This window comes from Beijerinckia sp. L45, assembly GCF_009765775.1.
Lineage (GTDB): Bacteria > Pseudomonadota > Alphaproteobacteria > Rhizobiales > Beijerinckiaceae > RH-AL1.
In genome coordinates this window covers 36,517-86,819 of the sequence record NZ_LMUU01000139.1, presented here as the reverse complement: position 1 = coordinate 86,819, position 50,303 = coordinate 36,517, and the positions used below count along the sequence as shown (strand labels likewise).

55 protein-coding genes are annotated in these 50,303 nt (G+C 64.0%); 39 read left to right on the top strand and 16 right to left on the bottom strand.

Features of this window, described 5'->3' with window-relative positions; genetic code table 11:
* Together GSQ79_RS29580 and GSQ79_RS14820 are read left to right on the top strand one after the other, a co-directional pair.
* Positions 1 to 874 (top strand): 3-deoxy-7-phosphoheptulonate synthase (locus GSQ79_RS29580; RefSeq protein ID WP_246725340.1); only part of this gene is annotated, 874 nt, incomplete at its 5' end.
* Positions 874 to 2,214 (top strand): glutamate--tRNA ligase, encoded by a 1,341-nt coding sequence (locus GSQ79_RS14820; RefSeq protein WP_158809474.1) that lies wholly within the window; start codon positions 874 to 876, stop codon positions 2,212 to 2,214. The genes GSQ79_RS29580 and GSQ79_RS14820, both read left to right, overlap by 1 nt.
* On the opposite strand, the gene GSQ79_RS28990 is transcribed toward GSQ79_RS14820, so the two are convergent.
* Positions 2,177 to 2,758 (bottom strand): DUF2865 domain-containing protein, encoded by a 582-nt coding sequence (locus tag GSQ79_RS28990; protein ID WP_210253093.1) that lies wholly within the window; start codon positions 2,756 to 2,758, stop codon positions 2,177 to 2,179. The genes GSQ79_RS14820 and GSQ79_RS28990 overlap by 38 nt on opposite strands.
* Here GSQ79_RS28990 and GSQ79_RS28985 point away from each other — a divergent pair.
* Together GSQ79_RS28985 and GSQ79_RS14810 are read left to right on the top strand one after the other, a co-directional pair.
* On the top strand, positions 2,705 to 3,370 hold the full coding sequence (locus tag GSQ79_RS28985) for a hypothetical protein (protein ID WP_210253092.1): 666 nt from the start codon (positions 2,705 to 2,707) through the stop codon (positions 3,368 to 3,370). The genes GSQ79_RS28990 and GSQ79_RS28985 overlap by 54 nt on opposite strands.
* A 128-nt stretch (positions 3,371 to 3,498) precedes the next feature.
* The gene (locus GSQ79_RS14810) at positions 3,499 to 4,023 is read left to right on the top strand and encodes a CreA family protein (RefSeq protein WP_158809472.1); all 525 of its coding nucleotides are present in this window, start codon (positions 3,499 to 3,501) and stop codon (positions 4,021 to 4,023) included.
* A gap of 71 nt (positions 4,024 to 4,094) precedes the next feature.
* Here GSQ79_RS14810 and GSQ79_RS14805 read toward each other — a convergent pair whose 3' ends face one another.
* Together GSQ79_RS14805 and GSQ79_RS14800 are read right to left on the bottom strand one after the other, a co-directional pair.
* Positions 4,095 to 4,310, bottom strand: a complete 216-nt coding sequence (locus GSQ79_RS14805; RefSeq protein WP_158809471.1) for a hypothetical protein — start codon at positions 4,308 to 4,310, stop codon at positions 4,095 to 4,097.
* Positions 4,311 to 4,374: 64 nt separating this feature from the next.
* A complete protein-coding gene (locus GSQ79_RS14800; protein WP_158809470.1) occupies positions 4,375 to 4,719 on the bottom strand; it encodes a hypothetical protein in 345 nt (114 codons plus the stop codon).
* A gap of 180 nt (positions 4,720 to 4,899) precedes the next feature.
* Here GSQ79_RS14800 and cysS point away from each other — a divergent pair, with 180 nt between their 5' ends.
* Positions 4,900 to 6,237, top strand: a complete 1,338-nt coding sequence (cysS, locus tag GSQ79_RS14795) for a cysteine--tRNA ligase (RefSeq protein ID WP_158809469.1) — start codon at positions 4,900 to 4,902, stop codon at positions 6,235 to 6,237.
* Complete coding sequence (locus GSQ79_RS14790) at positions 6,234 to 6,716, top strand: GNAT family N-acetyltransferase (RefSeq protein WP_158809468.1); 483 nt, start codon at positions 6,234 to 6,236, stop codon at positions 6,714 to 6,716. The genes cysS and GSQ79_RS14790 overlap by 4 nt, the downstream gene beginning before the upstream one ends.
* 119 nt (positions 6,717 to 6,835) lie before the next feature.
* Here the strand turns inward: GSQ79_RS14790 and GSQ79_RS14785 are convergent, their stop codons facing one another.
* Positions 6,836 to 7,483, bottom strand: coding sequence for a TIGR00730 family Rossman fold protein (locus GSQ79_RS14785; protein ID WP_158809467.1), 648 nt, complete (start codon positions 7,481 to 7,483; stop codon positions 6,836 to 6,838).
* Positions 7,484 to 7,609: 126 nt separating this feature from the next.
* Here GSQ79_RS14785 and GSQ79_RS14780 point away from each other — a divergent pair, with 126 nt between their 5' ends.
* The 8 genes from GSQ79_RS14780 (at position 7,610) to GSQ79_RS14745 (ending at position 15,241) form a co-directional block, all read left to right on the top strand.
* On the top strand, positions 7,610 to 8,818 hold the full coding sequence (locus tag GSQ79_RS14780; protein ID WP_158809466.1) for a LysM peptidoglycan-binding domain-containing protein: 1,209 nt from the start codon (positions 7,610 to 7,612) through the stop codon (positions 8,816 to 8,818).
* 196 nt (positions 8,819 to 9,014) lie between these two features.
* Positions 9,015 to 10,892: an ABC transporter ATP-binding protein/permease gene (locus GSQ79_RS14775; protein ID WP_246725342.1), complete on the top strand. Its 1,878-nt coding sequence runs from the start codon at positions 9,015 to 9,017 to the stop codon at positions 10,890 to 10,892.
* A 27-nt stretch (positions 10,893 to 10,919) separates the two neighbouring features.
* Positions 10,920 to 11,657 carry a phosphatidylserine decarboxylase gene (locus GSQ79_RS14770; RefSeq protein ID WP_256379025.1) on the top strand — a complete coding sequence of 246 codons (738 nt, stop codon included), beginning with the start codon at positions 10,920 to 10,922 and terminating at the stop codon, positions 11,655 to 11,657.
* A 587-nt stretch (positions 11,658 to 12,244) separates the two neighbouring features.
* Entirely contained in the window at positions 12,245 to 13,075 is an 831-nt protein-coding gene (locus GSQ79_RS14765) for a phosphatidylcholine/phosphatidylserine synthase (RefSeq protein WP_158809480.1), read from the top strand.
* Between the two features lie 223 nt (positions 13,076 to 13,298).
* Positions 13,299 to 13,517: a translation initiation factor IF-1 gene (gene infA, locus GSQ79_RS14760; RefSeq protein WP_158809463.1), complete on the top strand. Its 219-nt coding sequence runs from the start codon at positions 13,299 to 13,301 to the stop codon at positions 13,515 to 13,517.
* A 15-nt stretch (positions 13,518 to 13,532) separates the two neighbouring features.
* Positions 13,533 to 14,186 carry a Maf family nucleotide pyrophosphatase gene (locus tag GSQ79_RS14755; RefSeq protein WP_158809462.1) on the top strand — a complete coding sequence of 218 codons (654 nt, stop codon included), beginning with the start codon at positions 13,533 to 13,535 and terminating at the stop codon, positions 14,184 to 14,186.
* Positions 14,187 to 14,190: 4 nt separating this feature from the next.
* A complete protein-coding gene (yacG, locus tag GSQ79_RS14750) occupies positions 14,191 to 14,376 on the top strand; it encodes a DNA gyrase inhibitor YacG (protein ID WP_158809461.1) in 186 nt (61 codons plus the stop codon).
* 70 nt (positions 14,377 to 14,446) lie between these two features.
* Positions 14,447 to 15,241 (top strand): YdcF family protein, encoded by a 795-nt coding sequence (locus GSQ79_RS14745; RefSeq protein WP_158809460.1) that lies wholly within the window; start codon positions 14,447 to 14,449, stop codon positions 15,239 to 15,241.
* On the opposite strand, the gene trmFO is transcribed toward GSQ79_RS14745, so the two are convergent.
* The 3 genes from trmFO to uvrA form a co-directional block, all read right to left on the bottom strand.
* A complete protein-coding gene (gene trmFO / locus GSQ79_RS14740; protein WP_158809459.1) occupies positions 15,242 to 16,663 on the bottom strand; it encodes a methylenetetrahydrofolate--tRNA-(uracil(54)-C(5))-methyltransferase (FADH(2)-oxidizing) TrmFO in 1,422 nt (473 codons plus the stop codon).
* A 102-nt stretch (positions 16,664 to 16,765) separates the two neighbouring features.
* Entirely contained in the window at positions 16,766 to 17,680 is a 915-nt protein-coding gene (locus GSQ79_RS14735; RefSeq protein ID WP_158809458.1) for a transporter, read from the bottom strand.
* Between the two features lie 572 nt (positions 17,681 to 18,252).
* Positions 18,253 to 21,171 (bottom strand): excinuclease ABC subunit UvrA, encoded by a 2,919-nt coding sequence (gene uvrA / locus GSQ79_RS14730; RefSeq protein ID WP_158809479.1) that lies wholly within the window; start codon positions 21,169 to 21,171, stop codon positions 18,253 to 18,255.
* A gap of 268 nt (positions 21,172 to 21,439) precedes the next feature.
* Here uvrA and GSQ79_RS14725 point away from each other — a divergent pair, with 268 nt between their 5' ends.
* The 10 genes from GSQ79_RS14725 (at position 21,440) to GSQ79_RS14680 (ending at position 31,164) form a co-directional block, all read left to right on the top strand.
* Positions 21,440 to 22,777: a dicarboxylate/amino acid:cation symporter gene (locus GSQ79_RS14725; protein ID WP_158809457.1), complete on the top strand. Its 1,338-nt coding sequence runs from the start codon at positions 21,440 to 21,442 to the stop codon at positions 22,775 to 22,777.
* A 5-nt stretch (positions 22,778 to 22,782) separates the two neighbouring features.
* The gene (locus tag GSQ79_RS14720; RefSeq protein ID WP_158809456.1) at positions 22,783 to 23,388 is read left to right on the top strand and encodes a hypothetical protein; all 606 of its coding nucleotides are present in this window, start codon (positions 22,783 to 22,785) and stop codon (positions 23,386 to 23,388) included.
* Positions 23,389 to 23,557: 169 nt separating this feature from the next.
* On the top strand, positions 23,558 to 24,061 hold the full coding sequence (gene ssb, locus GSQ79_RS14715; protein ID WP_158809455.1) for a single-stranded DNA-binding protein: 504 nt from the start codon (positions 23,558 to 23,560) through the stop codon (positions 24,059 to 24,061).
* A 34-nt stretch (positions 24,062 to 24,095) separates the two neighbouring features.
* A complete protein-coding gene (locus GSQ79_RS14710) occupies positions 24,096 to 24,554 on the top strand; it encodes a DUF29 domain-containing protein (RefSeq protein ID WP_158809454.1) in 459 nt (152 codons plus the stop codon).
* 134 nt (positions 24,555 to 24,688) lie between these two features.
* Positions 24,689 to 25,501: a transporter substrate-binding domain-containing protein gene (locus GSQ79_RS14705; RefSeq protein ID WP_158809453.1), complete on the top strand. Its 813-nt coding sequence runs from the start codon at positions 24,689 to 24,691 to the stop codon at positions 25,499 to 25,501.
* A 42-nt stretch (positions 25,502 to 25,543) separates the two neighbouring features.
* Complete coding sequence (locus GSQ79_RS14700; protein ID WP_158809452.1) at positions 25,544 to 26,290, top strand: amino acid ABC transporter permease; 747 nt, start codon at positions 25,544 to 25,546, stop codon at positions 26,288 to 26,290.
* Positions 26,287 to 27,141: an amino acid ABC transporter permease gene (locus GSQ79_RS14695; RefSeq protein ID WP_158809451.1), complete on the top strand. Its 855-nt coding sequence runs from the start codon at positions 26,287 to 26,289 to the stop codon at positions 27,139 to 27,141. Before GSQ79_RS14700 ends, GSQ79_RS14695 begins: the two co-directional genes overlap by 4 nt.
* Positions 27,131 to 27,895 (top strand): amino acid ABC transporter ATP-binding protein, encoded by a 765-nt coding sequence (locus GSQ79_RS14690; protein WP_158809450.1) that lies wholly within the window; start codon positions 27,131 to 27,133, stop codon positions 27,893 to 27,895. The genes GSQ79_RS14695 and GSQ79_RS14690 overlap by 11 nt, the downstream gene beginning before the upstream one ends.
* A gap of 125 nt (positions 27,896 to 28,020) precedes the next feature.
* On the top strand, positions 28,021 to 30,813 hold the full coding sequence (gene gyrA / locus GSQ79_RS14685; RefSeq protein ID WP_158809449.1) for a DNA gyrase subunit A: 2,793 nt from the start codon (positions 28,021 to 28,023) through the stop codon (positions 30,811 to 30,813).
* Positions 30,814 to 30,903: 90 nt separating this feature from the next.
* Positions 30,904 to 31,164 carry a type II toxin-antitoxin system ParD family antitoxin gene (locus GSQ79_RS14680; protein WP_158809448.1) on the top strand — a complete coding sequence of 87 codons (261 nt, stop codon included), beginning with the start codon at positions 30,904 to 30,906 and terminating at the stop codon, positions 31,162 to 31,164.
* 11 nt (positions 31,165 to 31,175) lie between these two features.
* Here the strand turns inward: GSQ79_RS14680 and GSQ79_RS14675 are convergent, their stop codons facing one another.
* From GSQ79_RS14675 to GSQ79_RS14665, 3 genes are all read right to left on the bottom strand, one after another.
* Complete coding sequence (locus tag GSQ79_RS14675; RefSeq protein WP_158809447.1) at positions 31,176 to 31,877, bottom strand: hypothetical protein; 702 nt, start codon at positions 31,875 to 31,877, stop codon at positions 31,176 to 31,178.
* Entirely contained in the window at positions 31,874 to 32,320 is a 447-nt protein-coding gene (locus tag GSQ79_RS14670) for a Panacea domain-containing protein (protein WP_158809446.1), read from the bottom strand. Before GSQ79_RS14670 ends, GSQ79_RS14675 begins: the two co-directional genes overlap by 4 nt.
* Positions 32,321 to 32,545: 225 nt before the next feature.
* A complete protein-coding gene (locus GSQ79_RS14665) occupies positions 32,546 to 32,785 on the bottom strand; it encodes a hypothetical protein (RefSeq protein ID WP_158809445.1) in 240 nt (79 codons plus the stop codon).
* Positions 32,786 to 32,870: 85 nt separating this feature from the next.
* Here GSQ79_RS14665 and coaD point away from each other — a divergent pair, with 85 nt between their 5' ends.
* From coaD to rnhA, 9 genes are all read left to right on the top strand, one after another.
* Positions 32,871 to 33,374, top strand: a complete 504-nt coding sequence (gene coaD, locus GSQ79_RS14660; RefSeq protein WP_158809444.1) for a pantetheine-phosphate adenylyltransferase — start codon at positions 32,871 to 32,873, stop codon at positions 33,372 to 33,374.
* A 45-nt stretch (positions 33,375 to 33,419) separates the two neighbouring features.
* Positions 33,420 to 33,989 (top strand): peptidylprolyl isomerase, encoded by a 570-nt coding sequence (locus GSQ79_RS14655; RefSeq protein WP_158809443.1) that lies wholly within the window; start codon positions 33,420 to 33,422, stop codon positions 33,987 to 33,989.
* Between the two features lies 1 nt (position 33,990).
* Positions 33,991 to 34,368: a hypothetical protein gene (locus tag GSQ79_RS14650; RefSeq protein WP_158809442.1), complete on the top strand. Its 378-nt coding sequence runs from the start codon at positions 33,991 to 33,993 to the stop codon at positions 34,366 to 34,368.
* Positions 34,369 to 34,383: 15 nt separating this feature from the next.
* On the top strand, positions 34,384 to 34,839 hold the full coding sequence (locus tag GSQ79_RS14645) for a peptidylprolyl isomerase (protein ID WP_158809441.1): 456 nt from the start codon (positions 34,384 to 34,386) through the stop codon (positions 34,837 to 34,839).
* A 185-nt stretch (positions 34,840 to 35,024) separates the two neighbouring features.
* A complete protein-coding gene (gene queA, locus GSQ79_RS14640; protein WP_158809440.1) occupies positions 35,025 to 36,083 on the top strand; it encodes a tRNA preQ1(34) S-adenosylmethionine ribosyltransferase-isomerase QueA in 1,059 nt (352 codons plus the stop codon).
* Positions 36,080 to 37,219, top strand: coding sequence for a tRNA guanosine(34) transglycosylase Tgt (gene tgt / locus GSQ79_RS14635; RefSeq protein WP_158809439.1), 1,140 nt, complete (start codon positions 36,080 to 36,082; stop codon positions 37,217 to 37,219). The genes queA and tgt overlap by 4 nt, the downstream gene beginning before the upstream one ends.
* A 123-nt stretch (positions 37,220 to 37,342) precedes the next feature.
* A complete protein-coding gene (locus tag GSQ79_RS14630; RefSeq protein WP_158809438.1) occupies positions 37,343 to 38,125 on the top strand; it encodes a DUF502 domain-containing protein in 783 nt (260 codons plus the stop codon).
* Between the two features lie 239 nt (positions 38,126 to 38,364).
* Positions 38,365 to 39,330: a homoserine kinase gene (gene thrB / locus GSQ79_RS14625; protein ID WP_158809437.1), complete on the top strand. Its 966-nt coding sequence runs from the start codon at positions 38,365 to 38,367 to the stop codon at positions 39,328 to 39,330.
* The gene (gene rnhA / locus GSQ79_RS14620; protein ID WP_158809436.1) at positions 39,327 to 39,770 is read left to right on the top strand and encodes a ribonuclease HI; all 444 of its coding nucleotides are present in this window, start codon (positions 39,327 to 39,329) and stop codon (positions 39,768 to 39,770) included. Before thrB ends, rnhA begins: the two co-directional genes overlap by 4 nt.
* Before the next feature lie 77 nt (positions 39,771 to 39,847).
* On the opposite strand, the gene GSQ79_RS14615 is transcribed toward rnhA, so the two are convergent.
* Positions 39,848 to 40,333: a peroxiredoxin gene (locus GSQ79_RS14615; RefSeq protein WP_158809435.1), complete on the bottom strand. Its 486-nt coding sequence runs from the start codon at positions 40,331 to 40,333 to the stop codon at positions 39,848 to 39,850.
* 69 nt (positions 40,334 to 40,402) lie between these two features.
* Complete coding sequence (locus GSQ79_RS14610) at positions 40,403 to 41,086, bottom strand: protein-disulfide reductase DsbD domain-containing protein (protein ID WP_158809434.1); 684 nt, start codon at positions 41,084 to 41,086, stop codon at positions 40,403 to 40,405.
* Positions 41,087 to 41,343: 257 nt separating this feature from the next.
* On the opposite strand from GSQ79_RS14610, the gene GSQ79_RS14605 reads away from it, so the two are divergent.
* The 6 genes from GSQ79_RS14605 (at position 41,344) to GSQ79_RS14580 (ending at position 46,644) form a co-directional block, all read left to right on the top strand.
* Positions 41,344 to 41,976, top strand: a complete 633-nt coding sequence (locus tag GSQ79_RS14605; protein ID WP_158809433.1) for a YqgE/AlgH family protein — start codon at positions 41,344 to 41,346, stop codon at positions 41,974 to 41,976.
* A 129-nt stretch (positions 41,977 to 42,105) separates the two neighbouring features.
* Positions 42,106 to 42,795 carry a fumarylacetoacetate hydrolase family protein gene (locus GSQ79_RS14600; protein ID WP_158809432.1) on the top strand — a complete coding sequence of 230 codons (690 nt, stop codon included), beginning with the start codon at positions 42,106 to 42,108 and terminating at the stop codon, positions 42,793 to 42,795.
* A 53-nt stretch (positions 42,796 to 42,848) separates the two neighbouring features.
* Positions 42,849 to 43,631, top strand: a complete 783-nt coding sequence (locus GSQ79_RS14595) for a fumarylacetoacetate hydrolase family protein (RefSeq protein WP_246725338.1) — start codon at positions 42,849 to 42,851, stop codon at positions 43,629 to 43,631.
* 75 nt (positions 43,632 to 43,706) lie between these two features.
* A complete protein-coding gene (locus GSQ79_RS14590) occupies positions 43,707 to 44,441 on the top strand; it encodes a gluconate 2-dehydrogenase subunit 3 family protein (protein ID WP_158809431.1) in 735 nt (244 codons plus the stop codon).
* On the top strand, positions 44,438 to 46,204 hold the full coding sequence (locus tag GSQ79_RS14585; protein ID WP_158809430.1) for a GMC family oxidoreductase: 1,767 nt from the start codon (positions 44,438 to 44,440) through the stop codon (positions 46,202 to 46,204). Before GSQ79_RS14590 ends, GSQ79_RS14585 begins: the two co-directional genes overlap by 4 nt.
* Positions 46,201 to 46,644 carry a cytochrome c gene (locus GSQ79_RS14580; protein ID WP_158809429.1) on the top strand — a complete coding sequence of 148 codons (444 nt, stop codon included), beginning with the start codon at positions 46,201 to 46,203 and terminating at the stop codon, positions 46,642 to 46,644. Before GSQ79_RS14585 ends, GSQ79_RS14580 begins: the two co-directional genes overlap by 4 nt.
* A 43-nt stretch (positions 46,645 to 46,687) precedes the next feature.
* Here the strand turns inward: GSQ79_RS14580 and GSQ79_RS14575 are convergent, their stop codons facing one another.
* From GSQ79_RS14575 to GSQ79_RS29575, 4 genes are all read right to left on the bottom strand, one after another.
* Positions 46,688 to 47,704, bottom strand: coding sequence for an alpha/beta fold hydrolase (locus GSQ79_RS14575; protein WP_158809428.1), 1,017 nt, complete (start codon positions 47,702 to 47,704; stop codon positions 46,688 to 46,690).
* A gap of 51 nt (positions 47,705 to 47,755) precedes the next feature.
* Positions 47,756 to 48,856 (bottom strand): ABC transporter ATP-binding protein, encoded by a 1,101-nt coding sequence (locus tag GSQ79_RS14570; RefSeq protein ID WP_158809427.1) that lies wholly within the window; start codon positions 48,854 to 48,856, stop codon positions 47,756 to 47,758.
* 14 nt (positions 48,857 to 48,870) lie between these two features.
* Positions 48,871 to 49,764, bottom strand: a complete 894-nt coding sequence (locus tag GSQ79_RS14565; RefSeq protein WP_158809426.1) for an ABC transporter permease — start codon at positions 49,762 to 49,764, stop codon at positions 48,871 to 48,873.
* The coding region (locus GSQ79_RS29575; protein WP_246725337.1) for an ABC transporter permease at positions 49,761 to 50,303 on the bottom strand (543 nt) is incomplete at its 5' end. The genes GSQ79_RS29575 and GSQ79_RS14565, both read right to left, overlap by 4 nt.

The window sequence follows — 50,303 nt, the reverse complement described above, 5'->3', positions numbered from 1 at the left end:
CGCGACCGGCGGCTACGCCAACCTGGAAAACGCCCACCGCTGGATGCTCGGCTTCGTCGCCGACAGCCCGCAGTCCGCGCGTTATCAGGAACTCGCCGACCGCATCTCCGAGACCATCGGCTTCATGCGCGCGATCGGGCTTGACCCGGAGACGCATCACGAGCTGCGCCAGACCGAGTTCTGGACCTCGCACGAAGCGCTGCTGCTCGGCTTCGAGCAGGCGATGACCCGCGTCGATTCGACGACGGGCGATTTCTACGCGACCTCCGGGCACATGATCTGGATCGGCGATCGCACCCGCCAGCTCGACCACGCGCATGTCGAATATGCCCGCGGCGTGAAAAACCCGATCGGCCTGAAGTGCGGCCCGTCCATCAAGCCGGACGAGCTGCTCCAGCTGATGGAGGTGCTCGATCCCGAAAACGAGCCGGGCCGGCTGACGCTGATCTGCCGCTTCGGTTTCGACAAGGTCGGCGACCACCTGCCGGGGCTGTTGCGCGCGGTGAAGCGCGAAGGGCGTCTCCCGGTGTGGTCGTGCGATCCGATGCACGGCAACACGATCAAGGCCTCGAGCGGCTACAAGACCCGGCCGTTCGAGCGGATCATGAGCGAGATTCGCAGCTTCTTCGACGTCCATAACGCCGAAGGCACCTATGCCGGCGGCGTGCATCTCGAGATGACCGGCAAGAACGTCACCGAATGCACCGGCGGCGCGCGGGCGATCACCGACCTCGATTTGCATGACAGGTATCATACCTACTGCGACCCCCGCCTCAACGCGGAGCAGGCGATCGAGGTGGCCTTCATGGTCGCCGAGTTGCTGAAGAAGGAACGCATCGGACGCGGGCTGCCAGCCGTTCGCGCCGCCGAGTGATGACCGTCGTCCGTTTCGCCCCGTCGCCGACGGGGCGCATCCATATCGGCAACGCGCGCACCGCGTTGCTCAATGCGCTGTTCGCCCGTAAGACGGCCGGCCGCTTTATATTACGGTTCGACGATACCGACGCCGAGCGCTCGCGCCAGGAATACGTCGAGGCGATCGGCGTCGACCTGCGCTGGCTCGGCGTCGAGCCGGATGTCACCGTACGGCAGTCCGAGCGTTTCGCTTTGTATGCCGAAGCGACCGAACGTCTCAAGGCGATGGGCCGGCTCTACCCGGCTTACGAGACGGCGGACGAGCTTGATCGCCGCCGCAAGCGCCAACAAGCGCGGAGCCTGCCGCCGGTCTACGACCGCGCGGCGTTGGCTCTGACGGCAGAAGACCGTGCAAAACTGGAGGCCGAGGGCCGGCGCCCGCACTGGCGGTTCAAGCTCGAGACCGGGATCGTCACCTGGACCGACTTGGTGCGGGGCGAGAGCCGCATCGATTGCAGCTCGCTGTCCGATCCGGTGCTGATCCGCGAGGACGGCACCTATCTCTACACGCTGCCGTCGGTCGTCGACGACATCGACCTCGGCGTCACGCACGTGATCCGCGGCGAGGATCACGTCACCAATACGGCGGTGCAGGCCCAGCTGTTCGCGATCCTGGGCGGCACGATCCCTATCTTCGGACACCATAACCTGCTGACGACCGCAACCGGGGAGGGGCTGTCCAAGCGCTCCGGCGCGCTGTCGCTCGGCGGGTTGCGCGACGTCGGGATCGAGCCGTTGGCGGTCGCCGCGCTTGCGGTGCTCACCGGTTCGTCGGATGCCGTGCACCCGGTCGAGAGCCTCGACGCGCTCGCGGCGATCTTCGATTTTTCCCACATCTCGCGCAATCCCGCACGCTTCGATCCTGCCGAACTGGCGGTCTTGTCGGCGCGGACGCTGCACGGTCTGCCGTTCGTGGCCGTCGAAGGCCGCCTGGCGGCCGTCCGCATCGCCGGCGCCATGGCCGAGCCGTTCTGGCTCGCGGTGCGCGGCAATCTCGAGACCTTTGGTGACGTGATCAAGTGGTGGCGGGTCATCGAGGGACCAGTTCCGCCCGTGACCGAAGATCCGGACTTTTTGGCCGAGGCCGAAATATTGCTGCCGCAGGAGCCGTGGGATTTTGGGGTCTGGGCCGTATGGACCGCGGCGATCAAGGCCAAGACGGCGCGCAAAGGCAAGGCCCTGTTCCACCCGCTGCGCCTGGCGCTGACCGGCTCCGAAACAGGACCCGAACTCGCCGCGCTGCTACCGTTGATCGGACGGGCTAGAGCTTCGGCCCGACTGTCCGGACGTGCCGCGTAACGCCGTCGGGGCCCGTCACGTCCGTGCCCTGATCGACAGGTTTGGCGTCGGTGGCCGTGGTCTGCGCTGGCACGGCAGCCGGCGGTGCGGCGATCAGGGCCGCGCGCGTCTTGGTGTCCATTTTTGGTCGTGACATTTCGGCGGCCTTCTCCGGCGTCACCATGATGTCGCCCTTGCGCAGACTGCCGAGCGCGGTTTCCGCGCCCGCAAGCGCCTCGGCCCAGGTCTTTCCGACCGGCTGGCAGGTGCACGCCGAGTCGAAACTCTTCTGGAATTTCAGGGCGTTCGGCAGGTCCATGTAGGGCGTCCCGTCGAGGCTGACGGCGGTCTTGATCTCGCTGTTGGGATTGCGCGTGTAGACGGCCGCCTGGGTGCCGGGGCAGAGCGCCGTGCACAATTCGTTGAGCGTATCCTGGTCGTGGTGCGACGACATGTTCATCGGGAAGAAGCCGCCGTCGCAGGTGCGGACGCAGACGGCCTGGGAGCCGCCGTGCGCATCGACATCGTTGCCGTCGTCGGCGCCGTCACCCGGCGCCGGCGCCATATCCGCGGGAGGCTGTGCCGGCCGCTGCTCTTCGCCGCCGCCGAACAGCGATTCGAAAAAGCCGCGCTGTCTTGGCGGCTGCTGAAGCGCCGCACTTTGCTGGCCACCGCGGCAATAGGCATTGAACCGTGCGATCAGGTCGCCGCGATTGCCGCCGCCGCCCGCCGCCTGGAGTTGGCCGAGGTTGGCCTGCATTTGCGCGATCCGCGCATTCAGCCCGCCGCACTGTGGCGCCTGCGCGCCGCCGAAAAAGAGAAACTGCTGGCGGTCACAGCCGAGCTGATGGGCATAGGCCGAGGTGCGGGCGAGTTCCGCGCTCTGCTTGCGCGCGGCACCTGCCGCCCGATTGTCGCCACCGCCGCCGGCCGCGATCTGCTGCTGCAGCCGGTTGCAATCGATGGCCTGCGCGTGCGCCGCCATGGGGTCGACCGCCGAAAGAAGCAGCGCGAGCGCGATGCCGGCCGCGCATTCAAGCCGCGCAAAACCTCGGACGGTGGAGAGAAGGCGCATTCAATCCTCAGCGCTGCAGGCGATTTGGCGTGCGCCATTCGCAAAGCATCGAATCAGCCCCCGCCGGCAATCTGGCGAACGCGGTTAAGTGTCGGCGAATGATCATCGCTTCGTGGTGCAAACAAGGCTTCCCATCACGCGTCCGCGATTAGAGCCGTCGCATGCCTCTTTTGCAACAGGTGGGCCGACGCCATATTGGGACCGCCGCTGGGCACAACGAGGAGCCATTAATGACGTCTATTCGCAAGGCCGCAGCCCCGATCGCTCTGTTGCTGATGGGTTCGGCAGGCGTCGCCTCAGCCGCCGACAGCGGGCCGGACCTGATTTTCCGCGAATCGACGAAATTCCGATTGCTGACGCCGAGCGACAAACTCGCGACCTATGCGATCGATGATCCGCTGGTCGACGGCGTCGCCTGCTACTACACGGTCCCGGAAAAGGGAGGGCTGTCCGGCGCGCTCGGCCTTGCCGAGCAGACGTCCGACGTCTCGCTGGCCTGCCGGCAATATGGCGCGATCAAGTTCAAGGACAAGTTCGCCCAGGGTGACACCGTGTTCAGCGAGCGCCGGTCGTTCTTCTTCAAGCACATGCAGATCGTGCGCGGCTGCGACGCCAAGCGCAACGTGCTCGTCTACATGGTCTATACCGACAAGCTGATCGAGGGTTCGCCGAAGAACTCGACGTCGACCGTGCCGGTCCAGGCTTGGGGCACCGCGACGGACGTGCAGCGGTGCGGCGACTTTTCGAAGGGTTGAGCCGGAGACGGATACAAAAATGCCGATGCAGTCGCCTGCACCGGCATGATTCATCGAAATCGTTTGGCAGCTTACTTGGGCTGACCCTGATCGGCGGCCTGCTGCTTCTTCGAAGCGTTGTGGTGGCCGACGGCGCAGCCAGCAGCCGCGCCCATCTTGCCGTGGCCGGCCAGGTGACCAGCAACGCCGCCGACGATCGCGCCCTTGATGCAACCGGCCGCGTCAGCGGTCCCGGCGAAAGAGAACGCTGCTGCCGTCAGGATGATGCTTGCGAAAATCGTCTTCATGGTCCGTCTCCAGGTTGTGCAGACGCAATCGCTTGAAGAGACGGAATGTTCCGCCGGTTGGAGTCTAAGGCTTAACCGTTTCGGAACAGGTCACGATGAAGGAGCCGGGATCGAGCTTTGGAGTCGCCACGCCGACGGCGGAGGCGGTGACGTCGTCGGCGCGTCCGTAGGATTGGGCGACCGCCATGCCGTGGGCTTCGCACCAGGCGTCGGCGATGACCTTGCCGCAGGCCTTGTTGCCGCTGAGGCAATCGTCGAACCCGTAGCCGTCCGAGGCGGGGATGACGATCATATGCCGGTCGGTTTCTGCGCGTGCGGGAAAATGCATAGCCGCGAGAACGAGGAGCGCTGCGGCAATCGTGAGGGCGACCTGTACGAGCTTACGGTACTCTGGGAAAATGGCAGGCATGCTGAAAACTCGGACGATTCACCGCGACACCCCAGTCTGCACGCGTTTCGTTTAAGATGTGGTTAAGGCTGTTCGGCCTCGCTTTCGGCGTGCCGTGCTTGACATGCGGCGTCGCCCCCCGATGGTGCGCAGCGTTCGCCGCCGTGCCGGCGGCTTGAATCTGGGTTGGAACAGGGTGCGATGACGCTGCGGCTCTACAATACGCTGACACGCCGGAAAGAGGATTTTACGCCGTTCGATCCGGCCAACGTGCGCCTCTATGCCTGCGGTCCGACCGTCTATGATCGGCTGCACATCGGCAACGGCCGCATGCTCATCGTTTTCGACGTGCTGTTCCGTGTGCTGCGCCACACGTTTGGCGCCGAGCACGTCACCTACGTCCGCAACATCACCGACGTCGACGACAAGATCAACGCGCGCGCCGCCGAGCGAGGCATCCCGATCAAGGTGCTGACCGACGAGATGACCGTGTTCTTCCACGAGGACACGACAGCGCTCGGATGCCTCACGCCGACGATCGAACCGCGGGCCACTGAGCATATCGCGCCGATGATCGCGATCATGGAGCGCCTTATCGCGCGGGGGCACGCCTATGCCGCCGAAGGCCATGTGCTGTTCGACGTGCCGTCGATGCCGACCTACGGCAGGTTGTCGAACCGCTCGACCGACGAGATGATCGCCGGCGCGCGCATCGAGGTGGCGCCCTACAAGCGCAATCCCACCGACTTCGTGCTGTGGAAGCCTGCGGCGCCGAATGAACCGGGCTGGGATAGCCCGTGGGGCCGCGGTCGGCCTGGCTGGCATCTCGAATGCTCGGCGATGAGCTGGAAGCACCTCGGCGAGACCTTCGACATCCACGGCGGCGGCATCGATCTGCTGTTCCCGCACCACGAGAACGAGGTCGCGCAAAGCTGCTGCGCCTTCGGCCACGACCTGATGGCGCAGGTCTGGATGCACAACGGGCATCTTCAGGTCGAGGGTGAGAAGATGTCCAAAAGTGTCGGAAACTTCATCACTATTCACGACCTCTGGGCGACGAAGTCGTTCGGTGACCACGCCTGGTCGGGCGACGCGCTGCGGCTCGCAATGCTGCGCACGCACTACCGCCAGCCGATCGATTTCACGGTGCGTGCGCTGGACGAGGCGGAGCGCACGCTCGACGATTTCGCCAAGGCCGCTGCCGGCGTCGAAGCGGCGCCCCCCAGTGCCGCGTTTATCGAGGCGCTTGCCGATGACCTCAACACGCCGCGGGCCCTGGCCGAACTCTATGCCTTGCGCACGAGTGATCCTGCGGCCCTAAAAGGGTCGCTTGCGCTGCTCGGCCTGTCCTGCGCCGGAAAACCCTGCGACGAGCCGGTGATGTCGCCGGAACTCGAACAGCTTTTGGCGCGCCGCAAGGCGGCTCGCGCGGCGAAAAACTGGGCGGAATCCGATCGGATCCGCGACGAACTCGGCGCGCTGGGCATCGCGGTCAAAGACAACAGGGACGGCTCGGTGAGCTGGGAGAGCAAACGATGAATGCCACCGCGTTTCCCGAGGCGGCGCTGCGCCCGATGCTGCCTGACGACGGGCCGTTGCTCGCCGCGATCTTCCAGGAGAGCATCGATGTGCTTGCCGAGGAGGATTACGACGAGGGACAGCGCAACGCCTGGGCTTCGGCCGCCGACGAGCCGAGCTTTCTTGAGCGTCTCGAAGCATCGCTGACGCTCGTCGCGACGATCGGCGGCTCGCCCGTCGGCTTCATCGCGCTGGAAGGGCCGGGCGCCATCGCCATGCTCTACGTGCATCCGGCGGTGGCGCGGCAGGGCGTCGGCTCGATGCTCTACGACGCGGTCGAACGGCTTGCGACGGGACGCGGCGCCAAGCAGCTGACGGTCGAGGCCAGCGACAATGCCAAGCCGTTCTTCGACGCCAAGGGGTTTATGTCGCTGCATCGCCAGACCGTCGAGATCGGGGATTACTGGCTCGGCAACACGCGGATGGAGAAGGCGCTGTAGAACGTCATTCCGGGGCGGCGGAGCCGCACCCGGAACCGGTGTGCGGCGGTCTTTCCGTCGTCACGTATGTAAGCGCATCGGTTCCGGGCTCACGCCTCCGGCGCGCTCCGGAATGACGGTTACAGCCGGCTGTCGACCGTCTCTTTCTTCAACCCCAGCGCCGCGTTGCGCTCGGCCGCCGCGGTCAGCATCGGCAAAATATCCTCCCACGTCTCGGCGACGAGATAGCGGACCTCCAGGGTCGGCGGAATGAACCCCATCTCGCGCATGTGCTCGAACAGCGCGAGCAGCGGGCGCCAGAAGCCGCCGATATCGGCGATCAGCACGGGCTTGGTGTGGCGCTCGAGCTGCAGCCAGGTCAGCTGCTCCACCAGCTCCTCCAGGGTCCCGATGCCGCCGGGCAGGGCCACGAAGGCGTCGGACTGTTCGAACATCAGCCGCTTGCGGGTGTGCATGTCCGGAACGACGTTGAGTTCCTGGGCTTCGACCAGCATCGCGTCGTTGTCGGTGAGGAAATCCGGGATGATGCCGGTGACATGGCCGCCGGCCTCGATCACCGCGCGCGCCGTCGCGCCCATCATGCCGCGACCGCCACCGCCATAGACGAGGCCGATTCCTTCTGCCGCCATCTGCGCGCCGAACGCCTTGGCCGCCGCAAGAAACAGCGGATCCGTGCCGCCGGCGGAGCCGCAATAGACGCAGATGTTCTTGAACGGCGTTGCTTGTGGCTTCTCCAACGATTGAACCCCGGTATCAGAATCAAACATCGCGTGCCTTTCGTGTATAGCGGCCAAATCGTTCTTTAGCTCTATGCTGCAAGCTCTTGGTAAGCTGCAAGAGATGTGGAAATATGACCGGCCGGAAGAACTCGACCCGGCTGGGGGACTTTTAGCGTGCTCACACCATCCAAAAGGTGGGCCATCGTCACGGGCTTCGTGATCGTCGGCGTCGCGATCGTGCTCGGCGCCTACGGGTTGCGGGCGCATCGGACCGCGGACTCGACGATCGCCGCCCTTGTCGCGCCGTCCCCGGCCACCCCTCCGGTCACGCCGTCCAGCATCGAAGCGACGGCACGCACGGCGGATGCGGCTAAGACCAAAGCCGCGGCACCGCCGGCCGATGTCCCGCATTTCGACGTCGTCCGTGTCGAGCCGACCGGCGAGAGCGTTCTGGCCGGGCAGGGGGCGCCCAATTCCTCGGTCGAACTCATGGATGCCGGCAAGGTTATCGCGCAGGCGCCGACCGACGCCAACGGCCATTTCGTCATGCTGCCACCGACGCTGAGGCCGGGCGACTATGCCCTGAGCCTGCGCCAGCAGGGTGCCGCGCCGTCCGAATCGACACAGAGCGTCGCCGTCTCGGTCCCTGTGAAGGGCAAAGGCCAAGTCGTCGTTGCGATGGCCGAGCCGGGCCGCGCAACGAAGCTGATGTCGCCGCCGCCGATCGCGATGCCGGGCCTGACGCCCGCGAGCAAGAATGGTCCCGAAGGCGCGGTGCAGCGAGCCCTCGCCGCGGCCACGTCGGATGCGCAGCCCTTCAAGCCGCAGACGGCCTTCGCGAAGGAGGCCGGCTTGGCGGTCCGCTCGGTCGAGCTGGAAAACGGCAACGGCTTTTTTGCATCGGGTGCTGCCGCGCCCGGTACCAAGCTTCACGTCTATCTCAACAACAGCCATCTCGCCGAAGTCACCGCAGGCGGCGACGGCAACTGGTCGGTCAAGATCAAGAAAGGCCTGACCGGCGGCCATTATGTCGTGCGTGCCGACGCCGCTGCCGGGGCCCAGGTCGCGGCCAGGGTCGAGGTCCCGTTCGACGTGCCGGTTGCGATGGCCGAGGCCAACAGCGCCCCGAAGCCGGCGACGGTCGCATCTCTCGCGACGCCTGGGCCGGTTGAGGTGAAGACGTCCTCGGTGACCGACGCCGTCATCGACGAGGTAAGCACCGCCATGGTGCACAGCGGCGACAATCTGTGGGACATCAGCCGTGTGCGTCTCGGGCAGGGCCGGCGCTACACCCGGATCTATGCCGCCAACGTGACGCAGATCCGCAACCCCAGCCTGATTTATCCGGGCCAGGTTTTCGTGCTTCCGCCGCAGAACGACTGATCGCCGCAGATTCGAATGATGCGAAAGCAACAGAGCCGCCCTATATCGGGTGCGGCAGAGCCTCGCTGTGTCGTCACGCTCTGACCGTTCGGCGGCTGGGCCTTCCGCAATCTCATGTTCGGTTTGAATGGCTTCCTTGTCACCGTCCCCTTTCGATCGCGCGCTTAAGCCTGCGGTAAACCCGCGCTTCGGCGACATGATGCGCAAGCTGCTGCCCTACGTCTGGCCCTCGACCCGCGCCGACCTCCGCATACGGATCTACGGCGCCTTCGGCCTCATGCTGGTCGGCAAGCTCATCACCGTTGCTGTGCCGTATGCCTTCAAGTGGGCGACCGACGCCGTGACCGGCGCCCAGCAGGGCCATGGCACCCACGCCTTGTTCGGCCTGCTGCTGGGGCCGCTGACCCTCACCGTGCTCTATGGCCTGTTAAGGGTGTTAATGAGCCTGGCGACGCAGGCGCGCGACGCGCTGTTCGCGGCCGTGGCGATGAACGCCGTGCGCCGCCTGGCGCAGGAGGTGTTCGTCCATCTGCACCAGCTGTCGCTGCGCTTCCACCTGGAGCGCAAGACCGGCGGCCTGACCCGCGTGCTGGAGCGCGGCCGCAACGCCATCGAAACGATCGTCCGCGTCATCATGCTGACCGCCGTGCCGACGGCGGTCGAGTTCGTGCTGATCCTGGTGGTGTTGTTCTTCCAGTTCGACATTACCTATGTTGCCGTCGTGCTGGGGATGATCCTGGTCTATCTCGCCTACACCTTCGTCGCGACGAACTGGCGGATGTCGATCCGCCGCTCGATGAACGAGAGCGACACCGACGCCAATACCAAGGCGATCGACAGCCTGCTGAATTACGAGACGGTCAAATATTTCGGCGCCGAGGCGCGCGAGGCGCAGCGCTACGACCGCTCGATGGCGCGCTACGAGGCGATGAGCATCAAGACCTACACGTCGCTGACCCTGCTCAACGCGGGGCAGGCGGTGATCTTCACCGTCGGGCTGACGGCGGTGATGATGATGAGCATCATGGGCATCCGCAACGGCACCCACAGCGTCGGCGACTTCGTGCTCGTCAACGCGATGATGATCCAGCTCTACCAGCCGCTCAACTTCATGGGCATGGTCTACCGCGAGGTGAAGCAGGCGACGATCGACATCGAGATGATGTTCGACGTGCTCGGGCAGAACGCCGAGATCAAGGACAAGCCGGACGCCCCCGTGCTCCGCGTCAGCGAAGGGCATGTCCGCTTCGAGAACGTCGTGTTTCGCTACGAGCGCGAGCGCGAGATTTTGAAAGGTGTGTCCTTCGAGGTGCCGCCGGGCAAGACGGTAGCGATCGTTGGCCCCTCGGGCGCCGGCAAGTCGACCATCTCCCGCCTGATGTTCCGCTTCTACGAACCGGCGTCGGGTCGGATCACCATCGACGGGCAGGACATCAACGCCGTCACCCAGGCCTCGCTCCGGCAAAACATCGGGATGGTGCCGCAGGATACCGTGCTGTTCAACGACAGCATCGCCTACAACATCCGCTACGGCCGCTGGGATGCCAGCGACGCCGAAGTGCGCGAGGCGGCGCGGCTGGCCCAGATCGATCGTTTCATCGAACTGGCGCCGGGCGGTTTCGAGGCCCAGGTCGGCGAGCGCGGCCTCAAGCTGTCCGGCGGCGAGAAGCAGCGCGTCGCCATCGCCCGTACGATTTTGAAAGCGCCGCCGATCCTGATTTTGGACGAGGCGACATCCGCGCTCGATTCGCTGACCGAGCGTGAGATCCAGTCGTCGCTGGAGAGCGTCGCGCGGGGGCGAACCACCTTGGTCATCGCCCATCGCCTCTCCACCATTGTCGACGCCGACGAGATTCTGGTGCTCGATGCCGGCGTCATCGTCGAGCGTGGCACGCACGAAAGCCTCCTCGATCGCAAGGCGGTCTATGCCGCGATGTGGGACCGCCAGCACCAGGTCGACGAGGCGGAGGAGACGCTGCGCCGCGCGCTTGCCGCCGACGGCGCGCCGAAGCTGGACGGTGATGTCGATGACGACCGCATCGCCGAGCGCGATAAGGTCTCCGTCTCCGGGTAATTCGGCAGCCTGGACTCCGTCTCCCGCTTGCGGGAGAAGCAGGCTGACCCACGAAAGCACCGCTCCATGTCCATGATCGATTCCATCCGCCGGCAGATCTCGCCGGTCCATCCGGAAGGCTATGTCTTCATCGCCATCTTCGCGGCGGTGACGATCGGCCTCGCCTGGTTGTGGGAGCCGCTCGGCTGGATCGGGGCGATCCTGACCTGCTGGTGCATCTATTTCTTCCGCGATCCGGTGCGCCAGACGCCGATCGGCGAGGACATCGTGGTGTCGCCGGCCGACGGCATCGTATCCTCCGTCGGCTTCTACATCCCGCCGCCGGAGCTCGGCCTCGGCGGCGAGCCGATGCAGCGCATTTCCGTCTTCATGTCGGTGTTCGACTGCCACGTGAATCGCATGCCGGTTGCCGGTCGCATCGCCAAGATCGCCTACAAGCCGGGCCTCTTCGTCAACGCCGACCTCGACAAGGCAAGCGAGGACAACGAGCGCAACTCCCTCATCATCGAGACCGCGCGCGGCCGCTTCGGCGTGGTGCAGATCGCCGGCCTCATCGCCCGGCGCATCGTCTGCTTCACCAAGGTCAACGAGACGTTGGGGGCGGGCGTCCGCTTCGGCCTGATCCGCTTTGGCTCACGCGTCGACGTCTACTTTCCCATCGGCGCCCGGCCTCTGGTCGGCCTCGGCACCAAGGCGATCGCCGGCGAGACGGTGCTGGCCGATTTCGCGATCAGCGGCCCGGCGCGGGTGTTTCGCGGGGCGTGAGGGGGATGACGATCGACATCTGAACATCAAATCGATGATGTTCAGATAAACCTCGATGTCGCTTCCCATGCGAAGCCTGAACTCTGCGCGTCGGCGCTGTAACTCTTGCTTGCGCCCTCGCCGAACTGGCCGCTCTGGCGGCCGTTGCCGGCGGGAACATGCGGCTGGCCGGCATATTTGCAGAGATCGAGCGCGGACGGATCTGAGCTGGGCGGTGGCCCATCGGACGCATCTTAGACGCGCAGACGTGCCGTTGCGAAGATCGGGCCGGGCGCCGGGTCTTGATCCAGTGCGGCGCGGCACGCATTGTGACATCGTGCGCCGCGATCCCGGCAAGGCTTAAAGGCGTGACGCGTGACGCAAGGTGACGCGAAAATGTCGCCGTCGGATCGGCGATTCGTGTCAGGTGCAAGCGGCCATGCGCGGTCCGGGGCGCCCCTCTTCGCATCGCAGAGGAAGCGGGCGGTGCGCCGGACGCCGCCTCTTGTTCCCCTGCGGCGCACCCCCTATGGTCGCGCGCCATGAGCCCATTTCCCCTTCACGAGGTCGCGGCGTCCGATGAGGCGCCTGCCGTCCCGATAGCGAGCATGACCGCGCGCCGTCGCCGCTTCCGTGCCGTTCCCATCCGCCTGGTACTGCCCAATCTCGTGACGCTCGCCGCCCTGTCGATGGGGCTGACGTCGATCCGCTTCGCCGTCGAGGGCAAGTTCGAGATCGCCGTCGTGGCGATCGTCATCGCGGCGATCCTCGATGGGCTCGATGGCCGCCTCGCCCGGGCGATCCGCGGCACGTCGCGTTTCGGCGCTGAACTCGACTCCCTGGCGGACTTCGTCGATTTCGGCGTGGCGCCGGCGATGATCCTGTATTTTTCGAGCTTGCAGGAGATCAAGAGCTTCGGCTGGTTTGCGGCGTTGATCTTCGCCATTGCCGCCGCGTTGCGCCTGGCGCGCTTCAACGTGATGCTGGACGATCCCGACAAGCCGGCGTGGCACGGTCACTTCTTTACCGGCATGCCGGCCCCGGCCGGCGCCATCGTCGGACTGCTCCCGCTCTACCTGCACCTGTCCCAGGTCGGAGGGGTGTCCGGCATCAAGGTGCCGGTTCCACTCGAAATCGGCTACGTCATTCTCGTGGCTTTCCTGATGGCCAGCCGCATCCCGCATTTTTCCGGCAAGAAGCTCGGCCGGATTCCGCGCGAATACGTCATCGTGGTGCTGTTCGGCGTCGCGGCGCTGCTGCTGCTGCTGGCCACCTTCCCGATGGAGGTGATGGTCGTGCTGTCGCTCGGCTATCTCGCAACGATTCCCTGGGCGATCCGACGCTTTCGCGCCTATGAGCGCGCCGACGAACGCCGCGCCGTTGTCGCCGAGTCGGACCCCACCGCGCCGGGCCTGCGCCCGGTGGCGCCGCAATCCTGATCTTTCGGCGGGGTGGCGAAGCAATTCCGCCGCTCCTACGCCGCAGCGGAGTTCACAAATCCGCTCGCAGGGATTAGGGTCCCAGCCTTGATGTTCGGTCTGGCAAACGTGGCGCACGTTTTCCGGGCCTTTCTCGCATGCTCATAGACGATCTCGAAGGCAGGTTCGCCGGCAGAGGCGGCTTGAACCGACCGGCTTTCAAACCGGCCTCACAAGGACACAAATGTCGAAAGAAGAATTGCTTGAATTCCCCGGTGTCGTCGCGGAATTGCTCCCGAATGCCACGTTCCGCGTCAAGCTGGAAAACGACCACGAAATCATTGCCCATACCGCCGGCAAGATGCGCAAGAACCGCATCCGCGTTCTCACGGGCGACAAAGTGCTGGTCGAAATGACGCCCTACGATCTGACCAAGGGCCGTATCACCTATCGCTTCAAGTAGCCCGAGCCGTATGCCATGACCGGTGCCCCGGAGCGTTTCAAGCTTGTCCTCGCCTCGGCATCGCCGCGACGCTTGGCGCTCCTGCAGCAGATCGGATTCGAGCCGGATGCCCTGCTGCCCGCCGACATCGACGAGATGCCGCACAAAGGCGAGTCGCCGCGCTCGCTCGCGGTGCGCCTCGCCGACGAAAAGGCCGTCGCGGCAGCGAAGGTCATGCGGGGGCGGCCCGAACTTGCCGGCGCCTATCTCATTGCCGCCGATACGGTGGTCAGCGTCGGCCGGCGCATCTTGCCGAAATGCGAACTGGCCGACGAGGCCGATCAATGTCTGCGCATGCTCTCGGGGCGGGCGCATCGCGTCCATACGGGGCTCTGCCTGATCACACCGAAGGGTGCGACGCGGCGCAGAATCGTCGAATCCCGCGTCCGTTTCAAGCGTCTCTCGGGCGCCGAGATGCAGGCCTACCTGGCCTGCGAGGAATGGCGCGGCAAGGCCGGCGGCTACGCGATCCAGGGCCGGGCCGGGGCCTTCGTGATCAAGCTGATCGGCTCCTATTCCTGCGTCGTCGGCCTGCCGCTCTACGAAACCATGGTGCTGCTTGGCGGCGAAGGCGTGCGTCCGCATGGCGCCTGGCACGAGGCGTCGCCCTCGTTGCAGACCATCGAATAACGCGATGACCGAGGATACAAAAGCGGCGCCGAAGCTCCGGCCTTGTCCGATCTGCGGCAAGCCGGCCGTCGAGGCGGTAAAGCCATTCTGCTCGACGCGATGTGCGGATGTCGACCTGCATCGCTGGCTCGGCGGCGTCTATGCGCTGCCTGCGGCCGATCAAGATGATGAGTCCGACGCGGAGTCGTAAGCGTCCCTTCAGCTTTTCGCTGGCGTGATGCCTGCGCTGCTTCCTGGCCCTCCTTGAACGATGTCACGCCGTGTTCTTCATTCTCTCCAAGCTGCTGGGTCTGGTGTTTCAGCCGGTCAATTTCATCGCGCTGGCGATGCTCGCCGGGCTTCTTCTGTGGTGGGCCGGCTGGGTCCGGACGGGCCGGGCGATCCTGGCGACCGCGACGGTGATTTTCGTGCTCGGCTGCTTCTCGCCAGCGAGCCAGCTTTTGCTGCGCACCCTGGAGGACCGCTTTCCCAATCCGCCCGCGAGCATGGCCGCTCCCACCGGCATCATCGTTCTCGGCGGCGCGATGAACGAGGAACTCAGCCTCGCGCGCGGCGAGATCAGCATGAACGCGGCCGCGACCCGGATGACCGCCGGCGTCGCTCTGGCCCTGCGCTATCCTTCCGCGCGGCTGGTCTTTACCGGCGGCTCCGCCGACGTCCGCCAAGTCGGCCGTGACGAGGCCGAAGGCGCGCACCGTCTGTGGCTCAGCCTCGGCATTCCTGAGGCGCGGATGAGTTTCGAGAGCAAGTCGCGCAACACGTTCGAAAACGCGGTGTTCACCCGCGAATTGGTCAAGCCGAAGCCGGGCGAGCAATGGCTTCTCGTTACCTCGGCCTGGCACATGCCGCGTTCGGTCAGCATCTTTCGCCAGGCCGATTTTCCGGTCACCGCCTATCCCGTGGACTATCGGTCCTTCGGCGACGGTCGGGACTGGAAGCCCTCCTTCAACGCGATCGAATCGCTGGAAAAGCTCGATACGGCCCTGCACGAGTGGGCCGGCCTGTTGGCCTATCGAATCACCGGCAAGACGGACGCGCTGTTCCCGACGCCCTGATCATTCCGCCGCCATCGCGGGCTGGTCGCCGAGCCAGGCATCGAGATCGATCTGCGCCCGACGGCTCAGCGCACGTTTGCGGAACGCCGCCTTTTCCGGCCCGCGCATGCGCTTGCCGGATTCGTTGACCAGTTTTTCCGTCGGCGGCGGGAACAGCCCAAAATTGACGTTCATCGGTTGGAAGGACGACGGGCCGGCGTCGATGCTCTCGAGGTGACCGCCGGTGATGTGGTTGATCAGCGCGCCGATCGCCGTGGTCATCGGCGGCATGGTGAAGGGCTGGCTCAGGCGCTCAGCGGCTGCAAGACGACCGATGATCAGCCCGATGGCCGCGCTCTCGACGTAGCCTTCGCAGCCGGTGATCTGGCCGGCGAAGCGCAACCGCGGCAAAGCCCGTAGCCGAAACTGCTCGTCGAGCACGCGCGGCGAATTGAGGAAGGTGTTGCGGTGCATGCCGCCGAGCCGGGCGAAGCTGGCATTCTCCAGCCCGGGAATGGTCTGGAAAACGGCGACCTGCGCCGCGTGCTTCATCTTCGTCTGAAAGCCGACCATGTTGTAGAGCGTGCCCAGCGCATTGTCCTGGCGCAGCTGAATCACCCCATAAGGCTTGTTCAAAGGATCGTGGGCGTTGGTCAGCCCGATGGGCTTCATTGGGCCAAAGCGCAGCGTCTCGCGCCCGCGCGATGCCATCACTTCGATCGGCAGGCAGCCGTTGAAATAAGGCGTGCTCGCTTCATGCACCGAGGTCACGCAGTCGGCGGCGAGCAGGGCATCGACGAACGCGTCGTATCGCTCGCGCGACAGCGGACAGTTGATGTAGTCGGCCCCGGTGCCGCCCGGGCCGCACTTGTCGTAACGCGACTGGAACCAGGCCTTCGACATGTCGATGGAGTCGCGATGGATCACCGGCGCGATGGCGTCGAAGAAGGCGAGGTCGCTTTCACCGGTCAGACCGCGGATGGCCTCCGCCAGGGCCGGTGCGGTGAGCGGCCCGGTTGCCACGACGACGCTGTCCCAGGCTTCGGGTGGCAGGCCCGACACTTCGCCGCGTTCGATGGTGACGAGCGGGTGCGCTTCGAGGCGTGCGGTGATCTCGGCGGAAAACGCCTCGCGGTCGACCGCCAAGGCGCCGCCCGCCGGAACCTGGTTGATGTCGGCGGCCGCCATGATCAGCGAGGCCATCCGCCGCATCTCGCGATGAAGCACGCCGACGGCGTTGGTCTCGGCATCGTCGGAGCGCAGCGAATTCGAACAGACGAGCTCGGCGAGGCCGTCGCCACGGTGGGCCTCGGTTTTCCGGTGCGGCCGCATCTCGTGCAGGACGACGCGAACGCCGGCCTGGGCGATCTGCCACGAGGCCTCAGTGCCGGCGAGTCCGCCGCCGATGACGTGGACGGCGGCCGGTTGAGAAGGATTTGTCATAGCTCAATCTAAAGGGCGCGCGACTCGCCGGCAACCCGACGAACGAAAACACCCGCCGGAAACCGGCGGGTGTTCGATGGATCCAGCGTGGGCTGAAAGCAATCAGTAGCGGGCGACGACCGCGGGCGCTGCCTTGGGGGCAACCCACAGCGGCACGATGATGCGGAGCCAGCCACGGGTCTCCTTCTCGGAGGTCGAGCCGTTGAGGGCGATCGCCTTGCCGCGGGCTGCGACGTCGCGGGTCACCATGCCCTGGACCGTGAAGCGACCGAAGTCGTAGCCGATCAAGCCACCAAGTGCGACATGGCCTTCGCGGATGTTGACGCCGTTGGCATAGAGGTTGTCCGAACGATCGTTGACATCGGTCGAAGCGTTGCCGACGAAGCCGAGTTCCAGCTTGTCGAATTTTTTCGTCGCGGTCAGATCGACGGCGACGGCGTCGGAACGGCCGTTGTCGAGACCGGTGTTGCCGGTCTTCGAACCGAAGGCGCCGTTGTAGTAGAAGGTGGCGACGAAGTTGTAGCCGTTGGCGGTATAGCCGAACGACGGACGAATGTCGGCCGCGACGTAGTCGACGTGCAAGAAGCTGTCGGGCGAACGAATGCCCAGCAACAAGCCGGCGAAGAAGCCGTTGCCGAAGTCGTGGGCGATATTAACCGCCAGCAACTGGCTGTAGTAGTCGAGACGGTTCAGGCCACCCGCCGACGACGAGTCGAGATGGGTGAACGGCGCCGCGTAAAGGACCTCGATCCGCGAATCCATCAGGGTCCACGGGGTCGACCACGCGATCAGCGGAACGTTGACGCCAAGGTCTCTGAAGTTGCCGGGGCCACCAGCGCTGTCTCGACGGCCGTAATCTTCGAGATCGACGGCAAAGACGCCTTCCGGAAGCGGCGCACCGAGCGCCACACCCATCGTCTCGCCGGGCTGGGCGATCATGGTTGCATGCGACACGCTGGCCGACATGGTCAGCGCGAAAGCGGCCGCCCCAACGGTCGCTATGAGTTTTTTGTTCATGAGTACATTCCCCCGATAACTTGCTTCAGCGGTCCAGGTCGAAGGCAAACTTCGTAGTGGCTGCATTGGACAGCCCACCAAAAGCTCACAATCGCCATTTTATGACCGATTCTGATGCACCATCTTGGTTTTAGAACGGCTCGAAAGCTAGAAGATTTACGGTCGTGCGAATGCTTCGCGGAATCTCGTTGCCGATACGCAACACCTCCAAAGGCCTCTCTCGTTGTACTATTCGAGTGAGCGCAAACCATTCTGTCGAGTGATAAAGGCGTTTACATTCATAATATTCAAGCTTTTACTAGTGCCGCGATCGCAATTCAATTTCGCGCCATTGATATTCTGGCACGCAATGCAAAGCGATTATTGTGCGACGCAGCGTTCACGCCAGACATGTGTCTTTTGCTGCCTTGTTCAGAATGAGCGCTGCCGCTCGCGCATGCGCTATTCGCCATACTTTGCGTCGCGCTCGCGGCTTGGTGCCACCTAAAAAGGCATGACCAGGCAGCGCTGTGGAGTCGTTAATCTGGACGATCATACGCCGTCCAGCACCGATCGACGACGCTGCCGTGGCGCTATTCCGCCGCTTCGCGCTGCTTGTGCGGCCGTCGTCCCAGCAGTTCCTTCAGGAAATGCCCTGTGTGACTGCGCGCCACCTTGGCGATCGCCTCGGGCGGCCCTTCGGCCACGATCTCGCCGCCGCCGTCACCACCCTCGGGGCCTAGGTCGATGACCCAGTCGGCCGTCTTGATGACTTCCAGGTTGTGCTCGATGACGACCACGGAATTACCCTGGTCCACCAACTGCTGCAGCACCTCCAGCAGCTTGGCGACGTCGTGGAAGTGCAGGCCGGTCGTCGGTTCGTCCAAGATATAGAGCGTGCGCCCGGTGGAGCGGCGCGCCAGTTCCTTGGCGAGCTTGACGCGCTGCGCCTCGCCACCGGAGAGCGTGTTGGCCTGCTGGCCAACCTTCACATAGCCGAGGCCGACGCGGGCGAGCGTGTCCATCTTGTCGCGGATCGACGGCACAGCCTTGAACAGGATCGCCGCTTCTTCGACAGTCATGTCGAGCACGTCGGCGATCGACCTGTCGCGGTACTTCACCTCGAGCGTCTCACGGTCGTAGCGTTTGCCTTTGCAGACGTCGCAGGTGACGTAGACGTCGGGCAGAAAGTGCATCTCGATCTTGATGACGCCGTCGCCCTGGCACGCCTCGCAGCGGCCGCCCTTGACGTTGAAGGAGAAGCGGCCCGGCTGATAGCCGCGCGCCTTGGCTTCGGGTAAAGCGGCGAACCACTCACGGATCGGCGTGAAGGCGCCGGTGTAGGTCGCCGGGTTCGAGCGCGGTGTCCGCCCGATCGGGGACTGGTCGATGTCGATGACCTTGTCGATATGCTCCAGCCCGTCGAGGCGGTCGTGCGGCGCCGGATGTTCGAAGGCGCCGTTGAGCCGACGGGCTGTCGCCTTGTAGAGCGTGTCGATGATCAGGGTCGACTTGCCACCGCCCGACACGCCGGTGACGCTGGTGAACAGGCCGAGCGGCAGATCGACGGTGACATCCTTAAGATTATTGCCGCGCGCGCCGACGATTTTGAGCATCCGCTCGGGGTCGGCCTTGCGCCGCTTGCGCGGCACGCCGACCTGCAGCTCTCCCGTCAGATATTTGCCAGTGAGCGACTTCGGGTCAGCCATGATCTGCGCCGCGGTGCCCTGCGACACGATCTCGCCGCCATGGATGCCGGCGCCCGGGCCGACATCGACGACGTAGTCCGCCGTCATGATCGCGTCCTCGTCGTGCTCAACGACGATAACGGAATTGCCGAGGTCGCGCAGCCGCCGCAGCGTGTCGAGGAGGCGCGCGTTATCACGCTGGTGCAGGCCGATCGACGGCTCGTCCAGCACGTAGAGCACGCCGGTGAGGCCGGAGCCGATCTGCGACGCCAGCCGGATGCGCTGGCTCTCGCCGCCCGACAACGTGCCGGCGCCGCGCGCCAGAGTGAGATAGTCGAGGCCGACGTCGATGAGGAAGGACAGCCGGTCGCGGATCTCCTTGAGGATCCGCTTGGCGATCTCCTGGCGCTTCGGGTCCAGCTTGTCGTGCAGCGCCTCGAACCAGCCATGAGCCTGGCGCACCGACATGTCGCTGACCTTGCCGATGTGTAGCCCGTCGATTTTGACCGCACGGGCTTCCGGACGAAGCCTCGTGCCGCCGCAGGCCTCGCAGGGCGTGGCGCTCATGAAGCGGCCGATTTCCTCGCGCGCCCATTCGCTCTCGGTTTCCTTGAACCGCCGCTCCAGGTTGCTGATCACGCCCTCGAACGGCTTGTTGACGTCGTAGGCCCGCGCGCCATCCTCGTAAGAGAAGCGCACGCTGGTGCGGCCGGAGCCGTAGAACAGCATCTGCTGGATTTCGAGCGGCAGTTTCTCGAAGGCCGTGTCGAGGCGGAACTTGAAATGTCGGCCGAGCGCCTCGAGCGTCTGCAGATAGTACGGCGACGACGACTTCGACCACGGCGCGATGGCGCCCTTGCGCAGGCTGAGCTTCGGATCCGGGACGATCAGCTCGGCATCTATGGTCTGCTCGAACCCGAGGCCGCCGCAGTCCGGGCAGGCGCCGAACGGGTTGTTGAAGGAGAACAGCCGCGGCTCGATCTCGGCGATGGTGAAGCCGGAGACCGGGCAGGCAAACTTCGAGGAGAAGACGATGCGCTTGGCCTCGCCCTTCTCGTCCTTCTGATCGGCGTATTCGGCGATGGTGATCCCGTCCGCCAGATCCAGCGCCGTCTCGAAACTCTCGGAGAGACGGGCGCGTATGTCTTCGCGCACGGCGATGCGATCGACCACCACGTCGATGTCGTGCTTCAGCTTCTTGTCGAGCACTGGCGCGTCGGCGATCTCGTAGAATTCGCCGTCGACCTTGAGGCGCTGGAACCCGCGTTTTTGAAAATCCGCGATTTCTTTGCGGTACTCGCCCTTGCGGCCGCGGACGACCGGGGCGATGAGGAACAGCCGGGTGCGCTCGGGCAGAGCGATGATGCGATCCACCATCTCGCTGACCGTCTGGCTCTCGATCGGCAGGCCGGTCGCGGGCGAGTAGGGGATGCCGACGCGGGCGAAGAGCAGCCGCATGTAGTCGTAGATCTCGGTGACGGTGCCGACCGTCGATCGCGGATTTTTTGACGTCGTCTTCTGTTCGATAGAAATGGCCGGCGACAGCCCGCCGATCTGGTCGACGTCGGGCTTCTGCATCATCTCCAGGAATTGCCGGGCATAGGCGGAGAGTGACTCGACGTAGCGGCGCTGGCCTTCGGCATAGATCGTGTCGAAAGCCAGCGACGACTTGCCCGAGCCGGAGAGGCCGGTGAAGACGACGAGCTTATCCCGCGGAATCGTCAGGTCGACGTTCTTGAGGTTGTGCTCGCGCGCGCCGCGGACCGAAATCGTCCGCCCATCGAACGCCGGCGCCTCGGCGGCGCGGGCCGGAACGGGCGACAACTTAAGCTTGGCTGGCGCGGCGGCGGACGCGGATTTGGCCTTCGGCTTCTTTGTTTCGGGCAAGGGAATGATGTCTCGGGTTCGATGACTCGGTCGTTCGGCATAGTCGTCGTGAAAGCGCCCCTAACCTAAGAGGCCGAAGCCTTCCGCGCCATGTTTAAACATGGGCAATGTTGACGCTCCCGCTGGAAGTCGCTCTTGTGAGAAAAAAGGGTTTCTTGCACAAGACCCCAAGGCTTTAGGCATTTCGGAAACTCCAGGGACAACGATGACCGCGATCTCGGACCATACGCCTCGCGCCGGGGCTGCAGAAACGACGAGGAAGCCTTTTTACAAGGTCCTTTACGTCCAGGTGCTCATCGGCATCGTGCTCGGCGTCATCGTCGGTCTGCTACTGCCGCAATACGCCACCGCCGATTGGATGAAGGCGCTGGGCGACGGTTTCGTCCGCCTCATCAAGATGGTGATTACACCCATCATCTTCTGCACCGTCGTTTCCGGCATCGCCCATATCTCGGATGCGCGGAAGGTCGGGCGCGTGGCCTTCAAGGCGCTGCTCTACTTCGAGATCATCTCGACCTTCGCGCTGGTCATCGGCATGATCATCGGCAACGTCGTGCGTCCCGGTAGCGGCTTCGGCAACCATGGCAACGCCGAGGCGGTCGCCAAATTCGCCAAGGAGGCCGGCGCCCACAACACCACGGAGTTTCTGCTCGGCATCATTCCCGACAGCGTCATCGGTGCCTTCGCCAACGGCAACGTGCTGCAGGTCCTGCTCTTCGCGATTCTCTTCGGCTTCGCCCTGATGGCGCTCGGCGAACGCGGCAAGCCGGTCATCACCTTCATCGACGACGTTGCCAAGGCCGTGTTCGGCGTCATCGCCATCGTCATGAAGGTCGCGCCCATCGGCGCCTTCGGTGCCATGGCTTATACCGTCGGCAAATACGGCCCGGGCTCGCTCGGCAACCTGCTCGGCCTGGTCCTGACCTTCTATGCGACGGCGCTGATCTTCGTGATCGTGGTCCTCGGCATCGTGGGCAAGATCGCCGGCTTCAGCATCTTCAAGTTTGTCAACTACATCAAGGCCGAGCTTCTGGTCGTGCTGGGCACGAGTTCGTCCGAGAGCGTGCTGCCGCAGTTGATGGAAAAGATGGAGCGGCTCGGGTGTTCAAAGCCCGTCGTCGGCCTGGTGGTGCCCACCGGCTATTCCTTCAATCTCGACGGCACCAATATTTATATGACGCTCGCGACCTTGTTCATCGCCCAGGCGCTGGGCGTGGAACTGAACCTCGGCCAGCAGCTCACGATTCTGGGCGTCGCGATGCTGACTTCCAAGGGCGCGACCGGCGTCACCGGCGCCGGGTTCATCACGCTGGCCGCGACACTCGGCGCGATCAGCCCGGCGCTGGTGCCGGGCATGGCGATCATCCTGGGCGTCGACAAGTTCATGAGCGAGTGCCGTGCGCTGACCAACCTCGTCGGCAATGGCGTCGCTTGCATCGTCGTCTCCGCGTGGGAAGGCGAACTCGACCGCGACCAGCTGAGCGCCGCGCTGAACAACCAGGTCGACACGTCCGACGTCGCGACGGCGGTGACCACGGGATGATGATCATGCTCAAGCAGGCCGGGCTGCTCGCTCTCGGTGCCTTGGCCGCCGCGCCGGCTTCGGCCCAGACGACCGGTCATGAAACCATCGTCTTCGTCCGCCACGGCGAAAAGCCTGACGCCGGCCTTGGCCAGCTCGACTGCCAGGGGCTCAACCGGGCGCTCGCACTGCCAGCCGTTCTCGAAGCCAAGTTCGGCAAACCGGCCGCCCTCTTCGCCCCGAACCCGTCCAAGCAGAAGGACGACGGCGGAAAACCCTACGACTACGTTCGGCCGCTGGCGACGATCGAACCCAGCGCGGTCAGGTTCGGGCTGCCGGTCAACGCCGATCTCGGCTTTCTCGAGATCGACAAGCTCAAGGACGTGCTGGAGCAGCCGGCCTATCACGAGGCGACCGTCGTCGTGGCCTGGGAGCACAAGCTCATCGACGTCCTCGTCAAAGAGATGATGACGGCGCATGGCGGCGACGAGGACTCCGTGCCGAAATGGCACGGCAAGGATTTCGACAGCATCTACGTCGTCAAACTCGCCTGGTCCGGCCCCAAGGCGGCGATCACGTTCACCCATGACACCGAGGGACTGGATAACCAGCCGACCCCCTGCCCAAAGTGACTTTCAGGCTTGGCAGAAAGCCGCGCTTTTGCTAGAACGAAGATAGAACATTGGTCGGGCGCCGTACCTGAAGCGACGGCGCGAATGTTGTGCGAACCGCGATCCGCGCGTTGACAGGGCGGCCCCATTTCGCGTTCGTTGCGACCTTGAGTTTCGTGAGGAGCGTGTCATGGCGGGTAGCGTCAACAAGGTTATCCTGATCGGCAATCTCGGGCGTGACCCCGAGGTGCGGCGCACCAATTCCGGCGATCCCGTGTGCAGCTTCTCGATCGCCACGACGGAATCCTGGCGCGACAAGGCGACCGGCGAGCGCAAGGACCGCACCGAGTGGCACAACATCGTGATCTTCAACGAGAATCTTTCGAAGATCGCGGAGCAGTACTGCAAGAAGGGCTCAAAAGTTTACCTCGAAGGCCAGCTGCAGACGCGCGAGTTTACCGATCGTGACGGCAACGCCCGCAAGGCGACGGAAGTCGTGCTGACCCGTTTCCGCGGCGAGCTTACACTCCTCGACAGCAAGGGCGGTGGGCGCGGTGACAGCGACGAGATGGGCGAGAGCGGCGGCTCCAGCTTCGGCCGCTCCTCGCCGATGCAGAAGACCCCCGATCGTCGTCCCGCCACCGCCGGCGGCGGCCGGATGAACGAGATCATCGACGACGACATCCCGTTCTAGCCACAAGGGCGGCCGCGCCCTTCGGATTTCGCCAATGGTCGACGCTGCGGTAAAGCCTTCGGTCCGGAATACCGCTTCGGCGCTCTACGAGGCGGACTTTTATGCGTGGACGCAGGAGCAGGCCGGGCTTTTGAAGGCCGGTCGTCTCGACGAGGCGGATCTGGCGAATATCCTGGAGGAGATCGAGACCTTGGGGCGCAAGGAAGTCTCCGAGCTTCGCTCGCGTTACAGGGTTCTGCTTCAACATCTCCTGAAACAGATCTATCAACCGGAGAAATCGAGCCGGAGCTGGACGACGACGATCCTCAATCAACGGATCGAGATCGCGCAGCACATGGAGGAGAACCCCAGCCTTAAAGCCAAGGCGGATACAATCTTCCTGAAAGCCTACGCCGACGCCCGCAAGCTTGCCGCGTCCGAGACCGGTCTCGATATCGGCATCTTTCCAGCGACGCCGCCCTTCACTCGGGACCAGGCGGTAGACCAGTCGTAGAAGTTTGAGCCATCGGATCTCTTAGCGCGATGGCAGCGGACATCTCGTATCTCGGTCATGCGATTTTCAAAGTCTGTGCCCGCTCTGTGGCGCGCTTTTCGCGTGCTCCGCTCTGAGTATTGGGAGCAAAATTTATGAGAATGCGCGGCGTCGGCCTGGTTCTGGCCGCTGTTTCCTCCATCAGCGTGCCCGCGGCGGCGGCCGACGGTCCGGATGCGATCAAGGCCCGCGGCACGCTCATCGTCGGCGTAAAGCCCGATTACCGCCCGTTCAGCTACCGCGATCCGCAGGGCGCGCTTGTCGGCATCGAGCCGGATCTTGCTGCCGACATCGCCAAGCGTTTGGGCGTCAAGCTCGAGCTCGTCCCGGTCGTCTCTTCGAACCGCATCGAGTTTCTGCAGCAAGGCAAGGTCGACCTGCTGATCGCGACCATCTCCGATAAGCCCGAGCGCCGGCGTGTCATCCAGGCGATCGATCCGCCGTACTATGCCGACTTCGTCAACGTACTGCTGTCCAAGAAATCCGGGATCAAGGATTGGGCGGAGCTCAAGGGCAAGCCGGTCTGCGCCACCGCCGGCGCCTGGTACAATAAGACGATCGCGCAGACCTACGGGGCCGAGCCACTGGCCTTCGATGGCTCGGAAAAAGCCTTGTTTGCGATGAAGCAGGGCAACTGCGTCGGCTATCTCTACGACCAAACCTTTCTGCAGGGCCGCATGCTCGACGACGAATGGAAGACGGACTTCGCGATGCCGCTGAAGGGCATCCTCGAAACGCCGTGGATCATGGCGGTCGCCAAGGGCAACGATGCTCTGGCGCAGGTCGTCGTCGACGCGACGAAGGATTGGGCCAAGTCGGGCCTCGTGGTCGACGAGGAGAAAAAGTGGGGCATCACGCCCACGGCCTACACGCTAGGAATGCACCAGCAAGCCGGCGACGCCAAGTAACGTGACACCGTTTTGGAGATCAAAATCACGGCAGGGGTCGGCATGAACGCCGTCGCCGACTGGTTTCGAACGCTCTACGAAACGACGGGCATCAACCTCACGATCTTCTACGATGCCTATGATTTCCAGCGCTACGCCGCCGGAATCGGCATGACCCTGTTCCTCAGCGTCGCGTCGATCGTCGCGAGCGTCGTCATCGGCGCCGCCGGGGCGGCTGCTCAAGGGTCCGGTTCGGCGCTGGTGCGGCAGTCGGTCCAGGCCTTCGTGGTGGTGTTCCGCAACACGCCGCCGTTGGTGCAGATCTTCTTCTTCTATTTCGGCGTCGGCGCCGTCATCCCCGGTATCGAGACCAGCTATGGCACGCGTGAGCCGTTGCTCGGCAACGTCGCCTGGGCGGTGATTTCGCTTTCGCTGTTTGCCGGTGCGTTCAATGTCGAGATCTTTCGCTCCGGCATCGAAGCCGTGCCGCGCACCACCCTCGAAGCCGCCGAGGCGCTCGGCTACACCCGGCTCGGCGCTTACAGGCACATCGTGCTGCCGCTGGCCGTTCGGGTCTGCCTGCCCGCGCTCAACAACAACCTGATCAACCTGCTCAAGACGACGACGCTCGCCTACGCCATCGCAGTGCCCGAGACTCTTTACGCTGCCAAGCAGATCTGGTCGGAATCGCAGAACGTGCTCGAGATGATGCTGCTGCTTCTGGCGACCTACATGGTCCTCGTCGGCGTTTTCGCCGGGTTGATGCACCAGTGGGAGCGACAGATGCGCATTCCCGGCTATCATCGATGACAGCTCACTCTCATGACCCGCAATGGGGTCGAGGCGGAGTTCTGCCTGTCCTGCTGGCCCCCCAGGCGCCCACGCCCATGCCGAGGCTCAGCAGGAGCGTCCCACCCGTCTTATGTGCGATCTTGATCGTCTACGCCGGCTCCGCGCATGCGCTTGGCCCGCCGACGCCGGCGTCCGCCCTGGAGATCGTCATCAAATGGGCGCCGCTGCTACTCGGCGGCTTCGCCTTCAACATCCTGATCTCGCTTCTCGCTATGGCGCTCGGCACGCTCGCCGGCTTCGGTCTTGGCCTGCTGCTCATTTCCGAGCAGGTGCTTGCGCGACGCGCGGCGTGGAGCGTGATGCAGTTCTTCCGCAACGCGCCCTGGCTCGTCCTGCTGTTTTTCGCGATGTTTCTCATCCCGTTCCGCATCACTGTAATGGGCGTGACGATCCCGCTGCCGGACTGGGTGAAGGCGGTGATCGGCTTTGCCCTGCCGGTGATGGCCAATGTCGCCGAGATCCTGCGCGGCGCCGTCGCCTCTATCCCGTCGACCCAATGGGAGGCCGCAGAGTCGCTCGCGCTGTCGCGTCGCCAGACCGTGTGGCTCGTCATCCTGCCGCAGTGTTTTAAGCGGATGCTGCCGTCCTGGATGAATCTCTACGCGCTGATCACCATGGCGACGGTGCAGGCATCCATCGTCGGCGTGTCGGAGATGCTGACCATCACCGCTCAGGTCCATGCGGCCGAAGGCGGACGCACCGACTTGTTCGCGCCGCTCTATGGTTTCGCGCTGCTCTGCTTCTTTCTCTACTGTTACCCCATCGACTACATGACCGCGCGCCTGGAGCGACGTTTCAATGTCCGGTGATTCCGTCGTCGCGCCGAAGCTGGCCGCCCCGATCGTCCAGCTGATCGACGTGAGAAAGACCTTTGGAGCGGTGCCCGTGCTCAACGGCATCAGCTTCGATGTAGCCAAAGGCGAGGTGGTCTGTATCATCGGTCCGTCGGGATCGGGCAAGTCAACCCTAATCCGCTGCATCAACGCGCTGCTGCCGGTCACGTCGGGCACGATCCGGGTGGCGGACATCGAGGTTGGCGACCCCCGCCTCGACAAGCTGGCGCTCCGTCGCAAGGTCGGGATGGTGTTCCAGCAATACAATCTCTTCCCGCACCGCACCGCGCTGCAGAACGTGATGATGGCGCCCCTGCACGTTCTCAAGCAGGATCGCATCGAGGTCGAGGCGCGGGCGCGGGCCCTGCTCGCTAAGGTCCAACTTGCGGGTAAGGAGGACACCTATCCCGGCGAACTGTCCGGCGGACAACAGCAGCGTGTGGCCATCGCCCGCTCGCTTGCGATGCGCCCCGAGGTGATGTTGTTCGACGAGGTGACGGCGGCGCTCGATCCGGAGACGGTGAAAGAAGTGCTCGTCACGATCCACGAACTCGCCGACGAGGGCATGACCTGCCTTCTCGTGACTCACGAAATGGGATTCGCGCGGGAAGTCGCCGACCACATCTACTTCACTGACAAGGGTGTGATCGTCGAACACGGGCCGCCGCAAGAATTCTTTACCGCAGCGCGCGATGAGCGGACCCGGCGGTTCCTCTCGCAAGTCTTGTGAGTTAAGCGCCGAAAAGAGGGATCTGCAGCCTGTTTTCCCTCCGTATTGCGGTCGCAAACCTGGAGTTTCGCTGCGCCGCCCTATAGAGTGGGCCGCGAATTCACAGCACGTCCGGATAAAAACTTTTGGCTGATAAACCTGACGAACCGAGAGCCCCCGGTTTCGACGTCCGTCCCGTCTCGATTTCCGATGAAATGCAGCGGAGCTATCTCGATTACGCGATGAGCGTGATCGTCAGCCGCGCGCTGCCCGACGTACGCGACGGACTCAAGCCCGTGCACCGGCGTATCCTGCATTCGATGCAGGAGCAGAACCATCTGCCCGACCGCCCCTACGTCAAGTCCGCCCGCATCGTCGGCGACGTCATGGGTAAGTATCACCCCCACGGCGATTCTTCGATCTACGAAGCGCTCGTCCGGATGGCCCAGCCGTTCTCGCTGCGCCTGCCGCTGATCGACGGCCAGGGCAACTTCGGCTCCGTCGACGGCGATCCCGCCGCGGCGATGCGCTACACCGAATCGCGCCTGGCGAAGCCAGCTTTGGCGCTGATCGAGGACATCGATTCCGACACCGTCGACTTCCAGCCGAACTACGACGGCAAGGAGCGCGAGCCGGTCGTTTTGCCGGCGCGCTTCCCCAACGTCCTGGTTAACGGCGCCGGCGGCATCGCCGTCGGCATGGCCACCAACATTCCGCCGCACAACCTCGGCGAGATCATCGACGCCACCATCGCGCTGATCGACGATCCCGAGCTGACGATCGAGCAGATGATGGAGATCGTCCCCGGGCCGGACTTCCCGACCGGCGGCAGCATCTTGGGCCGCTCCGGCATTCGCTCGGCCTACACTACGGGGCGCGGCTCGGTGGTGGTGCGTGCCAAGGCCGAGGTCGAGATCCTGCGCAAGGATCGCGAAGCGCTGATCGTCACGGAGATCCCGTATCAGGTCAACAAGGCAACCCTGATCGAGAAGATGGCGGAACTTGTCCGCGACAAGCGGCTCGAAGGCATCTCCGACCTCCGCGACGAGTCCGATCGCGACGGCATGCGCATTGTCATCGAACTGAAGCGCGATGCCGTCTCCGACGTCGTGCTGAACCAGCTGTGGCGCTTCACCGCCATGCAGTCGAGTTTCGGCTGCAACATGATCGCCCTGAATGGCGGTCGGCCGGAGCTGCTGAACCTTCGCGATTTTTTGGTGGCTTTCGTCGACTTCCGCGAGGAGGTCGTTACCCGGCGCACGAAATTCCGCCTGAACAAGGCGCGTGACGCGGCGCATCTGCAGGTTGGTCTCGCCATCGCCGTGGCCAACATCGACGAGGTGATCCACCTCATCCGCACCTCGCCCGACGCCGCGACCGCTCGCGAAGCCCTGATGGTCCGCGCCTGGCCGGCCAAGGACATGGCGCCGCTGATCCTGCTGATCGCCGATCCGCGTCATTCGCTCGGCGAGGACGGGCTTTATCGCCTGTCCGAGACCCAGGCGCGCGGCATTCTCGACCTGCGCCTCGCCCGCCTGACCGCGCTCGGGCGCGACGAAATCGCCGAAGCCCTCAACAAGCTCGCCGTCGAGATCGCCGACTACCTCGACATTTTGCGCTCGCGCGAAAGACTGTTCGGCATCATCAAGGATGAGATGCTGGCGGTGAAGACTGCCTACGCCACGCCGCGCCGGACTCAGATCTTGGACGGCGTCGACGGCGTCGAAGACGAAGACCTGATCCAGCGCGAAGACATGGTCGTCACCGTGTCGCACGGGGGCTACGTCAAACGTGTGCCGCTCTCGACGTACCGGGCGCAGCGCCGCGGCGGCAAGGGTCGCTCCGGCATGCAGACCCGCGACGAGGATTTCGTTGCCCGACTGTTCGTCGCCTCGACGCACACGCCGATGCTGTTCTTCTCGTCGCATGGTCAGGTCTACAAGGAGAAGGTGTGGCGCCTGCCGCTCGCCGCACCGCAGGCCCGCGGCAAAGCGCTGATCAACATGCTGCCGCTGGAGCAGGGCGAGCGTATTACGACCATCATGCCATTGCCCGAGGACGAGACGGAGTGGGCGGACTACGACGTGATGTTCGCGACGACGCGCGGCACGGTGCGGCGTAACAAGCTGTCCGATTTCGCCCAGGTCAACCGAGCCGGCAAGATTGCGATGAAGCTCGATCCCGGCGAGGACATCGTCGATGTCCAGATCTGCCGCGAGAACGACGACACGCTGCTGACCACGCAGAAGGGCCAGTGCATCCGTTTCCCCGTGACCGACGTCCGCGTCTTCAAGGGCCGCGACTCGATGGGCGTCCGCGGCATTTCGCTGGGCGAGGGCGATCGCGTCATCGCGCTTTCGATCCTCCGCCACATGGAGGCTGATGCCGGCGAGCGGCTTGCCTACCTGAAGATGCGTCGGGCGATCGCGGGCGAAACTGTCGCCGATTCGACGAGCGAAAGCGTCATCGAGGACGCGGCGGCCGAGGGTGCCGAGGCCGACGACGTTCAGGCCTCGAGCCTGTCGCAGGAACGCTACGTCGAGATGTCGCTGGCCGAGCAGGTCATCCTCACCATTTCCACGAAGGGCTTCGGCAAGCGCACCTCGTCGTTCGAGTACCGGATCACCGGGCGCGGCGGCAAAGGCATCGTCGCGATGGCGGTCAACGCGCGCAACGGCCAGCTTGTCGCATCCTTCCCGGTGGAGGATGGCGACGGCCTGATGCTGGTCACCAACGGCGGTCAGTTGATCCGCGTGCCGGTCGACGGCATCCGCGTCGCCGGTCGCGGGACGCAGGGCGTCACCGTGTTCAAGATGGGCGGCAAGGAAGAGGTCGTCTCGGTCGAACGTATCCCGGCCGACGAAAACGAGACCGACGCCGACGGTGAAGCGCCCGAGGGCGAGGACGGCGCGCCGGCGGGTGAGGGCGGGGAGGGCTGAGGCTTTTCAGTCTCGTCCTTTGATACCTGACATGGCGCGGCGGTATTATCTGTCGCTGCCAAAGCGTGCGGTCAATTCGAAGAGCGTCTCATGCCGAGCCGAGCTATCAACGTGAACCTCCCCGAAGACGTCGTCGCGCGCCTCAAGGCCATGGTAACATCCGGCGAATATGCGTCCGAAACGATGTCATCCAAGAGGGCCTTCGTGTCCTCGGCGCGCGAGGCATGGCTCGAGACCGATGTTGTGAAGAGTTTCGATGAATACGAGGCTGATCCATCGATCGCCATTCCTGCAGCCGAAGTCTCTGCCGGGCTGGAAGCGCGGCTTCGTGCGCATCTTCAAAAATGCTGAGCAGTTTTCCGCTAGTCGAACAGCGGCATATCAAGGGCTTTAGCCGGCTTCCGCGTTCGAGACTGTATCCGCCCGCTGGATTGTGCAAGGTCGAGCGCAGCTGAAAGCATCGAAAGCCGTTTGGTCAATTCAGTCTCTGACCATAGATCTAAATCGGATAGCGTAAACCTTCGAACTTTGCGTTTCCCATCAGCGCTGGCGCTCAGATCAATATATTCAAGATCTGTGGTTAGTCCGAAAAACTCCTGGTCAAGAATAAATCTCTTATGAATGGTGGCTACCATTGCAATTTGGCTGAGTGTAAGTGCGAAACTCTTTCGAGGTTGTAGATAAAAAAGCTTCACAACTTTGTTTTCTGTAAAAAAGAAAGGTATCCGAAAACCTGATGTCCTGGATTGGCCAAAGTTAAATTTTCGAGGCGTAAGATCAAAGACCTGTGTAGACCGGCCAAACGCATGCGGAGCGGCTAAAGAAACAACATCTTCGTTCGCTTTTTTTCCGATCGGATTCTTTTCCGCCGCGCATCCGGCGAGAAGCAGCTCAGGTCTATGTATCCCCTGATAGGCTACCTTTGTAATTCGTGTGCTTCGATGATAATTCCAAGGGACACTAGGCGAATCGAAGAAGCTGATAAACCACTCGGCTGCTTCCTCAGGTGTTGATCCTTCAACCCTGGCAAGATCTGGTACGGATGGTGTGGGAAGCATAATCAATGACTTTGTCCCTTAATATGAAGAGATTGCCGTCTGCTGCTTTTTGCAAACCAGATCTTTATCATCTCATCAGGGATAATCATACCTGGGACTGCTTCCGTTTCGGCTTTTCGCCAGATCTTTTCCCAGGGCGAGTCAGTTTCGTGAGTCAAATCTGATAATTTGAATGCGTGAAACTGCGAGTAATAGTCAAATATATTCTGGAGAAATTCCATAGTATCGGCATCAAAATTGAATGGCGTTTCGACAAAGCTGCTTGCGTTTGGGTCGAAAGACGTCAGCTTTATGTCTATGCATTTTGATTTTAAATGTTTTAGTTGGTCGTATACGAGCCTGTTAACCGGACCATGTCTCCAAGCTTCAAAAGGTTGAGCAACCAAGGGCGTGCCGAATTTCACAAGATGCCATGCATGCGCAAAGTATAGCACCTTTAATAGCGTCATAACAGTAATCGGCCTGCGCGTTGCTGACGCGCGTTCGATAAGAAAGTTGGATATAGCGCGGGCATCGTGCATATAAGCAGTTAAAGGGCGGTTTATTCTGGATCAAGTGAAATCAGCCAAAGCTGGCCGATGCTAGTGTTTTTCGGTTTAGGTGTTGCACCTGCGATGCAGAACGCTGTGGAAAACGCGCGTTTAGAACCTATGGCTCAAATTTGTGCGCAGGCCTTAAAGACTGGTAAGCCGGCGCGGTCGGATCGAAGCCGGGGGCGCCGTGATCGTCCCGCGCAAGATCTTGTGCAGGTTGAAGGTGCGATCCGATTGCTCCGGTACCGTCATCACGGCGACCACGCGGCCGTGCTCGGTAATCAAAAGCTGATCGATCGTCCGAGACCGGATCTGCCCAAGCAACTCGGCGGAACGCGCGCTGAAGTCCGCTGTATCCACTGACAGAGCATTGGCACCCATCGCGACGTCTCCCGATCGGTTCAAGTTGCGATTTTTCGCATTATAGCGTCAATCGCGTTCCGTTGCTCCCTTCACGGCGTCCCCGATGTCCCGCACCGCCCTCTACACCGGCTCCTTCGATCCCGTCACCAATGGCCACGTCGCGCTGCTCGCCGCCGCGGCGCGGCTCTGCGACACGCTGGTCGTCGCCATCGGTGTCCATCCCGGCAAGACGCCGATGTTTTCCGTCGAGGAGCGGCAGATGCTCATCGTCACGAGCTGCGCCACGGCGCTGGAGGGCACCACCTGCGCGCTGCATGTCGTGACCTTCGAGGGCCTCGCCATCGAGGCGGCGCGAACCAATGGCGCCAGCATCATCGTGCGCGGCCTGCGCGACGGCACCGATCTCGACTACGAGATGGAGATGTCGGGCATGAACGCCGTCATGGCCCCTGCCATTCAGACCATTTTCCTGCCGGCGCCACCGTCTGTTCGTCACATTACCGCGACATTAGTCAGGCAGATCGCGCAAATGGGAGGCGATGTCTCGCCTTTCGTGCCCGCGCCGGTCGCAGCCGCGCTGCGCGACAAGTTTGCCAAAGACCGTTAAGCCACGCTCCTTAGCCAAGACCGCCTCAACAGGAATCGGAACAGCATGATCTTCGACCGTCGCGCCCTCGTCGGCGCCTTCGCCTGCACCCTTCTCGCCGGCGCGATCGCCGCGCCTCTGGCTGCCGCGCCCGCCGCCGATGTCGCAAACCAGGTCGTCATGACCACCAAGGACGGCAAGATCGTCATCCAGCTGCGACCGGATCTCGCGCCGAACCACGTCAAGCAGATCGAGACGCTGACAAAACAGAAGTTTTACGACGGCATCGTCTTCCATCGCGTGATCGGCGGCTTCATGGCCCAGACCGGCGACCCGACCGGTACCGGCGGTGGCGGCTCCAAGCTCCCCGACCTGAAGGCCGAATTCTCCAGCGCGCCGTTCACCCGCGGCACCGTCGGCATGGCGCGCTCGTCGAGCCCCGATTCGGCCAATTCGCAGTTCTTCATCTGCTTCGCCGAGTCGTCGTTCCTCAACAACCAGTACACCGTCGTCGGCCAGGTCGTGTCGGGCATGGATGTCGTCGACAAGATCAAGAAGGGCTCGCAGTCTGACAACGGCAGCGTGACCAACCCGGACAAGATCGTCACGATGAAGATGGCCAAGGACGCCAAGTAAAATGCGGGCAGGGCGCGCCTCGATCTTCGGGGTTGCGCTCTGCCTGTCTTTGCCTGCCGAAGCCGCGCCGGCGCTGAACCTGCCCGGCGAGATTGGGGCGCGGATCGCCGCATGCTGGCATCCCCCTGCGGAAGGCGACGAGGTCACGCTTCGCCTCAGCTTTCGTGCCGATGGATCCCTGTTCGGCAAGCCTCGCATGACCTATGTGAAGGCGGTCGGCGGTGCCGATGGCGAGGCCGCGGTCGCCAATTCGATCTTCGCGGCACTTCAGGCCTGCAGCCCCTTGCGGTTTACGCCCGCACTCGGAGCCGCTATTGCGGGCCGCACGTTCCTCATTCGCTTCGTCGCCCCGCGCAAGGCGCTTCGGGCGGCGCTTTAATTTAGGAGACTACCCATGGCCGAGGCCGGAAATACTTTGACGCTCGAGACGAGCAAAGGCCCCGTGGTGATCGAGATGCGGCCGGATCTGGCGCCGAACCATGTCGCCCACATCAAGAAGCTCGTCGAAGAGAAGTTCTATGACGGCATCGTCTTCCACCGCGTCATCGACGGTTTTATGGCCCAGACCGGCTGCCCCAACGGCACCGGCACCGGCGGCTCGAAATATCCGAACCTGAAGCAGGAGTTCAACGCCGAGAAGCACGTGCGCGGCACCTGCTCGATGGCCCGTGCCCAGAGCCCGGATTCAGCGAACTCGCAGTTCTTCATCGTGTTCGATGATGCGAGCTTCCTCGACAAGCAGTACACGGTGTGGGGCAAAGTGGTCTCCGGGATGGAGAACGTCGATGCGATCAAGCGCGGCGAGCCCGTCCGCGATCCCGACAAGATCGTCTCCGCAACGCTGAGCTGAGCCTTCTCCCTTCTCCCGCTTGCGGGAGACGGTGTCGCGGCGAAGCCGTCACGGATGAGGGCGCCGGGCTCGAGTTGCCGTCTTGGTCGCGAGCGAATACCGCATCGCCCTCATCCGACCCTTGCTGACGCAAGGGCCACGTTGTCCCGCTGGCACGGGAAAGCTACCGTCATAGAACGAGTCCCATGCGCGTCGACCTCTTCGATTTCGATCTGCCGCCGGAGCACATCGCCCTGCGGCCGATCGAGCCGCGAGAGGCGGCGCGTCTTCTCGTCGTCCATCCTGGGTCCGACCTCGCCGACAAGCACTTGCGCGACCTCCCGGGCCTTTTTCGCCCCGACGACGTGCTCGTCGTCAACGATACCCGCGTCATTCCCGCCCGCTTGAACGGCACCCGCACCCGCAACGGAATCGCGGCGCGGATCGAGGCGATGCTGCACAAGCGCGAGGGTGCGGAGCTCTGGCGCGCGTTTCTGCGCCCGGCGAAAAAGCTGGTCGCCGGTGAAAGCATCCAGTTCGGGACAGCCGAGGATCCGCTCGATGCCGAACTCGTCAAGCGCGGCGACGATGGCGAGGGCCTGCTGCGGTTTTCCCAAGCCGGCGCGGCGCTCGATCGTGCACTGGAGCGTTTCGGCTCGCTGCCGCTGCCGCCTTACATCGCAGGCAAGCGCGCGGTCGACGCCAAGGACAGCGCGGACTACCAGACCATTTTCGCCAGCCGGCCCGGTGCGGTTGCCGCCCCAACAGCAAGCCTGCATTTCACGCCCGCCCTTATCGCCGCGATCGAATCAAGGGGCGTTACCATCGTGCGGCTGACCCTGCATGTCGGCGCCGGCACTTTCCTGCCGGTAAAAGTGGACGAGACCGAGAACCACCGCATGCACGCGGAGTGGGGCTCGCTCGACGCCGCGGCGGCCGAGCGACTGAACGCCGCCAAGCGTGCCGGCGGCCGGATCATCGCCGCCGGCACGACAAGCCTGCGCCTGCTCGAGACCGCCACCGGCGAAGACGGCGTGGTAAAACCCTTCTCCGGCGATACCGCGATCTTCATCACGCCAGGCTATCGCTTTCGGACGGTCGACTGCCTGCTCACCAATTTTCACTTGCCGCGGTCGACCCTGTTCATGCTGGTCGCCGCCTTCTCCGGACTCGATACGATGCAACGCGCCTATGCCCACGCCGTCGCCACCGGCTACCGCTTCTACAGTTACGGCGATGCCTGCCTGCTGAGCCGCCAGGCATGAAGGCTTTCGGCTTCACGATCGCCGGGACAGACGGCTCGAGCCGCACCGGAACCATCACCACGTCGCATGGCGAGATCCGCACGCCGGCCTTCATGCCGGTCGGCACCGCGGCGACGGTGAAGGCGATGCATCCGCAGGAGGTACGCACGCTCGGGGCCGACATCGTGCTCGGCAACGTCTACCACCTGATGCTGCGGCCGGGCGCCGAGCGCATCGCCTCACTCGGTGGCCTTCACCATTTTATGCAGTGGCCTCATCCGATCCTGACCGATTCCGGCGGCTTCCAGGTCATGTCGCTCGCCAAGCTGCGCAAGCTCAACGAGAACGGCGTCACCTTCCAGTCCCACATCGACGGCTCCAAGCACACGCTGACGCCGGAGCGCTCCATCGAGATCCAGGGCCTGCTCGGCTCGGACATCCAGATGCAGTTCGACGAATGCATCCGCCTGCCGGCCACCGACGCCGAGGTGGAACGCGCGATGCAGCTGTCGCTACGCTGGGCCGCACGGTCGAAGGCCGCGTTCGGCACGCAGCCGAACCATGCTTTGTTCGGCATCGTCCAGGGCGGGACCACGCCGATGCTGCGCCGCACCAGTGCCGAGGCGCTGACCGCGATGGGCTTCGACGGCTACGCGATCGGCGGCCTCGCCGTCGGCGAGCCGCAGGCGGCAATGCTCGAGACGATCGAAGCCACCGTGCCGTTTCTCCCGGTAGCTGCGCCGCGGTACCTCATGGGCGTCGGCACGCCGGACGATATTTTGGAGAGCGTCGCGCGCGGCATCGACATGTTCGATTGCGTGATGCCGACGCGGGCTGGTCGCCATGGGCTGGCCTATACGCGCCATGGAAAACTCAACCTGCGCAACGCCCGCCATCAGGATGATCCCGCGCCGATCGATCCGCGGGCGTCGTGCGAGGCGGCGCGGATCTATTCGCGGGCTTACCTGCATCATCTCGTCCGGTCCGGCGAGATCCTGGGGATGATGCTGCTGACCGCGATCAACATCGGCTATTATCAGGACCTCATGCGCGACATCCGCGCGGCCATCGCCGAAGGCCGGTTTGCCGACTTCTGCGAGGCGACGAAGCGGGCCTGGGCCGCTGAAATCGCAGGCGATGCGGACGAGGTGGCTTGAACATTTGGCTCGGTCCGCGCTTAAAATTTACCGCGCGGCGTTTTGTGCACCTGCTAAAAGACCTCAGCAATCGTCTTGCGGCGCGTGATGACGCAGCCCGAAGATCGTGCGGCGGGGATGACCATGAGCAGCACTTCCGAACCGGTCCCCGCGCGCCCGCAGCCGCCACTGAAAAGCCCGGCAGCCGCGCCTCGGCCGCGGCTGAGCGTCGGCGCGCGAATCCGCAACTGGTTCCTGACCGGCGTCGTCGTGGCCGGCCCGCTGATGCTGACCGCTTATCTCGTCTGGTGGTTCGTCGATTCCGTCGACAACACGGTGCGCAAACTGGTGCCAGTCAAATTCTGGCCGGATAATTACCTGCCGATCCCGCTGCCGGGCTTCGGCGTGATCTTCGCCTTCCTGGCGTTGACGTTGCTCGGCTTTCTCGCTGCGAATCTCGCCGGACGGACGCTGATCTCGCTCGGCGAGACGATTCTTGACCGCACGCCAGTGATCCGCTCGATCTACAAGGGGCTCAAGCAGATTTTTGAGACCCTGTTCTCGCAGTCCGGCACGTCGTTTCGCACCGTCGGGCTGGTCGAGTTCCCGCACAAGGGCTCCTGGTCGATCGTCTTCATCTCGGCGCCGCCATCGAGCGTGATCGAGGCCTATCTGCCGGCCGATGGCGAAGAGCGGATCTCGGTGTTTCTGCCCTGCGTGCCCAACCCGACCACGGGGTTCTACTTCTATGTCCCGGCCAGCGAGGTGATCGAACTGCCGATCACGCCCGAGGACGCGGCCAAGCTCATCATGTCCTGCGGCGTCATCCAGCCGGACGGGCAGGCGGCGCTGGCCGCGATGGCGGAAGCCGCCAAGCGCGCCGCCGCGCCGGAAACGCGGGTGGTCAGTGCGGACGAACGCGTCTAGAGCATTTGCGACGAATGCCGGCTCGGCTTTGCGGCGCAAACATGCTTTCACGAGCATTGAACCGCGAAGCCAGCGTCTGATCCCCTTCCCCCTTGCGGGGAAGGGTTAGGGATGGGGGTCCGCCCGCCTGCTCCGTCGGTGAAGAACACCACGACCCCCACTCCCAACCTCTCCCCGCAAGGGGGAGAGGGGCAGATCGCGGACATTGCTCTGTCTGCGCTACAGATCCGGAATACGCCTTGGCCGTCTACACTGAAGTTTCCGACGAGGATCTCGTCGCCTTTCTTGCCCCCTATGATCTCGGCCGCGTGCTGTCCCTGAAGGGGATCGCCGAAGGTGTCGAGAACTCGAACTTTTTGCTCAAGACCGAAGCCGGCTCGTTCATTCTCACGCTTTATGAAAAGCGCGTTGCCGAAGGCGACCTGCCGTTCTTCCTCGGCCTGATGGAACATCTCTCCGCCCGCGGGCTGTCGTGCCCCCAGCCGGTGACGACATGCGCCGGTACCGCGCTTGGCGTGCTCGCGGGTCGCCCGGCCGCGATCGTGACCTTTCTCGAGGGCTTGTCCGTGCGCCGCCCGGCGCAGCGCCATTGCGCGGCCACAGGCGCCGCGCTCGCCGACTTCCATGTCTTCGGCGAAGGCTTCGCGCTCTCGCGGCCCAACACGCTGTCGCTTGGGGGCTGGTCGCCATTGTTCGAGGCCGCGCGCGCGCGCGCCGACGGTGTCGCGCCTGGCCTCTGCGCCTTCATCGAAGCCGAGTTGGCGTTCCTGCACGCGAACTGGCCGCGCGATCTGCCGAGCGGCATCATCCACGCCGACCTGTTCCCGGACAACGTCCTGTTCCTTGGCGATGACGTATCGGGCCTGATCGATTTTTACTTCGCGTGCTCAGATGCTTACGTCTATGATATTGTAATCTGCTTGAACGCGTGGTGTTTCGAGTCGGATGGGTCTTACAACATCACCAAGGGGCGCGGCCTCATCGACGCCTACCGCGCGCGGCGGCCGCTGAGCGAAACCGAGATCGCGGCGCTGCCGGTCCTTGCCCGCGGCGCGGCGTTGCGCTTTGCCCTGACGCGGCTGGTCGACTGGCTCAACGTACCGCCGGGCGCCCTGGTCCGTCCCAAGGATCCGGCCGAATACGTGCAAAAACTGCGCTTCCACCAGCGTGTCGAGAGCCCGGGCGAGCTGGGGGTGAGTGCATGAGCGAGCGCGTTGCGATCTGGACCGACGGCGCCTGCTCCGGCAATCCCGGCCCCGGCGGCTGGGGTGCCATCCTGAAATTCGGCGAGGTGGTCAAGGAGGTCAGCGGCGGCGATGCCGCGACGACCAACAATCGCATGGAGCTGATGGCCGCGATCTCGGCGCTGGAATCGTTGACGCGGCCGTGCGCGGTCGACGTCTATACCGACTCGAGCTACGTGCGCGGCGGCATCATGGGCTGGCTCGCCGGCTGGAAGCGCAACGGCTGGAAAACGGCGGACAAGAAGCCGGTGAAGAACGTCGAGCTATGGCAGCGCCTCGACGAGGCGGCGAAACGCCACGAGATCGTCTGGCACTGGGTCAAGGGCCACGCCGGCGACCCGATGAACGAACGGGCCGACGTGCTGGCCAACACCGGCATGGCGCCGTTCAAACGGCGATAGGGTTTCTGCTGTTCCGGGCTGTCATCCCGGGTTCGCACTCTGCGGTGCGCCCCGGGATGACATTGTTGCAGACAGCGTCAGAGCTGCGTCAGCAGCGTCTCGGCGCTCGAGGCTTCGGCCTTGCCGGGGTTGGCGTCGACATTGAGGGTGGTGACGACACCGTTGTCGACGATCATCGAATAGCGGATCGAGCGTGTGCCGAGGCCGCGCTCGCCAAGGTCGACGGTGAGGCCCGTCGCTTCGGCGAATTTGGCGCTGCCGTCGGCAAGGAAGGTCACCTTGCCCTGGCCGCCGGTGCTCTTGTCCCAGGCGCCCATCACGAAGACGTCGTTGACGGCGGTGACGAGGATTTCGTCGACGCCCTTGGCCTTGATCTCGGTTTCCTTGTCGAGAAAGCCCGGCAGGTGGTTCATGCTGCAGGTCGGCGTAAACGCGCCGGGGACGCCGACGAGGACGACCTTGCGGTTGGCGAAGATCGCATCGCTCTTGCGCGGTGCCGGGCCGTCTTCCGTCATCACGAAGAAGGTCGCCTCGGGAAGCGTGTCACCAACTTTGATCGTCATCGTTCATCCTCGGTTTCGATGCCGGTGTTGGAGCCAGTTTTAGGGGAAAAGTCCAACAATTTTCATGACTCACGGCTTGGCCGCGACATCGAGGGATCGGGTTGCGACGAAACTTTGCGGCCGTCCTGCCAGGGTGAGCGTGACCGGTACGATGCTGCTTGTCGTCACCAACGCAAGCTGGCTTGCGACCAGCGTCCATGTCCCGGGCCTGGTGCCCGCCTTGGTGTCGAAGGCATAACCTTCCGGCGCGTCGGCAAAGACATCGGAGATCGGGGCTTTGCCGGTCCACGCCAGCGTCCAGGTCGGTTTTTTCGCGCCTGCGACCGGCGTCACGGTCAAGTCTTTGTGTTCGCGCGGCGACAGCGGTGTCGGCACCATCGCAAACGCGGCGTCGACCACATCGGTCACGTCGGCCTTGGCCGGCAACGCCAAGTCTGCGGTGCTATGGCCGGGCATACAAATCTTGTTGCAGACGGCGTAGCTCAGATCGACATGCAGGCTCGAGGGCATTTTGGGATTTGCCGGCGTCACCAGCACCGGAAACACCACGCGGTCGGTATAACCGAACGCGTCGAGACCGTCTTCGGTAATGCGGGCCGGGGCGGGAAACAGCACCTCGGCCTTGGCGACGTTGGTCGAATCATTGAAGGCAAACACTGGCGGCACGCCGGCATCGCCGGGCTGCTTCCAGTATGTATGCGAACCGGACGCCATCGCGATGACGACGCCGGTCCGATAGCGGCCATCGGCCATGGCACCTGCCGCGATTAGCCTTACGCTCGCCACGTCGCTGCCGGAACTCTTGGGTATATCCTGCGCTGATCCAGGCTCGACGCTGGTGCAGAAAGCACACAGGACGAGGCAAAGCCCGATGCCCCGCCCAACGACGGAAATCTTATGGATAGAATTTTGCTTAGCATTCATTGGGCACCAATAATCCCTGGTGAAGCGCGCTCAGGACAGGACTTCAAGAACGATACGATCCATCGCGATATCAAGAGGCCGCAGGCATGAGACAGACAAAGATCGACGCGTCGCGTTCATCAGGTGGCTTCCCCGGTCACTGCGGTTTCCTGGACGGTCAGATGCTGGTCGCCATGCCCGGCATGGAGGACACCCGCTTTGCCCGCTCAGTGATCTACCTTTGCGCCCATTCCGAGGACGGGGCGATGGGGATCATCATCAACCAGCCCGCGAGCAAGGTGAACTTTCCCGACCTTCTCGTGCAACTCGACGTCATCGCGCGGGATGACGTGATCCGCCTGCCCAACAAGGCCGGCGCGATGCAGGTGCTGAAGGGCGGTCCGGTCGAGACGGGCAGGGGCTTCGTCCTGCATTCCAACGATTTCTTCATCGACAATTCGACGCTGCCGATCGACCAGGGCATTTCGTTGACGGCCACAGTCGACATCCTGCGTGCCATCGCCAAGGGCTCCGGGCCGGATCGCGCCGTGCTCGCGCTCGGTTATGCCGGCTGGTCGGCAGGCCAACTCGAAGTCGAGATGCAGCACAACGGATGGCTCAACGTGCCGGCCGAGCCCTCGCTGATCTTCGATACGGCGCTCGAGTCGAAATACGAGCGGGCGATCCGTACGATGGGGATTGATCTCGGCCGGCTGTCGACGCAGGCCGGCCGGGCCTGACCGGCCTGTCTTCAACCAAGCGTGAAGCGGTTCGTGCCGAGCAGCGCCGTCGTGGGTGCCGGATCGGTTGACGCGGTATCCCTCGCAACGTAGCCAACTTCGTATTGGTTATGATCCCGAGGGGACCTCATGCGTTACGTCATCGATCCGCCGCCGCAGGCGTCCGTCCCGGTCGATGGCGAAGAGGCGGCATTCCCCGTCCGTCGGATCTGGTGCATCGGGCGCAACTACGCCGACCATGCCCGCGAGATGGGCCATGATCCCGATCGCGAGCCACCATTCTTCTTTTCGAAGCCCGCAGATGCGGTGACGACGCTCGACGTTCTGCCGTTCCCGACCGAGACGCAGGACCTGCACCACGAGATCGAGCTGGTGGTGGCGATCGGCACCGGTGGCAAGGATATCGCGGCCGAAGACGCGCTGAACCACGTTTATGGTTACGCCATCGGCGTGGACATGACGCGCCGCGACATCCAGGCGGTAGCGAAGAAGTTGGGTCGGCCGTGGGACCTTTCGAAAGGCTTCGATCAATCCTGCCCGATCGGGCCGATTGCTCCGGCCTCGAAAATCGGCCACCCTGCCAAAGGCAAAATCGAGATCACCGTAAACGGCGCCGTGCGCCAGACCGGTGACCTTTCCCAGATGATCTGGTCGGTGCCGGAGAGCATCGCCTATCTCTCGCGCTTCGTCGCGCTCGCACCCGGCGACCTCATCATGACCGGCACGCCGGCTGGGGTGAGTTCGGTAAAGCCCGGCGATGCGCTCCACGGCACCTGCGACGGCGTCGGTTCCGTCGCGTTCACCTACGCCCCAGTCTGAGATCGATCGACGCGGCCTCGACCCTGATCGAGGCCGCAACAAGGATCAAAATCATGCAGAATCGTCGCCGTTTCCTCACTGCTACTGCCGGTCTCGCCGGCGTCGCATCGATGCCGCTCGCCGCCGTAGCGGCTGAGACAGGTGCCGCGCCGCGGCTCGCGCTGCCGGCTTTGCCGGTGCCGACGCTGCCGATCGTCGGCTCGGATGCAAAATTCCAGGTGCGCCGCATCTATTGTATCGGCCGCAACTACCTGGCCCATGTCGAAGAGCTCAACCACGACCGCAGTCAGCCGCCGCTGTTCTTCCAGAAGGCGCGCGACATGATCGTGCAGAGCGGCGAGCCCGTGACCTTCCCGTCGCTGACGCACGACTATGAGCATGAGATCGAGCTGGTCCTGGCGATGAAGTCGGGCGGCATGAACATCCCCGTCGAGCATGCGCTCGATCACGTCTACGGCTATGCCGTGGGCTTGGACATGACCCGCCGCGACCTGCAGAACGCCGCGCAGGAAAAGCGCCAGCCCTGGGAATCCGGCAAGTCGTTCGAACAGTCCGCGCCGTGCTCGGCGATCACGCCGGTCAGCGCCAGCGGCCACATCAGCGCCGGCACGATCGTCCTTACCGTCAACAACAAAGTGGTGACCGAGGGCAACCTGAAGGACATGATCTGGAACACCGCTGAGATCATCGCCCATCTGTCGACCGCGTTCGGCCTCGCTGCCGGCGATCTCATCTACACGGGCACGCCGAAGGGCGTCGGCAAGGTGAACCCCGGCGACGTGATGGTGGCGAAAATCGAGGGCTTGAGCGAGCTGCGGACTCCGATCGTCGCCTAGCCCCTTCGGCCCTTCACAGGCCCATTGCATCAGCGAAACGCCGCCCGTAACACAGGCGACGCGGGGGATTGAGGCATGGTCTACAAAACGCGACGCGAGGTTTTAGCGGCCTCCGCGGTTGCCGCGCTGGCGACGCCGGCGCTCGGCCGAACCATCTCGGGCGAGATGCCATGGGAGCCGAACGATGCGCATCCGCCGGCACCCGTCGTGCCCGGCCCGCTGCAATTCCTCACCCCGGACGAGGCCGCGACGATCGACGCCATCGTCGATCGTCTGATTCCGTCGGACGAGCTGGGCCTCGGTGGCAAGGATGCCGGCTGCACCGTCTTCATCGACCGCCAGCTTGCCGGCTCCTACGGAACCAACGAGACGCGCTACACCAAGGGGCCGTTTCCCGAGCATACGCTGCCCTCGCAGGGTGCGCAGAGCCCGTTGACGCCGCGCGAGCAGTATCGCAACGGGCTCGCCGCGCTCGCGACTTACTGCAAGGCGACGTTCGACGGCCGCGCTTTCGAGGCGCTCAGCGCCGCCGAGCAGGACACGCTGCTGAAAGGCCTGCAGAAGGGGGACGTCAAACTTCCCGGCTTCAGCGCCAAGATGCTCTTCGCAGCCGTCCACACCAACGCGATGGAAGGCTATTTCGCCGATCCCGTCTATGGCGGCAACCACGAGATGGCCGGCTGGAAGCTCGTCGGCTTTCCCGGCACGCGTTACGATTATCGCGACGTCATTGCCAATCCGAACCAGCCCTACACGCGCCCGCCGGTCTCGATCCAGGGCCGCGCCGAATGGACGAAGCCCGGCAAATGACGACAATCCTCCCCCGCAAAGGCGTCGTCATCGTCGGGCTCGGCTGGACCGGCTCGATCCTCGCGCTCGAACTGGCGCGCCAGGGTCTTGACGTCGTCGCGATCGAGCGCGGCCCGTGGCGCGACACCGCGACCGACTTCAACATCGGCACCGCCGCCGACGAGCTGCGTTACTCCGCGCGCCAGGAGACCCTGGTGAAGCCGGCGCAGGAAACCCTGACGATGCGCAACACGCCAGCGCAGACGGCGTTGCCGATCCGCAGTTGGGGCAGCTTTTTGCCGGGCAGCGGCGTCGGCGGCTCCGGCATGCATTGGAACGGCCAGACCTGGCGTTTCCTGCCGAACGACTTCGTCATCAACAGTCATCTGACCGCGCGCTACGGCGCCGCCGCGCTACCGCAGGGTCATCAGATCCAGGACTGGGGCGTGACTTATGACGAGCTCGAGCCGCATTACGATGCGTTCGAATACCTCTGCGGGATCTCCGGCGTCGCCGGCAATCTTCGTGGCAAGATTCAAGAAGAGGGCAATCCGTTCGAAGGCGCGCGTCAACGCGGCTATCCCACGCCGCCGCTGAAGCAGGGCTACGCCCAGGATCTCTTTGCCAAGGCCGCGCGGGAGCATGGGCTGCATCCGTTTCCGCGGCCCTCCGCCAATCTGTCGACAGCCTATACCAACACTTATGGCTGCTCGCTCGCGCCCTGCACCTATTGCGGCTTCTGCGAGCGCTTCGGCTGCGCCAACTATGCCAAGTCGAGCCCGCAAACCTGCGTGCTGCCGGCGCTGATGCGCGAGAAAACGTTCGAGGCCCGCACCGAATGCGAGGTCACCAAGGTCAACCTCTCCGCCGACGGCAAGCATGCGACAGGCGTCACCTATGTCGACAAGGATGGTGTCGAATTCGAACAGCCGGGCGATCTCGTTTTGCTCTGCGCCTATGCGCTGTTCAACGTCCGCCTCATGCTGCTGTCGGGGATCGGCAAGCCCTACGACCGTGATCGCAACGAAGGTGTCGTCGGGCGCAATTACGCCTACCAGTCGAGTTCTGGGTCGACGGCGTTCTTCGAAAGCGCGCGCTTCAATCCCTTTGCCGCCTCGGGTTCGCTCGGCGTCACCGCCGACGACTACAATGGCGACAACTTCGATCATGGCGGCCTCGGCTTCGTCGGCGGCGCTTCGATCACCTCGGCCCATACGAACGGCCGGCCGATCAGCTATCGCCCGGTGCCGCCGGGCACGCCGACCTGGGGCGCCGCCTGGAAGCGCGCTACCGCCGACACCTATCAGAAGGTGACGACCGTCAACGCCGCCGGCAGCGTGATGAGCTATCGCGACTGCTATCTCGACCTCGACCCGACTTACAAGGACCCGCTCGGGCGGCCTCTGTTGCGGATGACGTTCGATTTTCAGGACAACGAGCGGAAGATGGCGCGCTGGATGGCCGAGCATTGCGTCGATATCGCCAAGACGATGGGTGCCAAACAGACCGTGCTCAACACCATCACCGAACCCTGGTCGGTGGTGCCGTATCAAACCACCCACAATACCGGCGGGGCGGTGATGGGCAGCGATCCCAAGACCAGCGCGCTCAACAAGTATCTGCAGAGCTGGGACGTCTCCAACGTATTCGTCATGGGGGCCTCGGCCTTTCCGCAGAACGCCGGCTACAATCCGACCGGCACCGTCGGTGCGCTGACCTACTGGGCGCTGAATGCGATCAAGACGACTTACCTCAAAAATCCCGGCCCGCTGGTGACGGTATGAGCGTATCGATCCGCCAGACCGTTGCTGCGCTGGGCCTTGCCGTCGTCGCGCTCGCTCAAGGCGGCGCCGCCAATGCGGAGACTACCAAGACGGCACCGATCGCCGCCGACGATCCGCGCATGGTTGCGGGCCTAGCGATCTACACCGACACCTGCATGGCCTGCCATCGCGCGACGGGGGAGGGTGTCCCGAACCTGTTTCCAAAACTCGCGAAGAGCGACGTGGTGCAGCAGAAGAACGCCGCCTGGCCGATCATCATGGTGCTGCAGGGCGGCCGCTCCGGGGCGACGGATGCCTCGCCGACCGGAGCGGCCATGCCTTCGCTCGGCTGGCGCCTGTCCGACGATCAGGTCGCGGATGTCCTCACCTATATCCGCAACAGCTGGGGCAATGCGGCTCCGGCGCTCGCGGCACGCGACGTGGAAAAGCTTCGGCAGTAGGTGAAGCGAGGCGCGATCGCGCCTCGCCGATCGTCGACTTGGTTCAGCTCGCGAGCAATTCCTTCAGCGCGATGTCGAGGATCTTGATGTCGTCGGGGCTGGTGCCCGGACCGCCGGCGAAGTGGCCCCAATAGGTGTCGACCACGTGCAGCTTCGCGTTCGGCATGTGCTCGACCTCGATCGCATTGTCGGCCGGCGGGAAATAGAGGTCGGTGGAGGCCGGCATGACGACGGCCTTGGCCTTGATGCCGGCCAGCGCCTTCTTGTAGTCGCCGCCGTAGAGCGGATTGTTGGAAATGTCGCCGTTCTGCCATGTCCACAGCATGGTGAGGAGATTGTTGGCATCCTTGGAGAGCAGCCAGCCTTCCCAGAATCCGACGAGAAAATCCTCGAGCGAGGCGTAGCCCATCTTCTGGATGTCGGCCTCGATGCGATAGAATTCCTGCGACAAGCCCCAGCCGGCGTAGACGCGGGCTGCCGCGCGCAGGCCCTTCTGCGGCTGCTCGGTGTAGAAACCGTCCATGAAGGCCGCGTCGCACATCAGCGCGGAGCGCACGCCTTCGAGGAAGACGAAGTTGTGCCGCGAACATTTCGCCGAACCCTGGAACGGCAGGATGCGCTCGACCATGTCCGGATACATCGCGCCCCAGTGATAGGTCTGCAGCGCGCCCATCGACCAGCCGGTGACGAGCTTGATCGTCGTGATGCCAAACTTTTCGGTCACCAGCCGGTGCTGTTGCGCGACGTTGTCGTAGGCGGTGATCTTGGGGAAGCGCGAGCCGTTGTAGGGAGCGGGCGTGTTGCTCGCCGAGGTCGACAGGCCGTTGCCGAACATGTTCGGGATGATGATGAAGTACTTTTCCGGGTCGAGCGCCAGGCCCGGGCCGATCAGCCACTCGTTCTCGACATGCGTCCCCGAGTACCAGCAGGGATAGACGATGACGTTGTCCTTGGCCGCACTGAGCGTGCCGTAGGTCTTGTATGCCATCTTCGCGGCCCGCAGAGTCTGGCCGGACTGCAGGACGATATCGCCCAGCTCGAAAATCTCGTAATCAACCATTGCTTGACCTCCCCTTGATGCACGGATGTGCGGTTTCGAAATCGTCGGCTCTCAGCGGAGCAGGCGGGCATGATCGGTCGGCCAGGACGCCATGACGACGTCGCCGATCGTGTAGGGATCTTTGAAGAAAATGCGTTCGGGCACGTAGGCGACGAATTCGTCCGTCCCGATCGCGTCGAGCAAGACTTTCACGAAATTGCCCTGGTATTCGACGGCGAGCACGCGGCTGGCGATCGAGGACGTCGCTGCGGACAGGTCCTTGCCGGGGCGCACCAGATCGATGTCGTCGCGGCGCACCGCGATATCGATCCGGTCGCCCCGACTAACGTGCCCGGTGCCGATCGGCACCGAAACGGCGCGCAGTTCCGGCGCTGTGAAGGTCGCATGCTCGTCGTCGACCGCCGCGACGGCGCCGGAAAATACATTCTGGCCGCCTAGAAATTCCGCGACATAGCGATCCCTGGGGCTGGCGTAGACTTCGCGTGCGGGGCCGGCCTGCTTGATCTCCCCCTTCTCCATCACCACCACGAGGTCGGCGAGCGCGATGGCCTCCAGCTGCGAATGGGTGACGTGGACGAAGGTGATGCCGAGGTCGCGCTGCATGCGGCGCAATTCCGTGCGCATCTGCACCCGCAGCTGCTCGTCCAGGGCGGAAAGCGGCTCGTCGAGCAGCAGAACCCGCGGCTCGGTGATCGCGGCACGCGCCAACGCCACGCGCTGCTGCTGGCCACCGGAGAGGTTTGCGGGCAGGCGATTGGCGAGCTCGGTCAGCCGCACCTTCTCGATCATCGCATCGGTCTGGCGGTAGCGGTCGGTCTTGGAGAGGCCGCGCACCCGCAGCGCGAAGGCGATGTTGTCGCGCACGGTGAGATGCGGAAACAGGGCGTAGGACTGAAACATCATCGCGGTGCCGCGCGCGACCGGCGGCAGGCCGACGACGTTGCCGCCGCCGATCAGGATCTCGCCGTCCGTTGGATCCTCGTGGCCGGCGATCATCCGCAGAATGGTGGTCTTGCCGCAGCCCGACGGCCCGAGAAAGCAGCAATAGGCGCCGTTCGGGATTTTGAGATTCACGCCCTGCACGACGTTGGTCAGTCCGTCGTAGCTCTTGCAGAGACCGGCGAGCTCGATGTCGCCGCGTTGCACCGTCATCGCCACCATCTCCGTCAGTGTGAGCCGACGCGATTGCCGCGTCGTCTTTGCATCAGCACGATGGTGCCGAGGCTCGCGCCGATGATCAGGAAGGAGACGATCGTCGTGACCGTGCCGAGCGCGTAGAGCGACGGCGAGGTGACGTTCATCGTCATGCTCCAGATCTCGAGCGGCAGCGTGTTTTGCGGCCCGGCCGTCTGCAGGGTGCGGGCGAATTCGTCATAGGACAGGGTGAAGCCAAACAGCGCCACGGCGACCAATCCCGGCGCCAGCACCGGGATGATCACCAGCCGGATCGTCTGCCAGGCGGAGGCGCCGAGGTCGTGCGCGGCCTCTTCCCAGGCGGAATTGAACCGCGACATCACCGCGAACATCACCAGCACGCCGAAGGGCAGGGTCCAGGACAGCTGAGCGCCGAGCGCTGAGCCATACCAGGACGTGTCGATGCCGAGCGCGTTGAACAGCAGGCCGACGCCGATTCCGAGCACCAGGCCCGGCGCCACCAGGCTGCCGATCATGAGGGTGAACACGGTATTGTCGCCGGGAAAGCGGCGGCGGAACGCCATCGCCGCCATGAAGGACACCACGACCGTCACGATCGTCACCACGATGGCGAGCTTGATCGACCGATCGAAGGCGCCCTTGACGTCGCCGGTCCGCACCTGGGTGAAGAGATCGACGAACCAGTGCATCGACAGGCCCTTCATCGGAAAGACGAGGCCCCCCCGCACGTCCTGGAACGACAAGATGTAGATGCAGATCATCGGGCCGTAGAGCGCCACGACGTAGAGCGTGAAGAGGGTGGCGAGAACATAGAAGGTCCAGGGCCGCCCGCCGCGCCGTGGTGCGATGGCGCGGCGGAGTGCCCGCGGTTCTGCCGGAAGCTCGTTGACAGGGGCGCCAGTCATCGCGTGATCTCCTTGCGGATATCGACGGTCCGCAAAATCAGCGCCACGGCCGCCATGAGCACCACGGTCAGGATCACCGCGCTCGCCGCCGCGGTGGGGTACTGCAGCACGGAAATGTCTTCGTAGAAGGCGCCGACGACCGAGGCGGAGCCGCCGCCGGACATCACCTTGGTGACGAAGAAGTCGCCCATGACGATGGAGACGACGAAGATCGAGCCGAGCGCCACGCCGCTCTTCGACAGCGGCACGATGACCAGCCGCATGATGTCGAAGCGGCTGGCGCCGGCGTCGATCGCCGCCTCGACCACGCGTTTGTCGATCCGCGCCATGGAATTGAAGATCGGCACGACCATGAAGATGGTCAGCTGATGCACGTAAGCGACGACGACGGCGAAGCTCGAGTAGAGCAGGAAACCGAGCGGCTCGTGGATGACGCCGAGGCCGAGCAGGGCGGAATTGATCAGGCCTTCCTTGCCGAGCAGGGGGATCCACGAGATCATCCGGATGATGTTCGAGGTCCAGAACGGCACCGTGCAGAG

Bases quoted from the DNA above. Each gene is read 5' to 3' on its own strand.
- GSQ79_RS14820 (WP_158809474.1), top strand. From the start codon at position 874: ATGACCGTCGTCCGTTTCGCCCCGTCGCCGACGGGGCGCATCCATATC.
- GSQ79_RS28990 (WP_210253093.1), bottom strand. From the start codon at position 2,758: ATGGCGCCGGCGCCGGGTGACGGCGCCGACGACGGCAACGATGTCGAT.
- GSQ79_RS14810 (WP_158809472.1), top strand. From the start codon at position 3,499: ATGACGTCTATTCGCAAGGCCGCAGCCCCGATCGCTCTGTTGCTGATG.
- GSQ79_RS14805 (WP_158809471.1), bottom strand. From the start codon at position 4,310: ATGAAGACGATTTTCGCAAGCATCATCCTGACGGCAGCAGCGTTCTCT.
- GSQ79_RS14800 (WP_158809470.1), bottom strand. From the start codon at position 4,719: ATGCCTGCCATTTTCCCAGAGTACCGTAAGCTCGTACAGGTCGCCCTC.
- cysS (WP_158809469.1), top strand. From the start codon at position 4,900: ATGACGCTGCGGCTCTACAATACGCTGACACGCCGGAAAGAGGATTTT.
- GSQ79_RS14790 (WP_158809468.1), top strand. From the start codon at position 6,234: ATGAATGCCACCGCGTTTCCCGAGGCGGCGCTGCGCCCGATGCTGCCT.
- GSQ79_RS14785 (WP_158809467.1), bottom strand. From the start codon at position 7,483: ATGTTTGATTCTGATACCGGGGTTCAATCGTTGGAGAAGCCACAAGCA.
- GSQ79_RS14775 (WP_246725342.1), top strand. From the start codon at position 9,015: ATGATGCGCAAGCTGCTGCCCTACGTCTGGCCCTCGACCCGCGCCGAC.
- GSQ79_RS14765 (WP_158809480.1), top strand. From the start codon at position 12,245: ATGACCGCGCGCCGTCGCCGCTTCCGTGCCGTTCCCATCCGCCTGGTA.
- infA (WP_158809463.1), top strand. From the start codon at position 13,299: ATGTCGAAAGAAGAATTGCTTGAATTCCCCGGTGTCGTCGCGGAATTG.
- GSQ79_RS14755 (WP_158809462.1), top strand. From the start codon at position 13,533: ATGACCGGTGCCCCGGAGCGTTTCAAGCTTGTCCTCGCCTCGGCATCG.
- yacG (WP_158809461.1), top strand. From the start codon at position 14,191: ATGACCGAGGATACAAAAGCGGCGCCGAAGCTCCGGCCTTGTCCGATC.
- trmFO (WP_158809459.1), bottom strand. From the start codon at position 16,663: ATGACAAATCCTTCTCAACCGGCCGCCGTCCACGTCATCGGCGGCGGA.
- GSQ79_RS14735 (WP_158809458.1), bottom strand. From the start codon at position 17,680: ATGAACAAAAAACTCATAGCGACCGTTGGGGCGGCCGCTTTCGCGCTG.
- GSQ79_RS14725 (WP_158809457.1), top strand. From the start codon at position 21,440: ATGACCGCGATCTCGGACCATACGCCTCGCGCCGGGGCTGCAGAAACG.
- GSQ79_RS14720 (WP_158809456.1), top strand. From the start codon at position 22,783: ATGCTCAAGCAGGCCGGGCTGCTCGCTCTCGGTGCCTTGGCCGCCGCG.
- ssb (WP_158809455.1), top strand. From the start codon at position 23,558: ATGGCGGGTAGCGTCAACAAGGTTATCCTGATCGGCAATCTCGGGCGT.
- GSQ79_RS14710 (WP_158809454.1), top strand. From the start codon at position 24,096: ATGGTCGACGCTGCGGTAAAGCCTTCGGTCCGGAATACCGCTTCGGCG.
- GSQ79_RS14705 (WP_158809453.1), top strand. From the start codon at position 24,689: ATGAGAATGCGCGGCGTCGGCCTGGTTCTGGCCGCTGTTTCCTCCATC.
- GSQ79_RS14700 (WP_158809452.1), top strand. From the start codon at position 25,544: ATGAACGCCGTCGCCGACTGGTTTCGAACGCTCTACGAAACGACGGGC.
- GSQ79_RS14695 (WP_158809451.1), top strand. From the start codon at position 26,287: ATGACAGCTCACTCTCATGACCCGCAATGGGGTCGAGGCGGAGTTCTG.
- GSQ79_RS14690 (WP_158809450.1), top strand. From the start codon at position 27,131: ATGTCCGGTGATTCCGTCGTCGCGCCGAAGCTGGCCGCCCCGATCGTC.
- GSQ79_RS14680 (WP_158809448.1), top strand. From the start codon at position 30,904: ATGCCGAGCCGAGCTATCAACGTGAACCTCCCCGAAGACGTCGTCGCG.
- GSQ79_RS14670 (WP_158809446.1), bottom strand. From the start codon at position 32,320: ATGACGCTATTAAAGGTGCTATACTTTGCGCATGCATGGCATCTTGTG.
- GSQ79_RS14665 (WP_158809445.1), bottom strand. From the start codon at position 32,785: ATGGGTGCCAATGCTCTGTCAGTGGATACAGCGGACTTCAGCGCGCGT.
- coaD (WP_158809444.1), top strand. From the start codon at position 32,871: ATGTCCCGCACCGCCCTCTACACCGGCTCCTTCGATCCCGTCACCAAT.
- GSQ79_RS14655 (WP_158809443.1), top strand. From the start codon at position 33,420: ATGATCTTCGACCGTCGCGCCCTCGTCGGCGCCTTCGCCTGCACCCTT.
- GSQ79_RS14650 (WP_158809442.1), top strand. From the start codon at position 33,991: ATGCGGGCAGGGCGCGCCTCGATCTTCGGGGTTGCGCTCTGCCTGTCT.
- GSQ79_RS14645 (WP_158809441.1), top strand. From the start codon at position 34,384: ATGGCCGAGGCCGGAAATACTTTGACGCTCGAGACGAGCAAAGGCCCC.
- queA (WP_158809440.1), top strand. From the start codon at position 35,025: ATGCGCGTCGACCTCTTCGATTTCGATCTGCCGCCGGAGCACATCGCC.
- tgt (WP_158809439.1), top strand. From the start codon at position 36,080: ATGAAGGCTTTCGGCTTCACGATCGCCGGGACAGACGGCTCGAGCCGC.
- GSQ79_RS14630 (WP_158809438.1), top strand. From the start codon at position 37,343: ATGAGCAGCACTTCCGAACCGGTCCCCGCGCGCCCGCAGCCGCCACTG.
- rnhA (WP_158809436.1), top strand. From the start codon at position 39,327: ATGAGCGAGCGCGTTGCGATCTGGACCGACGGCGCCTGCTCCGGCAAT.
- GSQ79_RS14615 (WP_158809435.1), bottom strand. From the start codon at position 40,333: ATGACGATCAAAGTTGGTGACACGCTTCCCGAGGCGACCTTCTTCGTG.
- GSQ79_RS14610 (WP_158809434.1), bottom strand. From the start codon at position 41,086: ATGGCCGATGGCCGCTATCGGACCGGCGTCGTCATCGCGATGGCGTCC.
- GSQ79_RS14605 (WP_158809433.1), top strand. From the start codon at position 41,344: ATGAGACAGACAAAGATCGACGCGTCGCGTTCATCAGGTGGCTTCCCC.
- GSQ79_RS14600 (WP_158809432.1), top strand. From the start codon at position 42,106: ATGCGTTACGTCATCGATCCGCCGCCGCAGGCGTCCGTCCCGGTCGAT.
- GSQ79_RS14595 (WP_246725338.1), top strand. From the start codon at position 42,849: ATGCAGAATCGTCGCCGTTTCCTCACTGCTACTGCCGGTCTCGCCGGC.
- GSQ79_RS14590 (WP_158809431.1), top strand. From the start codon at position 43,707: ATGGTCTACAAAACGCGACGCGAGGTTTTAGCGGCCTCCGCGGTTGCC.
- GSQ79_RS14585 (WP_158809430.1), top strand. From the start codon at position 44,438: ATGACGACAATCCTCCCCCGCAAAGGCGTCGTCATCGTCGGGCTCGGC.
- GSQ79_RS14580 (WP_158809429.1), top strand. From the start codon at position 46,201: ATGAGCGTATCGATCCGCCAGACCGTTGCTGCGCTGGGCCTTGCCGTC.
- GSQ79_RS14575 (WP_158809428.1), bottom strand. From the start codon at position 47,704: ATGGTTGATTACGAGATTTTCGAGCTGGGCGATATCGTCCTGCAGTCC.
- GSQ79_RS14570 (WP_158809427.1), bottom strand. From the start codon at position 48,856: ATGACGGTGCAACGCGGCGACATCGAGCTCGCCGGTCTCTGCAAGAGC.
- GSQ79_RS14565 (WP_158809426.1), bottom strand. From the start codon at position 49,764: ATGACTGGCGCCCCTGTCAACGAGCTTCCGGCAGAACCGCGGGCACTC.